The following is a 55,069-nucleotide window of genomic DNA, read 5'->3' as shown; positions in this document are numbered from 1 at the left end:
GACGAGGGCACCGTCGGCCGCATTGACGGGGTGTCGTTATGAGCACCAAGACTCCCTCTGAGGAGGACATCCTCCGCCCGATCAACACGCTCACGAAGAAGTACTTCATCCTGTACGGCGTTGCGGCCCTCGGCCTCGTGGCCTTCCTCGTGGCATGGGCTTACCAGCTCCAGCAAGGGCTGATCGTCACCGGCCTCGGCGACTGGGGCTCCGGCGGCGGCTCGACGTGGGGGCTGTACATCGGCGCGTTCATCTGGTGGGTCGGCGTGGCACACGGCGGCATCATCCTCTCGGCCGCCGTCCGTCTGCTCAATATGGACCGGTACATGCCGGTCGCCCGGCTCGCGGAGATGACGACGATCGGTGGCCTCTCGGCCGCCGGCTTCTACATTCTGGTCCACATGGGTCGACCGGACCGGATGGTCACGAGCGTCATCGGTCACTACCACATCACGGTCAACAACTCGCCGCTGGTGTGGGACGTGACGGTCATTACGGCGTACTTCGTGCTGTCGGCCACTTACCTCGGCCTGACGCTCCGGTACGACGTCAACCGTCTGCGTGACGATCTCCCCGACATGTTCGAGCCGGTCTACAAGATCCTGACGCTCGGCTACACCGAGGCGGAGGACAAAGTCATCGACCGGATGGTCTGGTGGCTCGCAGCGGCGGTCATCATCATGGCCCCGCTCTTGCTCCACGGTGGCGTCATCCCGTGGCTGTTCGCGCTCCTGCCGGCAATGCCCGGCTGGACCGGTGCGATTCAGGGACCGATGTTCCTCAGTATCGCGCTGATGTCGGCGATCAGCGGCATCATGATCATCTCCTACGCGTTCCGTCGCGCCTACGACTGGGATCACATCATCACTGACGACATTTTCCGCGGGCTGCTCCTGTGGCTCGGGTTCTTCACCCTGCTGTTCCTGTGGTTCCAGCTCCAGACGATCATCAACGGCGTCTTCCTCGGCCCGACCAACAAGGCGGTCGCGATCGAGGCGAAGATCGCCCACCCCATCTACCAAATCGCGATGACGATGATCTTCGGCACGCTCGTCTACATCTTCCTGCAGGGAATCCGTCCGGCCCTGTTCAGTAAGAAGCGAGCGCTCATCGCCAGCGGTATCATCCTCACCGGGACCCTGACCGAGAAGATCCTGTTCGTCGTCGAAGGATTCCTGCACCCGACGTTCGACATCTACGCCAATACGCCCGGGACCTACTTCCCGAGCGCAATCGAGTGGCTCTCGCTCGTCGGCACGACTGGGCTGGTTGCACTTTTATTCCTCAACCTCTCGAAGCTCGTTCCAGTGGTCGAACTCCACGCGATCGAACACCTGCGCGGCGACCACGACCACGGTGAGGAAGCGACCGAACCGGAGGTGGAAGCATGAGCCCAGCACTGACAACGATCCCGTCCGAACTGCTGTACCACGGCTACGACGGTACGGCCGGCTTCACCGGCTTTGCCAACGAGGGGACCTGGATCATCTTCGCCGTCATCCTGGTCCCGGTCTACATCATGCTCGCGGCGTGGTTCCTCGGCGAACCCCGCGACACGAAGACCGGACTGACCGGCGTGAGCTATCTCGTCGGCCTCACGACATCGATGTGGGTCGGTATGTTCGTTCTGACCGTCCTGATCGGTATCGTGTTCTACGGCGGCCCACCGGAGCCGTTCAGCAGCGTCGGCCCGCCGTAACCGTCGTCGAATCGCAGCCGAACTGAACACCGGTTTCATTTTTCGCGGCGGATATCGCTGGCTCGGCAGCGCCGCCGCTCGAGTCCCGAACCATCACACGTATCCCGTTCGACCCCCTCCATTCGGCTAGCACAGAGTCACTATGAGTATCACAGAACACGAACTCGAAATCAAACTCGAGGCGGTCGAAGATCCGGACCTCGGCGAGGACATCATCTCGCTGGGACTGGTCAACGACCTCACGATCGACGACGAGACGGCCCGAATCTCGCTCGCGTTTAACGCGCCGTATGCCCCCTCCGAACTGGAGTTGGGCAACCGGATCCGCGACGTCGTCGAAGAAGCCGGTCTCGAGGCCGACCTGCGAGCGCACGTCGGCGAGGACCACGGTTTCGATGAGGAGGTACTCCCGCAGGTTCGGAACGTCATCGCCGTCTCCTCCGGAAAGGGCGGCGTCGGCAAGACGACGGTCGCGGCCAATCTCGCGGCCGGACTCGAGAAACGCGGCGCGATGGTCGGCCTGCTCGACGCCGACATTCACGGGCCGAACGTGCCCCAGATCCTGCCGCCCGAGAGCGATCCGGGCGTGACACCAAACGAGGAGATCGTCCCGCCCCGTTCGGACGGCGTTCGTCTCATCAGCATGGGGATGATGATGGAAGACGACGACGATCCAGCCATCCTCCGGGGCCCGATGGTCAACAAGTTCATGGTGAAGTTCCTCGAGGGCGTCGAGTGGGGTCGACTGGACTACCTCATCGTCGACCTGCCGCCGGGGACCGGCGACGCGACGCTGAACCTGCTCCAGTCGATGCCGGTGACCGGATCGGTCGTCGTCACGACGCCACAGGAGATGGCACTCGACGACACCCGAAAGGGGATCCAGATGTTCAACAAACACGACACGCCGGTGCTCGGCGTCGTCGAGAACATGAGTTCCTTCATCTGCCCGTCCTGTGGCGACCAGCACGGCCTGTTCGGAACCGGCGGCGCGGACACGATCGTCGACAAGTACGATGTCCCGCTGCTGGGCCGCATCCCGATCCACCCCGACTTCGGGGCCGACGGCAGCGAAGGAGCGCTCGTCAAGGACGACGATAGCGAGGTCCAAGGACACCTCGAGGACGTCGTCGGCGAAGTCGCCGACCGGATCGGCGAGCAGAACCGCCGCAAGGTCTCGGAGAACGTCACCTACGAACCGCAGAACAAGCTGCCGACCGAGACCGAAGACTGAGTCGGCCTGTCGCGGCGTGGGGCACAACGCCGCCGATCTCTCTTCTACTGCGATCTCGAGCGTCGTGAGGCGAGCCGTTCACATCTCGTTGCCCTCTCCGCCGCCGTTTTAGTGGTCCCCGCCGAACCGAACGGTATGCTCGACGCATACGCCGATTCGATCGCCGACCTCGAGCCGGGAGACGGCGAGGTCGCGAGCGCGGAACTGGTCGTCACCGACGACGTCCTCGTGAAGGCCTTCGCCCTCGGCCCGGGCGCGGAACTCGAGGCACACGACCACGCCGAGAGCACGAACATCTTCCACGTGCTCGAGGGGACAGTAACGGTGATACAAGGCGAGGAGAGCGAACAGATCGACGCGCCCGGCGTCGTCCACCACGAACGCGGCGTCGATCACGGCGCGAGAAACGGGACCGACGAGACGGTGGTCTTCACCGCGAGTCTCTGTCCGCTGCCGTCTTAGGTCTCGTTGCGGGCGGTCGGCCCGTCCGAACACAGCGCGGCGACGTACTTGTCGACGTGGTCATCGATCCGGCGCTTGTAGCCGGCCTGCCGAGCGAGCCGGTCGAGTTCGCGGGCGACGAGGCTGCCGTACTGGACCGCCTTCTTATCGCGCGTCGCGACCTCGTCGGGGAGATACCGCGACGCGACCCGGCGGAAGCCGCGCTTCCGTTCGTCCGCGTCGGCAAGCAGGTCATCGGGCAATCGAAGCGCGGCCTCGATGACGGTGTCGTGGAGGAACGGCGCGACCGGTTCCAGCCCCGTCGCCTCGATCGTCAGCACGTCCCGCGGAAGCTGATCGGGGAGGCTCCGGATCTGTTCGCGGACCGCCCCGCGGACGGTTTCGGCGTCGACCCGGTGATCGAGCCGGACGACCTTCTCGTAGCCACCGAACAGCTCGTCGGCTCCCTGCCCGACGGCGAGGGCGTCGAAGCCGTCCGCGGCGACGCGCTCGCCGACCAGATACAGCGGGAGCGCGATCTGGACGTCCATCGCGTTCGTCCGGCCGGTCGCCCGCGCCACCTCGGGGACGGCGCGCTCGAGGTCGGCCGGCTCGAGGTCGACGACGGTCAGGTCGCGGCCCATCGCGTCCGCGGCCGTGCGTGCGGCCTCGACGTCGTGGCTGTCGGGGAAGCCGACGACGTACAGCGGCGCGTCGAGCAGTTCGGCGACCAGCGCCGAGTCGACACCGCCGGAGAAGGCGACGGCGATCTCGCGGTCGTCGTCGCGGACGGCGTCGGTCGCCGTTCGAATCGCCCCTCCGAGGCCCTCGAGGGCGGCGTCGCCCTCGAGCGGGTCGGGATCCGGCAGCGACCAGTTCGATTCCGGACCGGACAACGGGCCGTCGACGGGCGCAACTGCGCCGGCCGGGAAGAGCGTCGGGTCCTCGAGTGCGGTCGGCTCGAATGCCCACGCCGAATCGCCGTCGGATCCGGAGCCGCCGTCGACGAACAGCGGGACACGGCCGAGCACGTCGCGAACGAGACGGCCGTCGACAGCGCCCGCGAAGCCGGCCGTTCCGGGGAATGGGTCGCCGTCCTCGAGTGCGTCGCGAACCGTCGCCGGGTCGGTACCGCGGAGCGTCGTCTCGGTCATGGGATGAGTTTCAGCACGTGGCTCAGTCGTCGCGTGACGCCGCCGGCGAACTGTTGGACGCTGATCCGCCACGGCGTTCGCTTTCCTTCGACGGTCGTCCGCCCGTCCGCGATGGCCGCGAGAATCGCCTCGGGCGAGCGCTCGTCGGCGTCGACACGGGTGACCGCCTGCCCGACCATCTCGCTGATGTGGGCGTCGCTGCCGGCGGTCATCGGCAGGTCACGCGACCGAGCGTAGCGTTCCGCCTGTCGGTTCGCCCGCCCGGTGAACAACCGGGAGTTATAGACCTCGATCGCGTCGCCCAGCGCGAGTTGCTCGCGGGAGATGCGGGCCATTACCCCGTGGCGTGACTCCTGAAACGGGTGGGGGACGACGGCCAGTCCGCCCTGCTCGTGGATCGCCTCGAGGGTCGATTCGAAGGAGAGTCCGGGCGGAACGGCTTCCTCGAGTCCCAAACCGAGCACGTGGCCCGCCTTGCTCGAGATTTCCATGCCCGGAATCCCGACCAGCCCGTAGTCGGCGGCGCGCTCGGCGGCCTCGAGGCTCGCGTCGATCTCGTCGTGGTCCGTCACTGCGATCGCGTCGAGACCGACGGCTTCGGCCTGCTCCAAGATGAGATCGACCGGGTCGCGGCCGTCGTAGGACAGCGACGAGTGCGTGTGAAGTTCGACCGACAGCACGAACACACGTTTAGGCGGCCTGATCAAAAGCGCCTCGGTCCGCGACTCGACGGTCGCGCGGCCGCTCTTTCTATCCACGAACGTGCATATGGAAACCCATTTACCGACCGACTTTCACCACTTAGATGAATGAGTCTTGCCGATTCGGACCGCGAACTCGTCGTTTCCGAGCTGGGGCGGGAACCGACTCGAGCGGAGGCGGCGCTGTTCGAGAACCTCTGGAGCGAGCACTGCGCGTACCGCTCCTCGCGACCGCTGCTGTCGGCCTTCGACAGCGAGGGCGAGCAGGTCGTTATCGGGCCGGGTGACGACGCGGCGGTCGTCGCGCTGCCCGGAAACGAGCCGGGAGACGGTGACAGCACCTACATCACGCTGGGCATCGAGAGCCACAACCACCCCTCCTACGTCGACCCGTTCGATGGCGCGGCGACCGGCGTCGGCGGCATCGTCCGAGACACGCTCTCGATGGGGGCCTACCCCATCGCGCTCGCGGACTCGCTGTACTTCGGCGAGTTCGACGACGACCACTCGCAGTACCTCTTCGAGGGCGTCATCGAAGGGATCAGCCACTACGGGAACTGTATCGGCGTGCCGACGGTCGCCGGCAGCGCCGATTTCCACCCCGACTACGAGGGGAATCCGCTGGTCAACGTCGCCTGTGTCGGTCTGACCAACGAGGAGCGACTCGTCACCGCCGAGGCCCAAGAACCCGGCAACAAGCTCGTGCTCGTCGGCAACGGCACGGGTCGGGACGGACTCGGCGGCGCGAGTTTCGCCAGCGAGGACCTCGCGGAAGACGCCGAGACCGAGGACCGACCCGCGGTCCAGGTCGGCGACCCCTACTCGGAGAAACTACTCATCGAGGCCAACGAGGCGCTCGTCGACGAGACCCTGATCGAGTCCGCTCGCGATCTCGGTGCCGCCGGTCTCGGCGGTGCCTCGAGCGAACTCGTCGCCAAGGGCGGCCTCGGCGCACACATCGAACTCGAGCGGGTCCACCAGCGCGAGCCGAACATGAACGCACTGGAGATCCTGCTCGCCGAGTCCCAAGAGCGGATGTGTTACGAGGTCGCTCCCGAGAACGTCGACCGCGTCCGCGAGATTGCCGAGCGGTTCGATCTGGGCTGCTCGGTGATCGGCGAGGTCACCGACGATATGTACACCTGCACGTTCGAGGGCGAGACCGTCGTCGACGTCGACGCCTACTTCCTCGGCGAGGGTGCGCCGATGAACGACCTCGCGTCCGAGGACCCGGAACAGCCGGAGACGGACCTGCCCGACGTCGATCTCGAGGACGCGTTCGACACGATCGTCTCGAGTCCCAACACCGCCTCGAAGCAGTGGGTCTACCGGCAGTACGATCACGAGGTCGGCGTCCGCACGAGCGTCGGGCCGGGCGACGACGCGGCGATCGTCGCGGTCCGGGAAGCTGAACAGGGGCTGGCAATCTCGTCGGGAGCCGCCCCGAACTGGACCGCCGCCGCACCCTACAACGGTGCTCGTGCCGTGGCACTCGAGAACGCGACGAACATCGCGGCCAAGGGTGCGACGCCGCTGGCCGCGGTCGACTGTCTCAACGGCGGCAATCCGGAGAAGCCGGACGTCTACGGCGGCTTCAAAGGAATCGTCGACGGGCTCGCCGAGATGTGCGAGACGCTGTCGACGCCGGTCGTCGGCGGGAACGTCTCGCTGTACAACGACTCCGTCGCGGGGCCGATCCCACCGACGCCGACGCTGGCGATGGTCGGAGCCAAGGACGGCTACGACGCGCCGCCGCTGTCGGTCGAGCCGGCGGGCAATCTGGTCCTCGTCGGCGACCTCGGCCTCGAGGCCGGCAACGCCCGCCTCGGCGGCTCCGAGTACCTCGCGCAGTTCGACGGCAGCGACCGCTTCCCGGAACTGCCCGACGACCCCGCGAGCCTGCTCGAGGCACTCGCCGCGGTCGCAGATGCGGACTCGACGCTCGCGGTCCACGACGTTAGCCACGGCGGACTCGCCGTTTCGCTCGCCGAGATGGTCACTGAAAACGCTGGCCTCGAGGTGTCGATCCCGAGCGAGGATCCCGTAGGCGCGCTGTTCGGCGAACAGCCGGGTCGCGCGCTGATCCAGACCGAGTCGGTCGAGGCGGTCCGCGAGGCGTTCGACGGCGTCGCGCCGGTCGTCGAACTCGGCGCTGGGACCGACGATGGGACTCTCACGATCGAAACCGGTGACCGAACGATCGGGACCGACGCGGCCGCGATCCGCGAGCGACGCGCGACGATCGAACGCGAACTCGAGTGAGCCGGGTCGGACGATCGATTGCGTCGGATTCGAGTACCTTTTTCGAGAATATGCCGCGGGAATGCGGCAATACCCGTCAACGCCGCCAGTTTCGCCGTCTATTGTCCGACATATTGATATACAGCCGGCGTAAGTAGTCCAACGAACCGACAGTTCCGGAGGATTCGATGACTACCGACACCCCATCCGTCCTGATCGTCGAAGACGAGCCCGACCTCGCGAACCTCTATGCCGCGTGGCTCGAGGAAGTCTGTGCAGTCCAAACGGCATCGGACGGCACCGACGCGCTGGCGGCGATCGACGAATCGATCGACGTCGTCCTCCTCGATCGGCGGATGCCCGGGCTCTCGGGGTCGACCGTCCTCGAGACGATCCGGGAGCGAGACCTCGAGTGCCGGGTGACGATGGTGACGGCAGTCGAACCCGACTTCGAGATCATCGAGATGGGGTTCGACGACTATCTGATCAAACCCGTCTCGCAGGACGAACTGGTCGCGGTCATCGACCAACTGCTGCTCCGGTCGTCCTACGACGAGCAGCTACGGGAGTTCTTCGCGCTTGCCTCGAAGAAGGCGTTACTGGACGATCAAAAGAGCAGGGCCGAACGCCGCTCGAGTCAGGAATATGCCGAACTCGAGGATCGGCTGGCCGTCCTCCGTGTCGAGGTCGACGACACGATGCAGGAACTCTTGGCCCAGGACGGTTACCGCCAACTCTGTCGCGATATTACGAGCAATTCGGTCGTTCAAGAGTAACGGCGTCCGCTCCCCGGTGGTACAACAGTCTCGTGCGTTCAGTGGGGTCCTGACGAACAAAGTACACACACACACACATGACACAACCGAACCGGACCGACGCCGTCAAAGACCTCGTCCAGCAGCACTGGAACGACCGCGCCGCGACGTTCGACGACGCGAGCCACCACGGCATCCACACCGACGACCAGCGCGAGCGGTGGCTGTCGGTGCTCCGCGAGCGGACCGGCGACGACCCGCTGCGAGCCCTCGATCTCGGCTGTGGAACGGGCGTCGTCTCCCTGCTGCTGGCGGAGTTGGGCCACGAGGTTACGGGCGTCGACCTCGCCCCGGAAATGCTCGAGCGCGCGCGGGCGAAAGCCGAACGGGCCGACCGATCGATCGCGTTCCATCGCGGGGACGCGGAGGTGCTTGCGCTTCCCGACGACGCGTTCGAACTGCTCACGGCCAGACACCTCATCTGGACGCTGCCGAATCCCGGCGCGGCGATCGATGAGTGGCAGCGAGTCGTTAAACCAGGCGGCCGACTCCTCCTGATCGAGGGATACTGGGACCACGACCAGCCGTGGGGCGAGTACGAGGCGATCCACGACGACTTACCGCTGTACGACGGCCGCCCGCCCGCCGACCTCCGCGAGTTCCTGGCGAGCAACGGTCTCCGGGAACTCGAGTACGAACCGCTGTCGGACCCGGCGCTGTGGGGCCGAGAACCACACCACGAGTATTATATCATGACCGGCACGGTTCCCCGGTAACGCGGGACGGGTCGTCCGAAAAGCGGAGAATGCCGCTACTCGAGCCGGCGCTCGAGCGTCGTCACGTCCCGAATCTCGATCCGCGTTCCACCGTTTGCGCCGTTGGAGACGGTACACTCCCAGTCGTGGGCTTCGGCGATCGCCCGGACGAGTGCGAGGCCGAGCCCGTCGATCGCAGTGTCGTCGTCGCGGGTCGGATCGAGCACGCGTTCGTGTGCGTTCGGCGGGATCTCCGCGGCGTCGTCGAGCAGGAAGAAGCCGCGACTGCCGCCGTCCTCGAACCCGACGAGGCCGATCTGAATCGTCACGTCACCCTCGGCCCGCGCAACGGCACTGTCGAAGGCCGTCTCGAGGAGGTGGACGAAGCGGTCGGGATCGGCCCGGAGCGCGGCCGAGCCGTCGACGATAATGCTGTCCTCGTCGAGGCGTGACTCGCCAGCGGCGTCGGTGATCGCTGACTCGAGGCGGAGTCGGCTACGCGGGCCGATTGCGGAGGCGTTGCGGGCGAACTCCCGAACGTCGTCGACGAGCCCCTCGGCGCGGTCGAGGGTCGTTTCGACGGTGTCCTCGGCGAGCGGGAATTCCCACTCGTCGGCCGTGTCGTCCGCGAGCGCGTCAGCGACGGCCGTGAGTTGGTCTTTCAGATCGGTCGAGAGGACGTCGGCGACGGCCTCGAGGCGCTCGGTCTGGCGCTCGAGTTCGGCGGTTCGGTCCCGAAGGACCCGTTCCCGATCGGCTCGGTCGAGGGCGGCTCGCGTGTTCTCGACGAGCGTCGAGATGAGGTCGACATCGGTCTCGTCGAATCGGTTGGGGTCGAGCGCGCCCGTCATGAGGACGCCGTGGGTGCCGATCGGGGCGATGATCTCCGATCGGAGCGGCGTGTCCGGATTGTAGAGTTCGCCGGCGGTCTCGAGGTCGTCGAACCGTTCGACTTCGCCGGCCTCGAAGACGTCCCAGACGAGGCCTTCGCCGGGGTTGAACCGCGGCAGGCCGCCGAAGGTATCGTGTGCGCCGGCGGTCCCGGCCACGGGCTCGAGGTAGCCCTGTTCTTCCTCGAGGAGCCAGACGCCGCTGATGGGGAGATCGAGCAGGTCGCCGCCGGCGTGGACCGAGATCGCACAGATCTCTTCGGGATCGTCGGACTCGAGGAGCCAGCGGGTGATCTCGTGGAGCGACGTGATGACGCGGTCGTACTCGTGTTGGTCGGTGATATCGCGGACGACGGCGGCGACGGTCGCGGTGTCGTCCTCGATCGGGACGAACCGGAACTCGCCCATTCGGTCGTCGCCATCCGGACCGGTGTAGGGGAGTTCGAGCTGTCGACGATCTGCGTTGCCGACATCGACATCAGTGATCGCGCGGCCGATATCGACCGCGTGCTGGTCGTCGATGCCCGCCAGTTCGGTCAGGGTTTCAACGTGCTCGCCGTCCAAGGCCGACCGATCCGCACCGAGGAGCGTTTCGGTCGCGCCGTTGATCGCGACGATTTCGCGGTTGCGATCGAGCGTGATGACGGCGTCGCGGATCGCCTCGACGACGGCGGCGTGTTGGGCCACCGTCGTCTCCTGTGCCCGCCGCTCGGTGACATCGCGCATGTACACCGAAAGCCCGTTCTGAGACGGGTAGGCCCGCGCTTCGAACCACGTCTCGAGGTGCGTGTGATAGATCTCGAAGGACACCGGTACCTGCTCGTCCATCGCGCGGTGGAATCCGTCGGGAAACTGCGTCTCGACGGTCTGGGGGAACTCGTCCCACATGACCCGTCCGATCAGGTCCTCGCGGGAGCGCTTGAGCAGCGTTTCGGCCCGCGCGTTGAGATAGGTAAAGCGAAAGCCGGTATCGAGCGCGAAGAAGGCGTCCGTCACCCGGTCGACGATCGGCACGGATCGCATGGTCACGACTCGCCACCCCCGCCCGACGACGGATGGGCCTTCCCCTCGCGTTCGAGGCAATCGCCTCTCGCGGCCGTTGATCTCATCGACAGACAGTCAGCACATAGTTTGTGAAACCCCTATTTCAGTGTCGTGGCCGAGCGCTAGTGTGTCACTTGGTGGCATGAAATGTTCCCGATCGCGACACCGTTTGCCGTCACCGCACCGAACGAATACCCACGGTCGGCGAGCCGTTCAAAACCGGTCGGTCAGTGCGACCGCCGTTTCGGGGAAGAGTGTCGACATCGTCTCGAGCGAGGCCGAGTCCGTCACCTCGAGTCGTCCCGTTCGCTCGAGAGCGCTCGCGGATCGGAAGCCAACGACGAGCTGGGAGAGCGCGCCGATATCGAGGCGGACGTCGGCGGACGACTCTGTCTCCGAGCGATCGCGCAGTCGGCGGCAGTCCGCGCGGCCGTCCGAGACCGCGAGGCGGAACGTGCCGTCGTTCCACTCGGCGAGCGAGTCCTCGACGGCGAGCGTTACGGTCGCCTCGCGGTCCGGATAGGCGAGCGCGGAGAGCGTCTCCGCAACGTCGACGATGCGGACCATCGGTCCGTTCTCGACGGTCGTCTCGATCCGATCCGGCTCTCGAGCGATCGCTCGAAGCGGAACGTCGTCGGGCACCCGGAGGCGAACACGCTGAACTTGGGACTCGTGATCGTAACAGAATGACAGCAGGGCCAACACGGCGTCGTGATCGACGGCGGCGAGTTCGGAGATGGCCATCGTCCGATCGCCCTCCGACCCGTCCATCGTGTAGACGAGGTAGCCCTGCACTCGCCCGTCACGCTTGTACGCGTAGACGAAGGGGTCGTGCTCGTGGTCGGCGAAGACGCGGTATCGCCACCACTCCTCGTCGCGCTCGAGGGCGAGCGAGTACCGGTCGGCATACGTTTCGTAGGCCGACTCGAGCGCTTCGTACTCGTCGGCCTCGAGTCGACGGAACGACCCCGCGTCCCGGTCGACGGCGTCGGCCGCGACCGAGAGTACACTTGGGTCGCACTCGTGGGTCACGATCCGGGTGCCGGTGTCCCAGCCGTACTGCCGGTAGAACCGATAGCGGAACGGCCACAGGACCGAGAACCGCACGTCGCGGTCGCGATACTCGGCGAGCGATTGGGCGAGCAACTGTCGGACGTAGCCGCGACGGCGGTACTCGGGCGGGGTCGCGACCGATGCCAGTCCGGCGGTTCGATGGACCTCGTCGCGTACGCGGGCCTCGAGCCAGTAGTGCCGACAGACGCTGCGCGGCTTCGCATCGTCTGCCGCTCCATCTTCGTACACGCCGCGCCGAGAGCCGAGGGTGTCCCGGGGCGTTTCGTGAGCCGCGGGATCGTACGCTGGCACCCCCTCTTCGGGCCGGAACGCATAGCTGCGATACTCGTGGAACACGTCCCGTTCGTCCGGAATGGGACGATAGTCGACCATACTACCGAGAGCGCAGGCGACCGAGAAAACTGTTCGTAATACCGCCGGCTCCCCGCACTCGGATCGCGGACGGCGAGACGCGACGATGCTGTTGCGTTCGGTACGGACGAGCGAAAACCGAGGTCGGCTTCAGACGTGCTCCTCGACGAAGGCTTCGATCCGGTTCAGCGCCTTCCGAAGGTCCTCGAGCCCGGTGGCGTAGGAGATGCGCAGGTGGCCCTCGCCGCCGTCGCCGAAGACGTCGCCGGGGACGACGGCGACGCCCTGCTCGCGCAGGACTTCCTCGGCGAACTCTTCGGCGGTAAAGCCCTCGGGTACCTCTGGGAAGCAGTAGAACGCGCCCTTGGCCTCGAAGACATCCAGTCCGATCTCGCGGAACCGCGAGAGGACGAACTGGCGGCGGCGGTCGTACTGGTCGACCATCTCCCGAACGTCGTTTTCACAGGAGTCCAAAGCCTCGAGTGCGGCGTGTTGGGCCGTCGTCGGCGCGGACAGCATCGTATACTGGTGGATCTTGTTCATCGCACCGATGGCGTCGGCGGGGCCGAGGGCGTAGCCCAGTCGAAGCCCGGTCATCGCGTGGGCTTTCGAGAAGCCGTTGAAGACGATGGTCCGCTCGCGCATCCCCTCGAAGCTCACGATCGAGGTGTGCTCGCCGTCGTAGGTCAACTCGGCGTAGATCTCGTCCGAGAGGACCATCAGGTCGTGCTCGCGGGCGAAGTCGGCGATCGGCTCGAGGTCCTCGGCGGGCATGATCGCGCCCGTTGGGTTGTTGGGATAACAGAGAACCAGCATGTCCGCGTCGGCCGCGCCGGCCGCCTCGAGGCCCTCGACGGTGAGTCGGAAGTCGTCTGCCTCCCTCGTGGGGACCGGCAGCACCTCGCCGCCGGCGAAGATGACGCCGGGCTCGTAGGAGATGTACGACGGCTGGGCGATCGCGACCGTGTCGCCGGGGTCGACGAACGCCCGGAAGGCGAGATCGACCGCCTCGCTCGCGCCGGCGGTGACGAGGATCTCCTCGTCGGGGTCGTACCCTAACTCGAACCGGTCGGCGACGTAGTCCGCGATCGCCTCGCGGAGTTCGCGCTTGCCCCGGTTTGCCGTATAGGAGGTCTTCCCCTGCTTCAAGGACGTGATCGCCGCATCGCGGGCCGCCCACGGCGTCGCGAAGTCGGGTTCGCCGACGCCCAGCGAGATGACCTCGTCGCGTTCCTCGGCGATTTCGAAGAAGCGGCGGATGCCGGATGGCGGCACCGTCTGGACGCGGTCTGACAGTTCGAACGTCATTGTCAGGGTGAGAACGAGAGGCGGTCGTCGCCCTCGCCGTCGCCGAGTTCGATCCCGTTCTCCTTGTAGGAGGTCATCACGTAGTGAGTGACCGTCTGGGTGATCTCGGGGACCGGCGCGACCTTCTCGCTGATGAACTGTGAGACCTCACGGATGGAGTCGCCCTCGACCTCCATATCGAAGTCATAATCGCCGCTGATCAGCCGCAGGGCCTTGACCTGCGGGAACCGTGCGAGGCGCTCTGCGATGTCGTCGTAGCCCGTCTCGCGGTCGAGCGTGACGTTCAACTCGACCTCGGCTCGGACGCGTTCGTCTTCCAGTTTGTCCCAGTCGACGACCGCCTGGTACCCCCGGACGACGCCCGCCGCCTCGAGCTCCTCGATAGTCGCCTCGACCTCGTCTTCCTCGAGGTCGGTCATTCGCGCGATATCCGCCGTGGAGTAGCGCGCGTTCTCACGAAGCAACTCGAGCACCTCGCGTTCGCTCATATGCACCCTCATCGCAGGGTGGGCAAAAAGGCGTTGCTACTCGTCGGCGGTTTCGCTCTCGCTCGAAACGCTCGAGAGTGGGTCCGAGTAGAACAGTCTCGGGGAGCGTTTCCTAATGCAAGGACGACTCACAGCGCGGACAGATTCGGGACTGCATCGGCACGCGTCGGTTGCAGCCGGGGCAGGTGATCTCTTCTTCTAACTGGAACCAATGTGGACGACTCATGTACCGCTCCGAAGGTTCCACGTCCGTCGTATAATATCCACTGTGAGAGATGCGTACTGTAACCACGGTGTGTTATTCAGACGCACTGATACCTGTCGGACAGATCGTCCCTGACTGCGAACGCTGTACTGGCGAGTTACCGATAGTTCTTGAACAGCAGCGCCCGCACGTCGTCTTTCGTCTGGACCTGTTCGCTCGAGCCGTCGGGGAGTTCGACGGTGTATCGGAAGTCCGCCGAGTTCGATTCTTCCCACTTGTCGTCGTGGGTTTCGAGCAGGCTCATCATCTCGTCTAACATCTCGTCGTCGTCGGCCGAGCCGTCACCGTCGCCGTCTCCACCGTCATCGCTGTCGTCGGCTGCGGTCTCGTCGTCCCCGTCGTCAGCGTCCGGTTCGCCGTCGGAGTCGTCCGGCTCGTCCGCCGATTCGTCTTCGCTCGAGTCGTCGCCGTCTGCCCCGTCCGTCTCGGAATCAGGGTCGTCGCTTTCCTCGTCGAGGACCTCGTCTGCCGCCGGAGCCTCGCCTTCGACGTAGGAGACTTCCTCGAGTTCGTGGGGATCGTCGTCGCCCTCGATCGCGGCCCCGACGGACGCCGAAACGTCGTCGGTCGCCGAGGAGTCGAACTCGCCGTCGATATCGATCTCCTCGTCGAGGTTGTCGATCAGGAACTGCACGGCGTCCTGTTCGCGGACGAAGCCGTACTTGCCGACGACCGAATCGGAGATCTCCTCGCGGAGGTACTGGATGAACGCGTACTGTTCGTCGGTGACCTCGAGCGTCTTCATACCCAGTCGATGCGGCCGGGGGTACTAATATGTAAGTCGTCCCGATCGTCGCCGACTCGAGCGAGGTCTCCCCCGAACGTGACGATTAAGGACGAACGATGCGAACTGTTCGATATGGTTCTCCAAGAGTCCGAATCCGAACTCGAGGCCGGCGACGCCGCGCCGGCGTTCGAACTCGAGGGCGTCGACGGCGAGACGTACTCCCTCGACTCCTTTGCCGACGACGAGGCGCTGCTGGTCGTGTTCACCTGTAACCACTGCCCGTACGCGCAGGCGAAGTTCGACCTGCTAAACGAACTCGCCGAGAAGTACGACGACGTGTCGGTCGTCGGGATCAACTCGAACGACGCCGAGGAGTACCCCGAGGACTCCGTCGAGAAGATGCGGGAATTCGTCGACGACGGGAGAGTCCAGTACGACGCCTACCTCCGGGACGAGAGTCAGGCCGTCGCCCGCGAGTACGGCGCGGTCTGTACGCCGGATCCGTTCCTGTTTGCACGCGACGACGGCGAGTTCCGACTGGCCTACCACGGCCGACTCGACGATGCTCCGAACCCCGACGACGAGCCGAGCCGGTTCGAGATCCGCGAAGCGATCGACGCCGTGCTGGCCGGCGAAGACGTCGACCTCGAGTGGCAGCCCTCCCGGGGCTGTTCGATCAAGTGGAAAGACGAGTAATCCGTTTCGCTCGCTGTTTTAGCCCGGGCAACCCGGAAACTGCGTCGTTCGGCCCCAGACTTTAGTCGCCCGTCGATGTGGAAGACAGCGGTATGAGTCAGGAACCGCGCGGTAACGCGCTCCGCGAGACGCTCGAGAACGACGAGGTCGCGCTGGGCGTCCTCGAGAACACGTATAGCCCGGCGGTCGTCGAACTCTACGCGGCTCTCGGCGCGGACTTCGTCTGGATCGACCTCGAGCACGGCGGGCCGAGCCCGCGGGACGCGGAACAACTGGAAGCGCTCCTGCGAGCGGCAGACGGCACCGACACGGAGCTACTGGTACGCGTGCCGGACACCGATCCGTCGCTGGTCCGGAAGGTCCTGGACGCGGGCGTTCGGAACGTGTTCCTCCCGCGAGTCGGCAGCAGCGACGAACTCGAGGCCGCAGTGCGTGCGGGCCGGTTCGAGTACGGCGGCGAGCCCGGTCGACGCGGGATGGCGAATCCGCGCGCGAGTCGCTGGGGACTCACGGACGACTACGTAACGAGCGAAGACGACTCGGTCGTCGTCGGCGTCACGATCGAGACCGCGTCGGCGCTCGAGGACCTCGAGTCGATTCTCGAGGTCCCCGAACTCGGCTTCGTCTTCATCGGTCCGCTGGACCTCTCGGTTTCGCTCGGCCATCCCGGCGAGTTCGATCATCCCGAAGTCGAGGAAGCCGTCGAGACGATCCGATCGGCGGCCGTCGAGGCGGACGTGCCGGTCGGCGGGCTCGGGTTCGGCATGGACGACGTCAACGAGAAAGCCCAGAACGGCTACCAGCTGCTGAACATCGGGACGACGACCGGCGCGTTACAGTTCTCTGTCACCGGCTGGCTGGACGACTACGAGGGCGAGTGACCCACCGGTCGAATCGCGTTACCGCTGGACCGCGCGACGGTACTGGATCGGCCACTCCTCCGCGGCCGCCTCGGGATCGCGCTCGAGGTCGCCGGCGGCGCGCAGCCCGAAGTACGGATCGCGGAGGAACTCCCGACCGACGAGGACGAGGTCGGCCCGGCCGTTCCGGACCAGCGCGTCGGCCTGTTCGGGTTCGGTGACGCCGCCGACCGCGCCGACGGCGACATCGGCTCCCTCGCGGACTCGCTCGGCAAGCGGCACCTGAAAGTTCGGCCCCGCCGGGGGCGCTTGGTCGGGATGGAGCCCGCCCGAGCTCACGTCGACCAGATCGACGCCCAGTTCGGCGAGGTCGTCGGCCAGCCGTACCGATTGCTCGATGTCCCACGCGTCGCGGTCGTCGAGCCAGTCCGTCCCGGAGATGCGGACGAAGACCGGCTTACCGTCGGGCCAGACCTCGCGGACGGCCGTGACGACCTCGCGGACCAGTCGCGTGCGGTCCTCGAAGCTGCCGCCGTAGTCGTCATCGCGATCGTTCGTGACCGGCGAGAGGAACTCGTGGAGCAGGTAGCCGTGGGCCGCGTGAACCTCGGCGATCTCGAACCCGGCCTCGAGCGAGCGCTCGGCCGCGGCGCGGTAGGCGTCGATCACGCCCTGAATGTCCTCGGCGTCGGCTTTCCGCATTGCCGGCCGGTCGCCGTCGAACGGCGGATAGGCCTCCGGCGACGGCGAGAGGACTTCCCAGCCCGACGCGCCGTCAGGGTCGGTCTCGTCCGGCCCAATCGGGACGTTCCCGTCCCACGGGCGCTTCTTGCTCGCCTTGTGGCCCGCGTGGGCGAGTTGGATCCCCGGCACTCCGCCCTGCTCGCGGACGAACTCGGTGATCGGCTCGAGCGCGGCCGCGTGCTCGTCGCTCCAGATGCCGAGGTCGTGGGGCGTGATCCGGCCCGCGGGGGAGACGGCGGTCGCTTCGGTCATGACGATGCCCGCCCCGCCGACGGCTCGGCTCCCGAGGTGGACCCTGTGCCATTCGGTCGGCAGCCCGTCAGGGTCACAGGAGTACTGACACATCGGCGAGACGGCGATTCGATTCGGTGCCTCGAGATCGCCCAGAGACAGCGAAGAGAGTGCGTCTGTCATCGACTAGCCGTAGTCACGGCGTCGGGAAAACGCCCGTGGACGGGGAGGGCATTGCCGCCGACCGTGATACTGGGTCGCAGGTCGCGCCCGCAGCAGTCCCACGACCACTTATTTCGGTCGCGGGCAGAAAGCCGGTATGACCGCCTCGAGTCCGTTCGACGCGAGCCCGTTCGGTTCGGCCCTGTTCGAGACCGACCGCCCAGTCATCGGCATGGTTCACCTCCCGCCGTTGCCCGGCGCACCGGGGTTCGGTGACGGTGACGCAGACGACCGCGAAGCGGTCCGCACCCGCGCGCTCGAGGACGCCGCCCGGCTCGAGTCGAGCGGAATCGACGGGATCATCCTCGAGAACTTCGGCGACGCGCCGTTCTATCCCGAGGACGTACCCAAACACGTCGTCGCGGAGCTGACCGCGATCGCGACGGCGCTGACCGACGCTGTCGACGTGCCGGTCGGGATCAACGTGCTCCGCAACGACGCCGCGGCGGCGCTGTCGGTCGCCGCAGCCGCCGACGCCGATTTCGTCCGCGTCAACGTCCACGTCGGCAGCGCCGCGACCGATCAGGGGATCCTCGAGGGCCGCGCCCACGAAACGCTCCGGCTGCGCGAGCGACTCGAGGCCGAGGTCGCGATCCTCGCGGATGTCCACGTCAAGCACGCGACGCCGATCGGCGAGACCGAGATCGGACACACGGCCCACGAAACGGTCGAGCGCGGCGGAGCCGACGGCGTGATCGTCTCTGGCCCCGGAACCGGCGCGGAAACGCCGCTCGCGGACATCGAGTGCGTCGCCGAGTCGCTCGCCAATCCCGACCGCGATCACGCGCCGGTGTTCGTCGGCAGCGGCGTGACGAGCGACACCGTCGCCGACTGTCTCGAGGCTGGCGCGGACGGCGTCATCGTCGGCACCGCGCTCAAACGCGGCGGCGAGACGACGAATCCCGTCTCGCAGGAGCGCGTCGAGAAACTCGTGGCGGCCGCTCGAGCGGCTGGCTCGAGCGACGACTGAATCCGATTTTCGGCGAGTTAGAGGCCCAACATTAGCGGCCCGATCAGCACGCCCATCAGATGTACCCGTCGGCACCGCAATCGAATCGGGACCAGTCCGATCGCGGTCGCTGCAGCGAAGATACCGATACCGAGCGGGCCGGTAAACAGGTACGAGAGAACGAGCAGTAGGGCGAGAACGGCGACCGAAATCTTCCAGTAGGTGAGTCGGCCGACCACCTCGAGGTAGGCGTCCCCGACGACGATCACCAGTGCGAAGCCGAGCAGGCCCGCGAGGACCACGCCCGCGAGCAAGATCGGCAACTCGAGGGGCGCGGCCGTCTCCTCGAAGGCGACCAATACGCCGGTTCGAGGTTGGCCGAGCGCGACCAGTGCGAACAGCGCGAAAATCGTGTTCGCCGTGTCGACGCCGCTGGTTGCGACGATGTAGCCGCGGTCGCTGGCTCCCTCGGGAACGAACACCAGCACTGCGACGGCGGCGATGGCCGCCGAAATGCCCGGAATGTAGCCGACAACGGCTCCCGCCAGCGCGCCGGCGACCGCCGTCGTCCCGACGAACCGCCGCGAGGTCGTGACTGCCTCACCATCTTGTGGCGGAATGCCGGTCCCACGAATCGCGTCGATTAGCACCGGCGCACCGAAGAGGCCGGCAAAGAGGGGCGCGAGGGTACCGCCCGCCTCGAGCGGGGCGTCCGCCGAGAGGTCGAGCGTGAGCGCGTCGAGGCCGGTCGCGAGCGCGAACGAGGACAGCCCGCCGAGCCGGCCGCGCCACGTGGGCTCCGAGGCGATCAGCGCGACCGCCGCCATCGCGAGGACGAGCGACAGGTGTGCTCTGATCGTCGGATAGGCGGCCGTCACGGCTCGCGTCACGGGGACGGCGAGCGGGACCGCCGCGAGCACGGCGAGGATGCTGCCGAGCGCGGAGAGCCGGATCGCTTCGGATCCCCGGCCCTCGAGCACCAGCCGGTGGCCCGGCAGCGCGGTGATCGCCATTTCGGCGTCGGGTACTCCGAGTGCCATCGCGGGGACCGCGTTCAGGAAGGTGTGGACAACGCCCGCGGCGAGCATCCCACAGCCGACGAACAGCGGCGGGCCGGGGACCGACGGCGCGACCCCCGCGAGCAGGAACGCGAAGTTGTTGGCGTGAATCCCCGGGACGAGCCCGCTACAGCTCCCGAGCAGTGAGCCGGCGAGCACCCACGCGAGGCACTGCAGAGTCAGCGACGGCTCGGTGACGATCTCGACTGGAGCGGGCATCGCCGGCTCTGGCCGCGCCCTCGGTTATAGGTTCTCGGACGGCCGTCAGGTCGCCGGCTCGTGATAGACAATCTCCATCGGGAGGCCGGTCTCGTCGTCCGTCGGAACCGCGTCGTCCGCAACCGGCGGAAGCCGTCGGAGATCGCCCGCACGGGCCGTGACCGCGAGCGCGAACGCATCCAGCAGATCGTCGCGATTGGACGCGTGAATCCGTCGTTCGTATTGCTCGAGGTCGTCGATATGTCTCGCCTCGAGCGCCTCGTACTGGTCCCGGAGGTCATCGCCCCACGATCGCGAACTGCGCTCGCCGAACGCCGACAGGATCTCGAGTCGAGCCGCCCGACCGTCCGCCGTGGTCTTCGACTCAGCGACGCCGTCGCCGTCACCCAGCGCCGCGAAGCAGACTTCAGGGTGTGCCTCGCGGACGACGTCCCGTGTGCCCTCGAACTCCAGTAGCAACGCTTCGACTTCGGCGATCCGCGGGGCGATCGCCCACGCCTGTGTGCTCAGTCCTCGCCCAACCTGCCGCCGGTTCGTGTCGTTTGCGGCCCCGTAATTCGATTCGCTGATCGCCTCGCGACAGGGGACGTTGAACACGCTCGAGCGCCGCTCGGGCCCGAGATACGCTTTTGCAGCTCGATCACACGCACGAATGATCGACTCGTCGGCCGATCCCGTCTCGTCATCGGTCCCCGAGGGGAGCCCGATCGGCATGTCGACGAGGATCCGATCGGCCTCGGCGCGCCAGTCACGCCACACGGTCAGCATCGACGGCGAGAACTCGGCCGCAACGCAGACACCACTCTCGCCGTCGGCGTCGCTATCGGTTCGAATACAGACAGCGATCCACCCGCGGCCACCCCAATCGAGTCCCAGATATGTCGACATATGCCACGTTCGAACCGCTCTCTGATAGTCGTTCTGTCACGATGGCGTCGCCACTCGCCCTCGAGTCGAAAGAAAATCGGTGTTGACAGGTCGTCGAAACCGGATCGACGCGACGTTATCCGAAGAGTTCGCCGAGGCCTTCGCCGTCTGCCTCGTCGTCGTCATCGTCGTCGTCGGTCGTGTCCGGCACGTCGCTGGTCTCTTCGGCTTCCTCGTCGGCCTCGTCGCCGCCTTCGTCGGCAGCGGCCTCGCCACCCGCGGCACCGCCTGCGGCGGCTCCGCCAGCGGGAACGGCTGCGGCCTCGGAGACTGCCTCGTCGATGTCGACGTCCTCGAGCGCGGCGACGAGCGCCTTGACTCGGGATTCCTCGACGTCGACGCCGGCGGCGTCGAGCACGTTCGTCAGGTTGTCTTCGTTGATCTCTTCGCCCGATTCGTTCAGGATGAGTGCAGCGTATACGTATTCCATTGTTGTGTCCTCGTGTCGTCGTTATCCGAACATTTCGCCGAGACCGGCCGCGCCGTCGCCGTCGTCTTCATCGTCGTCATCGTCGGCGTCAGCATCGGCGTCTTCGGTCTCAGCGTCGTCTTCGGTTTGGTCGTCGGCCGATTCGTCTTCGTCGTTGGCTGCCGCCGGCTCGGCGGCTGCCGCGACGTCCTGAAGCTCGTCAGGAAGTGCCTCCTCGTCATCGATCTGGGCAGCGATCGCACGCAGCTGTGCGTCGGCCTTGCTGACGAGGTCGGGCATGAGGGCTTCGTCCTCGATTGCGGCCTGCAGGCCGAGGCTCTTGGCCTCGCCCGTGGCCTTCGCGACGAGCGTCGGCGCGGTCGACTCGGTCGGGTAGCTCGCGTTGACCGAGAGGTTCCGTGCGCGAGCGGCCGCCGTCGACACGTCGCTCCGGTAGGCCTCGACATCGATGTCGAGGTCCTCGGGATCGAAGAGGACGCCGTCTGCGATGACGGCGCGAAGGTCGAGACCGACCTCCTTGGGCTCGATACCGAGTTCGTTGAGGACGTTCGCCAGATCCGCGGAGACTTCTTCGCCGGCCTCGAGGACCGTCGAGTCTTCCATGACCTGGATGGATCCCTCTTCGATGCGTGCGTTCGCACCGATACCTTGGAGTTCACCGACGAACGGCCCCGGGTCGACACCGGTGTCCCCTTCGGGGATGACGATGTCGTTCGGGGCGACCTCGCCCTCGTTGATCGGGGCGGGCGTCTTCGATGCCTCGAGTTCCTTGTAGAGCGAGAACGGGTTCTCGTCGGTCGCGATGATCCCGACCTGTCCCCCGATATGCTCGACGAGGTCGCCGAATCCGGCGTCCTCGAGGGCGCGCGTCTGCAGGGTGTTGCGGCTGACGCGCAACACGGCGGTTCCGTGCAGGTCGCGACGCATGTCCTGAAGCTGTTTCGAGGGGATGCCGGCGATGCCGACGACACCGACGCTCTCGTAGTCGTCGATGATCTGGGCGAGCTCGTCGACTTCCTCTCGCTTCCACTGGGGAAGGTTCTCGGTTTTGCGTTCAGCCTGTGCGCTCATATTAGGCTACCTCCACGGACGGGCCCATCGTCGTCTTGACGTAGACGGCGTCGATGTTCTGGGGCCCCTTCTCGAGGTCGGCATGCAGTCGACGCAGGATGACGTCGATGTTGTCGCCGATGTCCTCGGCGTCCATGTCTTCGGCACCGACGAGCGTGTGGAACGTTCGTCGGTCGCCGGAGCGAAGCTGCACGGTGTTTTTGAGTCGGTTGACGGTTTCGACGACGTCGTCGTCGGGCGCGAGCGGGTCCGGCATCTTCCCTCGGGGACCGAGAATGGTACCCAGGTGCCGGGCGATGTCTTGCATCATCGCCTCTTCGGCGATGAAGAAGTCCGTCTCGTCGGCCATGTCCTTCGCGTCGTCGTCGTCCAGATCGGCCACGTCGTCCACCGAAAGGACCTCGTCCGCCGCCTCTTCGGCGCGGACTCCAGTCTCTCCTTCGGCGATGACGACGATCCGAGTTTCCTGGCCGGTTCCGGCCGGCAGGACGATCGACTCGTCAACGCGGTTCGACGGTTCGTTTAGGTCTAAGTCGCGCAGATTAATCGCGAGGTCTACCGTCTCGGTAAAGTTCCGGTCCGGCGAATCCTCGAGTGCGCGGGCTACTGCTGTTTCAATATCCGAATCTGCCATCGTTCACCTCCGTAGTACGCAGGGTGTGCTCCTACGGGTCAGTGAAACAGGCGATGCCTGTCTCCCTTGAACCAAGTGCCATCCCGAACTTAAACCCGTCGAACTGCCAGTACGATCGTCACACGGCACCGTGTACGGTCTCGCCGTCCAACGCGGTGCTGTGCTGGTCGAGACTGAAACCCGATCCGGCGCTGAACCGTCGCGTTCCGTGATAGTATTCGAATAGTAAATCTCTCAATAACCGAAAGTTCTATAATCCGGACTGCTGTAACGTAGTCCATGGGGCCAGTAGACTTATATACTATGACTGGGGCGGCAGCGGTCGACTCGGTCGCGACGCTGGCAGGCGGCGGCGAACTCGAGGCGTATCGATCGCTCGAGCCGCTCGTTCGCGTGGGGATCCAGTTCGCAGGTACCGTCCTCGTTGCGATGATCGTACTCGGATTGTGTCAGCGCTCCGGGACGCAGGCCGTGGCGAAGTCGCGTCGCAGTCCGATCATCTCGAGCTGTATCGGGCTACCGAGCCTGCTCGTCGTCGTCGGACTCGCGAGTACGGGCTACCTGATTGTCGACTCGAGCATCGGGACGTTCTTCGGGATTCCGCTGGTGATTCTCGGCGTCGCCGTCCTGCCCGTGGCGACGGCACTCGGCTTCGTCGCGATCGGCCGCACCCTCGCGTCGCGACTCGGCGACGACCGGCTCTGCGTCGGGGTTCTCGCGGGTGCGCTCCTCTGTGGGGCCGCCGGAGTGTCGCTGCCGGCGACCGTTGTCCTCGCCGGTCTCGCCGGCGTGCTCGGCATCGGCGCGAGCATTCGCGTCGTGTTCGGCGCGACCGGGGCGGCCCGGCCGGACGATCGAACCGTCCCGCCCGCGAACAAGATCTAGTCACGCGCGACCGCGACGCTCGAGCCGGTCTCCGTTTCGTCGTCTTTCACGACAAGTGCCACTCGTTTTGGTCCGGCGATACTGCCGAACGACCGTACTCGATACCCGAGACTGGTCGGTGACTGATCGAGATCGATCGAGAGACCACTGGCTCGAGCGGGAGGTCAAGAGAGAAATCCGGCGACGCGTTTCCGAACGGCCCCGAACAAGCGGGTGCTCGCTCGCGTCTCGAGCGCGTCGATTACGCTTCCGCTTCAGCCGCAAGCACGTCGTCGTACTCGCCGTCGTCGACTCGCTGCTTGAACTCTCGGGCGTCGTTGCCCTCGATCGTGACGCCCATCGAGGCGCAGGTGCCGACGACTTCCTTCGCGGCGTTGATGGTGTCGTAGGCGAGCAGGTCGGGGTGTTTCTGCTCGGCGATTTTCTTGACCTGCTCGACGGAGATGTCCGCGACGAAGTCCTTCTGGGGTTCGCCGCTGCCGGTCTCGAAACCGGCCTCGTCTTTGACCAGTGCGGCCGTCGGCGGGACACCGACGTCGATCTCGAAGGAGCCGTCGTCCTCGTAGTCGACGGTGACGGGGACTTCGGTTCCGTCGAACGCTTCGGTCTGGTCGTTGATCTCCTGTACGACAGCTTGCACGTCGACGGGGGTCGGTCCGAGCTCGGGACCGAGCGGTGGGCCAGGGTTGGCCTGGCCACCCGGAACGAGCACTTCGATGGTTCCAGCCATACCCGTCACAACCCGTGCGCGAGTTTTAAGGGTTGCTAATTCGGGCAGTCATGGTCTGTGAGCGACTGACGTACGCTCCGGCGGCCGCGGTTACTCGACGCTGTCTGCCCGCCAGTCGGCGAACGACTCGAGGACGTCGTCCTCGTCGAAGCGCTCGATACAGGGGACATCGTAGGGATGCAGTTCCCGGACGCGCGCGACGAGATTGTCGTAGGCGTCGTCGGTCGTTTTCGCGAGCAACACGGCCTCGTCATCGCGGTGAATCTCGCCCTCCCAGCGGTAGGTCGAGGTCGTCGAGAGTTGATTGACGCAGGCGGCGAATCGCTCTTCGACCAGCGTCTCGGCGAGTTCGTCGGCCACATTGGGCGGCGCTGTCACGTAGACGGTCGGCATGATAGCGGCTACGCTCGAGGCGGGGAAAAGGACTGCTCTCGGCGACGATTGGTGTCGATCAGCTATCCGTTGCGTCGACCGGCGTGAAGGTGCCGGTGATGTCCCACTCGTGGATACAATGTGGATTGCCGACCTGTTTCTCGCCGTCGTCGCGGGCGATCTGCCAGGCCTCGAGGTCTTCGTCCCACTGTTCGCCTCGACCGCACGCTTCGCATACTCTCGCCATCGGTTTCCGTACCTGTGCGCTCATTACCCAACCGTGAGAACTCGACACATATAACGGTATTCGTGTGCGGCAAGCGCTGCTCCGCAGTCCGGGGGTCGAATCGGGCCTGAAAGCCGGGGTCGTTCGTGCCTCGATACGGCCGAGGGTCGCTCATACGGTTTACTGTACGTCATTTCCGGTGTAACCGCTGCCGGGTCGCGGTTGCGCCGGTAAATCGGTACAGCAATCCGTATCAGTAGACGGCGTCTTTGATCTCCTCGCGGAGTTCGTCGAACTGCTCGAGGTACTCGCGGCGGTCGGCGCGCAGTTCCGCGACCGCGTCGTCGTAGTCCTCGACGTGGTCGGGGACGTAGTAGTCCTCGATGTCGAGTCCCGGGACGGATTCGGGAATCGTCAGCCCCGTTCGCTCGTCGCGGGTCCACTCGATGGTCCCGCGGGCGGTTTCGGTGAGGATCGTCACGGATTCGGTGACGCCGATATCTTGCGATTGCTCGCCGAGATAGCCCGTATTGATCACGTAACAGTCGACGTCGAGGATGTCGATGAGTTCGTGGAAGATGTTCCCCTCCTCGCCTTCGGGGCCGATGATGAAGGGGTTCGTTCCGACGACGCGGATCGACTCGCCGGCTCGCGACGGGTCGCCCGCGCTGGTCTCGATCGACTCGCCGAGCATGAACGCGACGGCGGCCTGTTCTTCGTCGAGTTTGGCCACCGGCGGCATCAGCGGGTTTCGGGTGATGAAGAAGGCCTGATCCATCCGGTCGAGATCGATCTCGTCGGCCGCACTCTCGAGTTCGTCGCGTCGGATGATCGCACGGGAGTTCGACGTGTAGCGGTCCTCGTCGAAGTGGACGGTGCCGTCGTCATCGACCGCGACGTTCTCGAGGATCGCCGACTCGGTGGTCGCGGCCTCGTAGAGTTCCGGCTGCTCGTCCTCGTCGAGGCCGATCGTCTTGATGAACAGCCCTTCGCCCTCGCTGCCGGCGACCGAGCCGTCCGAGAGAAGCCCGCAGACGTCGTCCTGCAACATCGCGGCGTCTTCGGGCTCCTCGAGCCAGCAGCCATGGGAGGTCAGGGTCGATTTGCCGGTCGCGGAGAGGCCCATGAACACCTGTCCGACGGTCTGGAGGTCGCCGGCGGCGTCGCGGACGCGGACCCGTTTGCTCCCCGCGTGAAGCCCGAGGCCGCCCTGCTGTTTGATCCGGTACATGTACAGCCGGAGGAACGACTTCTTGGCTTCGCCGATGTAGTCGGTCCCGAGGACGGCCGTCACGCCGGTGTCGGGACGGACGCGGATCGCGGTTTCGTCGTAGTCGGGCAGGTGGACGGTGTAGAGATCGGGGTCTCGGCCGTCGGTCGGCTCGAACAGGCTCGCCCACGCGTAGGCGATCCGAGCGTGTTCGACGGGGACGAACAGGCGACAGCAGAACGTCGCATCCGAGTGACGCCCCATCAGTCGATCGACACAGAGCATCTCGCGGTCGTCCGCGAGGCCGATCGCGTCGTCGACGAGTTCGTGGTCGCGGTCGGTAAAGTCGTCGTCGACGGCGTTTTTCGTCAGGTCTGCGCTTCGCGAGCGGACGTCGCTGACGTACGACGCCGACCCGAACTCGGTCGTCGTTTCGGCGGGCGCGGCGAGCTCGCGCAGTTCCTCGAGCGACGGATTGTACCGAACGTTCGACGCTGTGGTCGGATCCGGCAGCTGTCGGACCAGCGGGCGGGTCTCCGTCCCGGTTTCAGACATATAGGTGACCAACCACTGCCCTGATGTATAAACATGGAGGATTTTGACCGTCGTGTGTCACGACCTACCAGCGATGCAGTGAGATATGGCGTTTCATACGCTGTATAGGGTTTGAATAACAGTTTCATTATCTACCAAAAACAGTCCAATATCAGATAGGTTTTGAATAGGTACTCGAGTGAGAAATAATTCTACTCGGAATATCCGGGGACGGACTGACGCCGGATGCGGACCAATTTTCACATCTGGTACTGTGGGGCGAACTTCCAAGAGGTCGGTTCGAGTTGCCGAGGACATGGATTACGGTCTCGATATCGGACCGGCGGCGATCCGGGCCGCCACCGACGCTGGCGACGGCCCGGCGATCGAATCGGTCCCGCCGGTCGCGGTGCCGATCGATGACACGCCTGACCCGACGGCGCTCTCGAAGGAGAGTCACACGCTCGAGGTAGACGGAACGACGTACGCGGTCGGCTCGGCCGCTCGGGAAGCCGCCGAGGAAGCGGACGAAACACCCCGATCGCTGTTCGCGAACGGCGTCCTCGAGACGGCGACGACACCCTCCGCGACGGCGGCCGTGGCTGCGCTCCTCGACGACGTGCTGTCGGGAGCGACAGCGGGCCGGCTCTGTTATACGACGCCGGGACCGTTCGCCGACGCGTCGGCGTCGATCGACGCCCACTGCGAAGCTATCGAGTCGGCCCTCGCCGACCGCAGGGTCGGCGCGACGCCGATCAGCAAGGGATTCGCCGTCGTCTACGACCAGCTCGCGGGCGACAACTACACCGGCCTCGGCATCTGTCTGGCGTCCCAGACGACCAGCGCCACGCTCGCGTACTACGGGGTCCCGGCGATGGCCGTCTCGATCCCGAAGGGACGCGAGTGGATCATCGAGCGCGCGGCGGACGACACGGGTCACGCGCCATCGGCGGTTGCCGGCGTGCTCGCGGACTTCACACTCGACCCCAACGCGCCAGCGGGCGGGATCGAGAGCGCGCTCGCGGCGGCCTACGACGACTTGCTCGCCGCATTGATCGAAGCAATCCGGGACGAAGCCGACGAGAGCGACGTCCAGCAGGGACTGTCCGTCCCGATCGCGATCGGTGGCGAGGGCGCGATCGAGGGCGTCGAGTACCTGATCGGCGGTCGGTTCGACGCAGCCACGCTCCCTTTCTCCGTTCGGGGTGTCCGGCTCGCGGACGACCCCGCGACGAGCGCCGCCAGCGGGGCGCTCGCGGCGGCTCGAGACGACGTCGAAGCCGACACGACGATCAGCCGGTCCGCCGCGGATACCGAACGCAACGACACTGCCGACATCGACGACCCCTCGACCGCGGACGAGCCGGCCCCGACGAGCGACGCGACCGAATTCGCGTTCGACGACGGGTCGGCGGGCGACCGGGCGACCGAACGCACCGACGACGCCATCGACCAGTTGTTCGACCGACTCGCGAACCGCGACGCCGAGATCGAATCCGTCCGCGAGGATCTCGAGACCGTGTTCGAGGACCTCGAGTACATCGAGGAACGAACGGCCGCGGCCGAAACGGTCGACGAACTCGACGAGCGACTCGAGTCCTTTGCCGACGATCTGACCGATCTCGAGGCCGAGAGCGAAACCCACGCGAGCGACGACGCGGTCGACGACCTCGGCGACGATCTCGAGGACCTCGACGACGACCTCGAGGCGCTTTCGGAGTCGCTTACGGTACTGACGGACGAAGTGGACGATATCGACGCCGAACTCGAGGCCGTCGAGACCGCCGCGGCCGACGAGCGAGCGACCCTCGAGGGGCGGCTCGCCGACGCAACGGCCGACCTCGAGCGCGTCGCCGAACGGACGGACGCGGTCGAAGACGGACTCGAGGCTGTCCACACAGACCTCGACGAGATTCGAACGTCACTCACCGACCTCGAGGGGACGGCCGCGACCGAAGCGGCCCTCGAGGAAGTGAACGACCACGTCTCCGAACTGACCGGTGACCTCGAAGCCCTCGAAACGGACGTTGATCGCACCGAAACGCGAATCGACGGGGTCTCCGGGCGACTCGAGGAGCTGAGCACACGGCTCGACGGTGTCTCCGGGCGACTCGAGGAGCTGAGCACACGGCTCGACGGTGTCTCCGGCCGGCTCGAGGAGCACTCCGAGCGAACCGACGCGCGGTTCGACGCGCTCGAATCGACCGTCGACGAGGAAATCGCGGCCGTCGATGACGAGATCGAAGCCGTCGACGACGAACTGGAAACCGTCCGCGAGACGGTCGATACCCGTGCTGCCGCGCTCGAGGCCGATCTCGAGAGCGTTCGGGACGCGATCGACGACCTCGAGGAAACCGCGGCGGCCGACGAGCGCGTCGACGTCGTTAGCGAGGATCTATCAGACCTCGAGGCGGCGGTCTCGAACCTCGACGACGCGACCGACGATGTCTCTGAAACACTGGAGGCGCTCGAGTCGCGGGCGGCCACCGCGGGGACAGTCGACGACCTGGCAGCCGATCTCGAGGACACCGACGCGGACCTCGACTCCCTCGAGTCGGAACTGCAATCGCTCGAGGAGACCATCGAGCAGCAACTCGATGAGACGGCTTCGGACCTCGAGTCTCGAATCGCCGCGACAACGGATGCGATCGACGACGACCTCGCGGGACTCGAGGCAACGATCGAGCGACTCGAGGCCGAAACGGCCGCGGACGACGAACTCGACGAGGTGCGCGACTCGCTGGCCGACACGACCGACGAGATCGATGCAGTGACCGCGTCCATCGACACCATTGCGACGGATCTCGAGGCCGTCACAGACCAGGTAGACGACCTCGACACCGAACTCGAGGCGCAGGTACGCGAGATCCGGGCGACTCTCGACGACCGGCTGAGCGACGTTCGATCGACGACTGCCGAGGATATCGACGAGGTAGCGGAGACGGTCACCGGCCGGGTCGACGAGGTCGAGGAAACGGTCTCTGACCGGATCGATGACGTAGCGGCGACGCTCGAGGAGCGAGTGACGACGGTACGAACGGCACTCGAAGACGAGATCGATACTCTCCGAGCCGATCGCGAGCGCGAAACCGAATCGCTCGCCGAGACGGTTTCGGACGTTGGCGATCGAGCCGCCGACAACGAACGGCGGCTAGACGACCACGACGACCGCTTCGAAGAGATTACGTCGGCGATCGAGGCCGTCGAAACCGATATCGACGGCGTGAGCGACGACCTCACGACGCTCGCGGAACGGGTTGACGACGCCACCGAGGCCGCAACCGCCGCCGCGAGCGACTCGGACCTCACAGCGATCGAAGACGACGTTTCGAGGCTCGCCGACCGCCTCGAGTCGCTTCGAACGGACCACGACGATCTCGCAGCGGCCGTCGACTCGCGCTCCGATGACTCGGCGATCGAGACGCTCGATAGCGACGTTCGGACCCTCGACGGCGAGGTGCAGACGCTCAGCGGCGACGTACAGGCGGTCGACGACGACATCGATTCGGTAGACGAGCGGCTGACAACGGTCACCGACCAGCTCTCGGGCCTCGAGCAGCAGGTCGAAGCGGTCGAGAGCCGGGTCGGCGATATCGAAAACCGCGCGGGCCAAAGTGAGGAACTCGAGACGCTCCGGGCGGACCTCGAGGCCGTTCGATCGGACGCGACCGCCGGATCGTCGCTTCCGCAGGCGGTCGTCGCGGGCGGTGGCGGCGCGGGCGTCGTGGCCGGAAGCGTCGCCGCGCTCACAGGCGATGTGGCAGTCGGCGGCGGCGCGGCCCTCGTCGGTCTCGTACTGATCGGTGTCGCGGTGCTGCTCGCTCGCTGAGGGACTGCGATCAGGTGCGAGCTCGCTCCGAGGCGCTGGCGGATCGGCGCGACCGCTCGAGGGGGCGGCTACTGGTGTGGGCGATTCCGGCCGTCGTTAATCGCGGACCAACTCCACGTTTCGCATCTCGCCCCCGCACTGCTGACAGGTGCTGAGGAGAGCGTCCCCGACGGTCTCCCGCCGCCCGCACTGCACACAGACGTATTCGCGTCGCTCCTCGAGTGACATGTATAACTATACTCAGGGGAGTGTGTTAACTCTTTGCACAGTAGTGGCGTCCCGGGTCTGTCCGTCGCAGTAGTAGAACATCGTGACAACGGATCGAGTGCGGATGAGCCAGTCTCCAGCGAAATTACTCCCGGTCGGATAGCAAGAGCAGGCCGGCGAGGAGCGTGGCACCGACGATTGCCGCCGCGAGCAGCCAGAATGCAGCCCTGAAGCCGGCGGTTTCCGAGAGCGCGCCGACGATCGCGGGCGCGATCGCGCCGGCACCCATCAGTAGCGTTCGGACGACGCCCAGTCCGCCACCGGCGACATCGTCCGGGATGGCGGACATCAGGTACGCGCCCCTGACGGGCCGGAAGCCGTGCGAGCCGATCCCGACGGCAACGAGCAGTCCGCCCAGCAGGACTGGGTCGCTCGTTCCGGTCAGCGAAACAAACGCAACCAGCGCGACCGAGGCGAACCCCAACGTCGCGACGATGATGGGCAGTCGCCCCACCCGATCGCTGAGATTGCCGGTCACCAACTGGATCAGACTCGCGAGGAAGAGGCTGCTGTAGAGCAGGCTCGCGGTCGCCGTCGTAAGCCCCGCTTCCGCGGTGAGATATCGCGGCGCGAACGCGACCAGCCCGTTGTAGGTAAACGAGAACAGAATCGTCACCACGGCAAACGTCGAGAACCGCCAGTCTCGGAACAGCGACGCGTACTGTGCGATTCCGCCGCCGCGCCCGCTCGAGACCGGTTCCACCCCGCTCGACTCGTCCGGGAGCCGTCTGGGAACCCGAAGCCGGAACGCCGCCGCGAGCGCCACTCCGACCAGCCCACCGCCCAGAAAGAGCAGCCGCCAGCCCGCAACGGGGCCGAGCACCAGCGACGCGACGCCGACGACGACGGCGGGGGCGACGACGCCGCTGAGCGCGCCGAACGTGTCCAAGACGCCGAGCGCTCGCCCCGTCCGGGCGGGGTAGGCTCGAGAGAGGAGGCGGACGGCAACGGTCTTGTGCGCGCCGGTGCCGGCTCCGATCACGAGCATCGCGCCCACGAGGACGACAAACGGCGAGTCGACGACCAGTGCGAGCGCGGCGGCGGCCGCGACGGCCGCGCCCGCCGTGATGACGGTCACCGAGCCGAGCCGGTCCGCGAGCACGCCGGAGGGAAACTGCATGGCCGCGTAGACGAGCAACAATCCGGAGAACGCGGTTCCGAGGACCGCGTCGGAGACGCCGTAGTTCGCCTGAAAGGAATCGAACAGCGGCGGAAAGGCGTAGCGCAGGAATTTCGCGAGAAACCAGATCGCAGCGGTCAGGACGAGGGCGTCGTAGTGCGCGAGCCGCTTTGCCGTTCGTCGAACCGACATTCGTTCGGTCCGTGAGTCGCCACCGGACGACCGAGTATCCACCGATCCCGGCCCCACCCGTCGGTGGCGGACAGAAGGAAGCAATCGGGTCCGTGGGTCAACGGTCGCGGTGGTACGGTGGCGCAGCGATGTGGAGACGCGACCACCAGCAATAACACAACGCCGAAGGCCGAGCGGTTCGACCTCGCGACGGCGACGACTCGACTCGAGGCGGTCGGCTTCGATATCGCGGTCGCCCGCGATCGCCCGGAGACGTTCGCGGTCGTCGCGACTCGCTGAGTTCCGTCAGCGGAGTCTTTTTGGACATACATCCAGTATTTAATCGAATATAGACACTTGTTGTTGTATTCAGAGTCGTACTTGTCTCCCCGTAACGCTTTTTCGCGATGCTGTCTCAGGATGTGGTATTGTGTACCAAGACCCATACACGCCCGAACAGTCGCACTACGAGTGTCTAGACTGTGGCCACAGAGAGCGAGCGGACTCCCTCGAGTCCTGTCCCGACTGCGGCGGCCGAACCCAGAACATCGCGGTCCCTCGAGAATAGCGGCTTCGTCGAGCGGTCGAGCGCACGAACACGTCCGGCAGCTGCCGATTAGTCGAAATCGGGCAGGTCCTCAGGTGGCTCGTACTGGGCTTCCCAGTCGACGTACTCCTCTTTGAGCGTGACCGAGACGATCTGTCCGAACTCGGTGAGTTCGGCGTTGATCGAGGAGACCGTCCCCCACGTATCGAGGTCGGGGTGGTACTCGCGAGCCTGCCAGTCCTCCGGAATGCCGGGCGCGTGGTAGCCGACGCGGTCGGCGAAGTCATCCCAGAAAAAGTCGAAGCCGGCGAAGAGATCGAGGTCGCGCGCGATCCCGTACTCGTTTTCCTCGAGATCCGTGTCTGCTCGCCACTCGTCGAACGCCTCCGCCCACGCGCCCTCCTCGAGGAACGCCTGTAGCTCTTCGCGGCGATAGTCGATCTCCTCGGCACCATCGGCGCTGATGGTCGCGTCCTCGTACTCGTTCGGGTCGACGAACTCCAACTCCGGCGGCTCGGGGGGTTCGACCTCGAGTGTCATGGTCGGTCGTAGGTCGGGTTCCCGGATAAGAATTCCCACCTCCCGGCGGGTAGTACTAGTCAGTCGCCACGTCCTCGATCGATTGCGAAGGGCAGTCAGGGTCGAGACGGCATCGGCCGACGGTCGTGTACCGACAGCCTGGGTTCGGCGCTCACTCCCACGAATAGCCGAACTCGTTTCCGTCGCTATCGATGTAGTCGCTCTCTAACACCTCGCTTACGATCCGGCCGAGCGAATCCAGTTCCTCCTCGATGTCTTCGATATCGCCGTCGTCGAGGTCGGAGGCCGCTGCCTGCGAACCCGCCGGGACCGTCGGCGACCGGTAGCCAACGTCCGACGCGGACTGGTTCCAGTAGAAGTCAAACGCCTCGAGCAAGCCGAGTTCGCGGACGGCCCGAAACTCGTCGTCGGTCAGGTAGGTGTCCGCGGCCCACTCCTCGAAGCCGTCTTCCCACGCGCCCGCCACGAGCAGGCCGGCCAGTTGCTCGCGGCGGGCCTCGTCGCCCGTCCACTCCTCGGGCTCGTCGACGGCGTCGTAGTCGCTCGGATTCTGCGGGCCGTGGAGCGTCGGCGGGTCTGGCGTCTCGACGTCGAGTGTCATACCGTCTCGTTCGGTCGGCAGCGGTATGGGGCTTTCCCGGCGAGCGACCGGTTTGGACCGTCTCGAGCCGTCCGGCGTCAGCCTCGACGGGTAACCAAACACTCAATCGCCGGCCGGTCGTACCGGGAGACGATGACTGAGTACGAGGCGGTGATCCTCGACGTCGACGGAACGATCGTCCGGGGCGAGGCGTTACTCCCCGGCGCGACCGACGGAGTACGCGCGCTCGAGGCGGCGGGCTGTTCGCGACTGCTGTTCTCGAACAACCCGACGCGGGGAGCCGACCACTACAGCGAACTGCTCGCACCCCACGGGATCGATGTCGATTCGGGCAGTGTCCTCACGTCCGCGACCGTCTCGGCGGAGTACCTCGCGGCGACCCACCCCGACGCGGCGGTGTACCTCGTCGGCGGAGAGCGACTCGAGGCGATCCTCGCCGACGCCGCGGTCGACGTGACGACGGACCCCGAGGCGGCCGAGGTCGTCCTCGGCTCGTTCGACAAGCGGTTCTCCTTCGGCACGCTCTGGGAATCTCTGCGTGCCCTCGAGGGCGACGTACCGTTCTACGGCACCGACCCCGATACGACGATCCCGGTCGACGAAGGCGAGATGCCGGGCTCGGGCGCTATCCTCGCCGCGATGGAGGCCGTCGCCGACCGCGAGCCCGACGCGATCCTCGGCAAGCCGTCCTCGATCGCGGCCGCGGCGGCGATGAACCGGCTGGACGTCGATCCGCGGAACACGCTGGTCGTCGGCGACCGACTCGATACCGACATCGAACTCGGGAACCGCGCCGGCATGGAGACCGCCCTCGTGCTCACCGGCGTCACCGATCGCGCGGATCTCGCGGCGGCCGACGCCGACGCCAGGCCCGATCACGTCCTCGAGTCGTTGTCGGTGGTCGACGAACTCCTCTGAGGTCCCGTTCAACCTCCGGGCTCGGTCCCACCGCGTGCGCTCGAGAGGTATATTTATCCGTAATAGTCACCATTGTCGACACGTGAGAGAACGTATTACCGCAGTGTTGCTCCGTGCCCGATATGCAGCGATCGGCGCTGCCGTCGGCGCGGCGATCGGCGGACTGTTCAGCCGAAACGCAGCGAGTACCGGCGGTGCGGTCGGCGGGCTCGTGGGTGCGACCATCGCTGATACCCGCGGAACCCTCGACACGCTGCTCGAGGACGTCAAAGAGCGCGATCCCCGATCCCAGGAACTCGACACGGAATAAGTCTACGGGCGGGGAAGATCGAACCCGGACCCGCTCAGTCGGCCCGTCCCGCCTCGTCCTCGAGCGCTTCGTCTCGAAGCTGCTCGCCCTCCGCAGTGCTGACGGTCAACTCCGGGACCGTCGTCGGCACGTTGTCCTCGTCGATCGCGACGTAGACGAAGTACGATTCGGTGGTCCGCTCGCGCTCTCGGGTCCGGAGATTCTCGCGCTCGGTGACCAGCCGAACCCGCACGCTCGAGGTGCCTGCATCGTAGACGTACGCGGTGATGTAGGCCGTGTCGCCGACGGGAATCGGCCGCTCGAAGTTCATCTGATTGACTCGCGCGGTGACACACATCTCGCCGGAAAACCGCATCGCACTCATCGCGCCCACCTCGTCCATCCACTTCATCACGTTGCCGCCGTGGGCCACATCGAGCATATTCGCGTGGTTCGGCTGGACCATCTCCCGGTTCTCGATGACGGTCTCCATGAGGTCGGTCATCGGCGGACGTTTCCCGACGCCGACAATCAGTCTTGCTTTCAGCTCCGGGAGTGGGGTTCGGGGCCTCGAGGCGGCCGGGCCGCCGTCAACCGCCACCGCGATGTTCAGTCGTTTTCGGTTTGGTGTCCGATACTGGTAAAAGTCGCCGCCGAGTTGGAGCCAGTAATGAGCGATGCAGGCGAGGCCGACGTGCCGGAGCCGCCAGCCCCACCCGACCGCGAGCGCGGTTCCGTCGAGGTCCTCGGGACGGCACACGTCTCGCAAGCGAGTGTCGACGAGGTTCGCGAAACGATCGACCGCGAGGACCCCGACGTCGTCGCCGTCGAGTTAGACGAGGGCCGGTACCGCCAGATGCAGGGCGGAACGCCCGACGACATCGAAGCGGGCGATCTCCTATCGGGGAACACGGTCTTCCAGTTTCTGGCCTACTGGATGCTGTCGTACGTCCAGTCACGGCTGGGCGATCAGTTCGACATCGAGCCCGGTGCCGATATGCGTGCGGCCATCGAGGCCGCCGAAGCCAACGGCAGCGGGGTCGCCCTGGTCGACCGCGACATTCAGGTGACGATCCAGCGGTTCTGGAGCAGACTTTCGTTTACGGAGAAACTGAAGATGGTCGGCGGGCTGGCGCTGGGCGTCACCGACCCCCGAACGCTCGGGCTCACCTTCGGTGCCGTCGCCGGGGCGCTCGTCGGATTTCTCATTGCAGCGTTCCTCGCCCCGCTGCTTGGCTTTGGTGACCTCCTGCTCGTCGGGCTGTCCGACCCCACGATACTGCAGTACGCCGGCGGCGGCGTGATCGGCGCAGTCGTCGGGGCGTTCGTCGGCCTCGTCTTCCTGCCCTCCCTCGAGTCGGCCGGACGGTATACCGGCGGCTATCTCTCCGGATTCTCGGCACGAATCCTCGCCGGGCTCGCCATCGGTATCGGCGGCTGTCTGGCGCTGGTCGCGACCGAAACCTTCGTCGGGCCGTTCTCGGCGTCGACCCTCGAGAGCGCCGGGATCTACGCGGTCCGCGGAACGACCGGGACCCTGGCCGGTCTCGGGGTCGGCGTCGCAATCGGTGCCGTTCTCGGACTCTCCCTCGACACCGTCGGCGGCGACATCGACGATGTCGATGAACTCGACATGGCGGAGCTGACCGACGGCGACGTCGTCAACGCCATGATGGAGGAGTTCCGCCGGTTCAGCCCCCGTGGCGCGAACGCCCTGATCGACGAACGGGACGCCTACATCGCACACAACCTCCACGAACTCCGTGAACAGGGCTACGACGTCCTCGCAGTCGTCGGTGCCGGTCACAAAGCGGGGATCGAACACCACCTCCTGAACCCCGAGGAAATCCCCTCGCTCGAGTCGATTTCGGGGACCGCCTCGAGCCGCCGGTTCTCACCGCTGAAGATCGCCGGCTATCTGGTCACGGTCGGCTTTCTGGCCTTCTTCTTCCTGCTGATCATGGCGGGCGTTCGGAACACGTTCCTGCTGAAGCTGTTCGCGGCGTGGTTCCTGTTCAACGGCGTCTTCGCGTTCACGCTGGCGCGGCTCGCCGGCGCGCGCTGGTCCAGCGCCGGCGTCGGCGGCGCGGTCGCGTGGTTGACGAGTATCAACCCGCTGCTCGCGCCCGGCTGGTTCGCCGGCTACGTCGAACTCAGACACCGGCCGGTCAACGTCCGGGACATCCAGACGCTCAACGAAATCGTCGGCGACACCGAGCGACCCGTCGGCGAAGCCCTCGACGCGATGTTCGACGTGCCGCTGTTTCGGCTCATCATGATCGTCGCGCTCACCAACATCGGGAGCATGATCGCAACGGGGCTGTTCCCGTTCGTCGTGCTCCCGTGGCTCGCCCCCGAGATCGGGGGCGTCAACGCCCTAATGGGTGAACTGATCGCCGGGGCAGAAAACAGTCTCGAGCTACTCCGGGGGCTTCTCTGATGGGCTACCGCGCTACGCAGCAACACGAACCCGAACCGGAACTACAATTCAGCGACACGGAGGTGCGCGACCTCGCGATGGCGTGGACCGCGCTGAGCGTCGCCTTCGCGTTGTTGCTCGCGCCCGTTCACCGCGGCGGGGCAAGCGTCGGCTTCTTCGCCACGATGGTCGGCCTGAGTTTCGTGACCGTCGGCGTCGGCTTCCTCCTCCACGAGATCGCACACAAAGTGGTCGCGATCGAACACGGCCAACTCGCCGAGTTCAGAGCCGACTACCAGATGCTCTTTCTGGCGATCATGGGGGCGCTGGTCGGCTTCCTCTTTGCCGCACCCGGTGCCGTCTACCACCGCGGACGGGTCACTCAGCGGGAGAACGCGCTGATCGCGCTCGCGGGTCCCGTGACGAACCTCCTGCTCGCGTTGCTCTTCCTCCCGATGGTGCTCTTTCCGGGAATCATCGGAACGGTCGGCCAGATGGGGATCTGGATCAACCTGTTCTTGGCCGCGTTCAACATGATCCCCTTTGGCCCGCTCGACGGAAAATCCGTCCTCAAGTGGCACAAGGGCGTCTTCGCGCTGGTCTTCGTCCCGAGCGCAGCGCTTGCCCTCTTCGTGATCTTCAGGGTCGGAATGTTCTGAGACCCGCCTCGAGACCAGCCTCCGCCGGACCGGTGACCTTTTGCTCGCGCCGGGAGGTCGTTCGAGTATGACCGAGACGGACGACGAGCGAGGCGACGAGGAGGGGCTCACTTACGCCGAAACCGGCGTCGACATCGAGGCGAGCGAGGACGCGACCGCGGCGCTGCTCGAGGCCTTCGGCAGCGACCTGCGAACCGAGTACGCCGGCCTGATCGACATCGGCGACCGCTATCTCGCACTGGCGACCGACGGCGTCGGCACCAAGCTGCTAGTCGCCGAAGCCATCGAGGACTTCTCGACCATCGGCATCGACTGCATCGCGATGAACGTCAACGACCTCGTCGCGGCCGGCGTCGAGCCGGTCGCGTTCGTCGACTACCTCGCGATCGACGAGCCCGACGAGGCGCTAACCAACCAGATCGGTGAGGGCCTCGCGGTGGGCTTAGAGCAGGCCGATCTCACGATGCTCGGCGGGGAGACGGCGGTCATGCCCGAGGTTGTGAAAGGGTTCGATCTGGCGGGCACCTGTGCCGGACTCGCCGGAAAAGACGAGATCTTCGAGGGCGAGGCGCAGGTCGGCGACGCGCTCGTCGGGTTCCCCTCGAACGGCATCCACTCGAACGGGCTGACGCTGGCTCGCGAAGCCGTCACGCGTGACCACGAGTATACCGACGAATTCCCGCTCGATCCGGAGCGGTCGATCGGCGAGGAACTCCTGCGACCGACCCGGATCTATACAGATCTGCTCGAGCCGATGCGCGACCACGAGGTCCGCGCGGCGGCCCACGTCACCGGCGGGGGCTGGACGAACCTGCTACGGATGGGCGACCGCGAGTACGTGATCGAGGACCCGCTCCCGGCCCACCCGATCTTCGAGTTCGTCCAACAGGAGGGGAACGTGACCGACGAGGAGATGCACCGAACCTTCAACATGGGGACCGGATTCGTCGTCGCGCTGCCCGAGGATCGGGCGGCGGATCTGGTGGCCGAAACCGACGGGCAGGTCATCGGCCGCGTCGGAGACGGCGATACCGTCGAGATCCGCGGGCTCTCGCTGGCCTGACCTCGGCAAACGTCTCGGGCTCGGTCTCGAGTGGGAAAGCCGAACTGCTCGATTCACAGCCGATGATCTCTTTTTCAGCCAGCTAGCAGTAGATATAAGTCACAATAGGTCAACGAGTATACTGGAAGCCGCGCTCCGGAAACAGGGGGCTGTCTCGAAATGCCCCGGGTGCTAGAGCCACCCGAGACGTGGCTTCCATCCGAGCGGATTGAAGCCATGTTTGCGTTGATTCTAGCGGGATATAAACGTCCCGCACGACGGCAGAATCGCCCAACACGACCAGCGACAGCGTTGCAGCGCCGATTACGCTTGCGGGGGAGACGGTATGCGTAGCGGTCCCGACGAGAGCGACGACGGCGACGGGATGTCATCGCTTCCCGACTGTCCGCGCTGTGGCAAGCCGGTCGGGTTCGTCACCGCGACCGGCCCCATGACGGCCTCGGCCAGTCCCTGCGGCTGTTCGGTGCCGCCTGGACTGGGCCACCGAGACGACTGAGTTGGGGCCCGGGCTCGAGCCCCGACGATCGGCCGGTCGCTCGGCGATAGGGACCGAACCCACCACACCACCCCGCCGACATCGGTCGTCGAACGGCCGGCTCGGAACCGGGGTCTCGAGTCACCGGTCGGACCCGCCTGCTACGGTTATTTCGAGCGCTCTCTCTTCCCGGTCGACGCTCGAATCGTGTCGTATTCCTCGTCGCTGTAGGCGATGAGCCGCACGTCCGCGAGCGTGTCCGACTCGTAACCTGCGATCTCCTCGCCGATACTCTCCGCACCCGTCGCGAGGTCGAACCCGGCGACGCCACAGCCCAGCGCCGGGAGCACCAGCGACCGACAGCCCAGTTCGTCGGCCCGCTCGAGGCTGTTGTGAGTCGCGTCCCGAATGCTCTCGGTGGTCGCTTCGCCGTCAGCACCAGAACCTCCGGTTCTGGTTAGCTCACGAGACTCCGTCGGAGTCTCGTGAACCCCGTAGTGGGGCATCGCCGCGGCGTGGATGACGTACTCGGCCTCGAGGTCGTAGGCGTCGGTAACCGCGACCGCGCCGAGATCGATCGGGCCTGTTTCCATAGCTTCCTCGTTGATCGACTCGCCCGCACCGCGGCGGAGTGCACCGGCGACGCCGGATCCCATTCGCAGGCTCGTACCGGCCGCGTTGACGAGCGCATCGGCGGACTGTGCGGCGATATCTCCCTGAACGAGATCGTACTCATACTCGAGACTGCCGGATCGAGAACAATGAAACTGATCGTGGATGGTGCCCTCGAGCCTACCGAAGTCGGTTACTCAGTCCGTCCGAATCCAGTCGTCCCGGATCGACCGGTCTGAAATGTCGGCGTTTGCGATCCCGTAGAATTTCTCGCGGCCGACCGGCGTCCGAAGCCGGAGGACGCAGGTGTAGTCGGTTACCTCGAACGCGGTTACCGTTCGAGTCGACCGCTGATGAGCGAACCGAAAGAGCTGCGTTGCCTCCGCGCCGGTGGTAACACGATCGCCGAGCGGCCAACTCAGCGACTCGACGTGTTCCAGCTCGATGTCGAACAGGGAAGCGATCAGGTCCCGACCGTGTCGCCCCATTGTCCCCTGTGACCGGTTCTCGTGTGAGCTCATACACCGATCCTTTCGCTCCGTCCCGAAAAAAGATGCCATTTCGCGTGGCCATCTCTGGCACGGACAGGCCGCGACCGCTCGCTCGAGGACGGGCGAAATACTGCGTCTCGTCGCTTCTCCGTGTCGACTATTCCCGCCGCCAGTGATCACACCGGTGACAGCAGTCCGCTGCTCCCTTCGGCCCGCGGTCTTAGGCCAACCAAAACCTTTTTAGATTTAGGCTCACCTAACTCAACCTGATGGACGTACCCGCCCGCAGGCAGGACCCGGAACCCACCGAGGAACTCGAGGAGTCGGCGGCGGTCGTGACCAGTCACGAGACCCGCCCCGGAAAGATCGTCTTTACCGAACGAGACAACAACGACGGCTGGATCGCGACGGACCTGACCGTCGACCTCGAGCCCTGAACACGTCGCTTCTCGGTCGTTCGGCCCCGATCCAGTCTCGACTCCGAACGGCTCGCCATTTTCCTCTTCCGCGAAAAAACTGATTCGACGGTCCGACGCTCGCCGACGCGATTCTGTGCGTCTCGATCTCAGTGCGTCGCTTCTTCGAGGACCAGCGTGTCGTCCTCGAGGTAGTGTTCGAAGTGGTGGCCGTCTTCCTCGAGTTCGACGAGGATCTCGCGCAGGATTTCGGCGGTCGCGGGGTCGCCGAGGTTCTCGGCGAGTTCGATGCTGCCACGCATCGACTCGATGATGTCGCCGTACATCTCGAGGTCGTGTTCGAACATCGTGCGGACGTCGTAGACGTCTTCGCCCTCGAACTCGACGGTGGCGCGCTCCTCTTGGTTCGACGGGCCGGAGACGGGGACGCCGCCGATCGCCTGTGCGCGCTCGGCGATGACGTCTGCGCCTTCCTCGACGTGTTCGTACGCCTCCTCGAGGAACTCGTGGAGCGGTAGGAACTCGGCTCCCTCGACCACCCAGTGGTGTTTCTTCAGTTGGTGGTAGAGGACATAGGAGTTGGCGAGCTCCGTGTTCAGTGCGTCGACGATCTGCTCGGCCTTGTCTTGCTCGAGGCGAAGCGCGTTCTCCTCGACACTGTCAGCCGACTGGCGGACTGTCTTTTGGGTGCTCATCCTGTTCCATCATACACGCGCACATCACTTAAAGATTTCCCTTGGGAGAACATTTCTTTGGTATACCTAAAGAATCGTTTCTAGTAGAGGTACTACATTTGGGTGTCAGGGGCCATGAACGTGTTGCCGAACGACACCGTCACTATACCCGTTGTTTTTTCGAGCCTGAGTAAACATTTTCAGTGAGGGGGCCCAAGGGACGAGTATGGCAACGAGAATCGCACAGCGGCGAGAGCGGATCTACGTCGACGGCGAGTGGCTCGAGACCGACGACGAACTGTCAGTCTCGGATCTCGCCGAGGGAGAGACCTTCGCGCGGGTGGCCGCCGCGGGCCCGACGGAGGCTCGAGCTGCACTGGCCGCTGCCCACGAGATCAAACCGGAACTGCGCGAGACGACGGTCGTCGAACGCGCGGAGTGGTGTGAGACGATCGCCGACGGACTGCGCGAGCGCGAAGAGGAACTCGCCGAGGTCATCGTCCGGGAGGCGGGCAAACCGATCTCGTCGGCCCGCGGCGAGGTCGGACAGGCGGCCGAACGCTTCGACCGCGCGGCCGAGGAAGCGCGCAACATCGTCAGCAAGGGCGAGTACCGCGAAGGTTCGACGGCGGGCCACGAGGGCTGGCAGGCCATCGTCAAACACGAGCCGATCGGCGCGGTGCTGTGTATCACGCCGTACAACTACCCGCTCGCGACGACGGCCCTACAGGTCGCACCCGCGCTCGCGGCCGGCAACAGCGTCCTGCTCAAGCCCGCGAGCAAGACGCCCATTTCGGCGGCGATCCTCGCCGACGTCATCGCCGACGTCGACGGGATTCCCGACGGCGCGTTCAACTTCGTCCCCGGCGAGGCAAGCGAGATCGGCGATCTGATGGCCGGCGACGACCGCATCAACGCAATCGCGATGACCGGCTCCTCGGGCGCGGGCAAGCACGTCGCCCGCGAGAGCGGCATGGTCAACCTACACATGGAACTGGGCGGCAACGCCCCGGCGATCGTCTTCGACGACGCCGACCTCACCGATGTCGCGGGCAACTGCGCGAAGGGCTCGTTCAAGTACGCCGGCCAGCGCTGTTCGGCCATCTCGCGCGTGCTCGCCCACGAGTCCGTCCACGACGACCTCGTCGAGCTAATCGACGGCCAGATGGACGCCTGGCAGGCCGGCGACCTCTTCGACGAGGACACCGCCTTCGGCCCGCTCATCAGCGCGGAGCAGGCCGATTGGGTCGCTGAACTGGTCGAGGACGCCGTCGACAAGGGCGCAGAGATCGTCCGCGGTGGCGAGCGACGCGCGCCCGACGGCGTGCCGGACGACCTCGCCGACCAGTTCTTCGAGCCGACGCTGCTCGCGAACGTCCCCCACGACGCCCGCATCGTCGACGAAGAGCAGTTCGGCCCCATCGCCGCTATCACCACCTTCGAGGACGAGGCGGAAGCCCTCGAGATCGCCAACAGCTCGGATCTTGCGCTCGACGCTGCGGTCTTCACGAACGACTACAAGCGCGCGATGCGGATGGCAGAACGCATCGACGCCGGTGCGGTCCGGATCAACGGCGCACCGAGCCACGGGCTGGGCGATGTCCCGTTCGGCGGCAACAAGGACTCGGGCATCGGCCGCGAGGGCCTCGACGCCTCGATCCACGCGATGATGCGCGAGAAGAGCATCATTCTGTAAGCTGGCCGATCGCTCTCTATCGTCTCCTCGCCGCTTTTCTCGTCTCGAGACTGCCGGATCCGATCGGCAGCCGAGACAGCCAGCGATGAGCTCCGTCCCCGCCGAGAGTAATCCGCGGCGCGACATGCCTTTCGTACTGTTACGAGCCGGGTGTAATCGACCTCGTATATAGCTTGGCAGTCGACAGACCTACCCCCGTCGGCGGTTCACGACCGAGCATGGCCCGCGAGGTGCTCGTTGCCGGCGAAACACTCATCGACTGCATTCCCGAACGGCCGGGACCGCTCGAGGACGTCGCCGGATTCGAGCGCCGCCCCGGCGGTGCGCCGGCGAACGTCGCCGTCGCGCTCGCTCAACTCGAGCGGCCGCCGCTGTTCTGGACCCGCGTTGGTGACGATCCGTTCGGTCGATACCTCGAGCGGACCCTCGCCGACCGCGATCTGCCGACCCGGTTCGTCGAACGCGACGCGGATGCGAAGACCACGCTCGCGTTCGTCACGCACGATGAGACCGGCGACCGCGAGTTCACCTTCTATCGAGACGGAACTGCCGACACGCGCCTCGAGCCCGGCCGGATCGACGACGCGACGCTCTCGGGCTGCGAGTGGGTCCACGCTGGCGGCGTTGCACTGGCCAGCGGGTCGTCCCGGGCCGCGACGGTAGACCTGCTCGAGCGCGCCGCGGGTGCGGGGTGTACGGTCTCGTTCGATCCGAACCTACGCTCGGAGCTGTGGCCGGATACCGACACGTTCGCGGACGTAGTGACTGAAGCGCTCACACGCGCCGGCGTCTGTTTCGCGACGGTCGAGGAACTCGCGGCGCTTGGCTTTGCGGGCGAGTCGCCGATGGCGGTCGCACGCGCGGCCGTCGATCGCGGGCCGGTTCACACCGCCTTCGTGACGCGGGGCGGCGACGGTGCGGTCGCGGTCGCGGATGGGGACGCGTCGTGGCCCGCCGCCGCGGTCGACCACGCCGGCTTCGCGGTCGACGCGGTCGATACGACGGGGGCCGGCGACGCGTTCGTGGCCGGCGCGATCGCCGCCCTGCGGGAGGGGAGGAATCTCCGGGAAACGGTGACTTTCGCGAACGCGGTCGCGGCGACGACGACCACCGCCCCGGGTGCGATGACGGCCCTGCCGACTCGAGACGAGGTTTCCTCGCTGCTCGAGCGGGAGTAGATCGCCGACGCGGGCTACGACATCCGAAGACCGTGTGGTTGCAAGCCGGGCCGCTATCCGGGGTTCTGACGTATCTAGAGTATGGGTATCAACGTCCGCGGCGCGGTCCCCTTCGCGAAGTCGGTCGTCGCGGGGATCCAAGAGAAGAACGCGACGTTCATGGCTGCGAGTATCGCGTATCAGGCGTTTATCTCGCTGATACCGCTGCTCGTCCTCGTCTTCTTTCTCGTCTCGTTCGTCGGCGATGAGGCGCTTGCCGAACAGGTCTCCTCGACGACCGAAGGGTTTCTCCCGGAGAGCGGACAGATCATCCTCGAGGACGGGATCGAGGGCGACACCGGGAGCGTCGGAACCTCGATCATCGGGCTCGTCGCGCTCGTCTGGGGATCGCTGAAGATCTTCCGCGGGCTGGATACGGCCTTTTCGGAGATCTACTCGTCGACCGAGGACAACTCGCTGGTCGACCAGCTTCGCGACGGGGCCATCGTCTTCGGGACGATCGGCGTCGCGCTGGTCGCCGCGGCGGCGGCCACCATCGCGTTCGCGTTCTTCCCGAGCATTCCCTTCATCGGGTTCCTGAACCCGCTGTTGCTCGTGGTCGGGCTGACGATCGCCTTCCTGCCGATGTACTACTTCTTCCCCGACGTCGACGTCTCGGTCAGGGAGGTGCTACCGGGCGTCCTCGTCGCCGCCGTCGGCTGGGCGGCGCTCCAGTCGCTGTTTCAGGTCTACGTCGCGTTCTCGAGCAGTTCCGACTCCGCGGGGCCGATCGGCGCGATCCTCCTCCTGCTGACGTGGCTCTACTTCGGCGGCCTGATACTGCTCGTCGGCGCGATCGTCAACGCGACCCATTCGGGACACCTCGAGACCGAACCCGACGAGACGGACGACGATCGGCTCGGGGGTGTCCCCGGTGACCCGACTCGCGGCTCGTTCGTCGACTTGGCCCGGCGCGACCGCGAGCGATTCGAGGCCCGACTCGAGCGACTCCGGCGCGAGCGCGATCAGCTACAGAACGACCGCGAAGCCCAGCGCACGCGCCGTTACCGGCTCGAAGATCGTGTCGACGATCTCGAGGCGCGACTCGAGACGCTCGAAGCGGAAAACCGGGCGCTCGAGGACGAAAACGAACAGCTTCGACGCGACCTCGCGAGCCGTCGGGGATCGTCGTGGCGGCGGCGGTTGCGCGGCGCGCTGGCGCGGGTTCGGACCCTAAACGTCGGCGTCGTCGAGAACCGCGAGGAGTAACGCCGCCCCGCCGCGATGACGGCCTCCGATTCGGGACACCTTAGTGAGTTCCCGTCCCACCGAGTACCGTGTCCCATCCAGTCCGGGCCGCCCGGCGTCGAATCCAGTCGGAACACGTGTCGGTCGTCGACGCGATCGACGCCTGTGCCGACGCGATCGCCGAGCCGTGGGATACCTCGCGAACCACCGACGGCGATGCGGTCGCCGACGGACTCCATCGCGCCCTCGAGGAGGCGGGGATACTCCGAATGCTTCCCGGCGTGCTCGCCGATGTCGTCGATGCGGCGGGTTACGAACTGCGGGCCGATCCCGTCCCGGGGCCGCCGTACGTCGTCGTGACCAGCCGCGGCCCCGTCCTCCGGGCGACGATCGATCCCGGCCGGCTCGTGATCCGGTTCGACGCGTTCGAAATCGTTCGTGACGACGACCCCGGTCGAAAGCCCGCCTACCGACGGCTCGACGGGATTGGGATTTCGGTCTCGCTCGAGTGAACTGCCTCGAGGTCAGCCCCGGGGCACTCGGCTTGCTCCGCCTGTAGAACATGGGTTACCGTGTGTGACACGCGCAATCGGATTCCGGCGGCGACGCTCCTGTTGACACCGATAATAACCCAGGTCGATATACGGCCAGATTTTGCTAACAAATCTGGCTTACGACCTTGGTTATTAATAAAATTCTTGGATAAGATACTAACTCTTATACCCCGGTAGGCCAACCCTCGAGTATGAACCTGACACGACGGTCGCTGCTGAAGACGGGTGCCGGCGCGGTCGCAGCCGGCACCGTCGCCGGCTGTCTCGACGATATCGATCCGGCAAATCAAGAACTCGACGCCGGCTACGGGGCTTTCTTCACTCTGTGGGATTGGGCCGAAACGGTAAGCGGCGACGCGATCGCGTTCGAGGACCCGATCGGGGCCGGACAGGCCGGTCACGGCTGGTCGCCGAGTGGCGACCTCACCCGGGAGATCGCCGATGCCGGTGCCTTCGTCTATCTCGATACCCCCGAGTTCTCGTGGGCACAGGATATCGCGGCGACGCTCGAGAACGACTACGATACCGTGACCGTCATCGACGGGCTCGAGGGACTAGACGACCAGTTGCTCGGCTGGGATCACGAGGTCGAAACGGGGAGTCACGACGGCCATGATGGGGAGGATGGTCATGGCGAGCACGAAGAAGAGAGCCATGACGGGCACGATCGTGAGGAAGAGAGTCACGATGGGCACGAGCACGAGGAAGAGGGCCACGACCACGAACACGAGACTGAAAACGAGAGCGGCCACGACGGGCACAACCACGACGGTTCGTCGGTCGACCCCCACGTCTGGCTCGATCCCGTCCTCGCACAGGATATCGTCGAGACTATCGCCTCGGGGCTCGCCGACGCCGACCCGGACAACGCGGAGACCTACGAGGAAAACGCCGATGCGTACATCTCTGACCTCGAGTCCCTCGACCAGCAGTTTCAGGACCTGATCGATGCGGCGGACCGGCAAGTCGCCGTCTTCGCCGGCCACGACTCGTTTAGCTACCTGCAGGAGCGATACGGGTTCGAACTACACACGCCGGCCGGCGTCTCCCCGCAGGAACAGATCACCAGCGAGCAGATCGCCGAGACGATCGACCTCGTTGACGCGGAAGGGATCGAAACGATCCTCTACAATCCCTTCATCGCGCCCGACGGCTCCTACCAGCTGGTCGAAAACATCCTCGAGGGGAGCAACGCCACCGACACCATGCCGATCACCCACCTCTCGGGGACCCTCGCAACGTGGCAAGACGAGGGGTGGGGCTACCGGGAGCAAATGGAAGAAATAAACCTCCCGGCGCTCAGAGAAGTATTAGACGCACAGTGACCGTTGTCGATCTCGAGAACGTAACGTTCGCCTACGGCGAGCAGCCAGCAGTACAGGACGTCTCCCTGACGGTCGAACAAGGGGATTTTCTGGGGCTAGTCGGGCCGAACGGCTCGGGGAAGACGACCCTCTTGCACCTCATGCTCGGGCTCCACCGCCCCGACAGCGGTTCGGTCGACCTCTTCGGCGAACCCGTCGATCAGTTCGACGACGGCGAACGGATTGGCTACGTCTCCCAGCAGGCGACCAGTGGCGGCGGGTCGATGCCGGTTACCGTCCGCGAGGCCGTCACCATGGGTCGATTCGCCCACGCGGGCCACGGACGATTGACCAACGACGATCACGCGACCGTCGACGAGGCCCTCGAGACGGTCGGTATCACCGAACTTGCCGACAGGCAGGTCAACCAGCTCTCGGGCGGCCAGCGCCAGCGGGCCTACATCGCACGCGCGCTGGCCTCCGAGGCCGATCTGCTGGCGCTCGATGAACCTACCGTCGGGGTCGACGCCGAGTCCCGCGACGCGTTCTACCAGTTGCTCGAGTCGCTCAACGAGCGGGAGATCACGATCATCCTGATCGAGCACGACATCGGCGTCGTCACGGACCGTGCAAACCGGATCGCCTGTATCAACACGGAACTCTACCACCACGGGGACACCGAATCGTTCGTCGAAAGCGACGCGTTGACCGAGGCCTACGGCGCGACGGGCCAGGTCGTCCACCACCACCACTGATGAGCCGGACCGGATCTCTCCCCCTTCGTCGACGGCTCGAGCAGGTCGGGATCGGGCTGACCGCCGTCCTCTCGGTCGCGATGATCGCCCTACTCACGATCGATGCCCTGCGGGCGTATCCCGTCGTCGGCGGCGTCTACGATCAGGCTCGGATCGCGGGTCGGATCGCGGACTACTACCTCGGGACGAGCGTCTTCTCCCATCCGTTCATGTGGCGGTCGATCGCGACGGGAATCCTGATCGGCGTCGTCGCGCCGCTGGTCGGCACCTACCTCGTCCACCGGGAGATGGCCCTGATCGGCGAGACGCTCGCCCACACGGCCTTCGCGGGGGTCGCGGTCGGGCTCCTCGTGAGTTCGGTGACCGGCTGGAACGGCTCGCTGATGCTCGTCGCCCTGATCGTCGGCATCCTCGGCGCGCTCGGCGTCCAGTGGCTCGCCGAGCGAACCGACACCTACGGCGACGTGCCGATCGCAATCATGCTGACCGGTAGTTTCGCCGTCGGGACGCTCATCATCAGCTACGGCGACGGGATGACCGGTATCAATATCGAGGACTACATCTTCGGCAGCATCTCCGTGGTCACCCCGTCCGGGGCGCGGCTGATGGCCGTCATCAGCGTTCTCGTCGTCCTCGTCACCGTCGCGACTTACAAACAGCTCCTGTTCATCACCTTCGACGAGCAGGCCGCCCGCGTCGCGCGGCTCAACGTCACGTGGTACAACACCCTGCTGATCGTGATGACGGCGGTCGTCGTCGTCGGCGCGATGCAAATCCTCGGCGTGATCCTCGTCGCTGCGATGCTCGTCGTGCCCGTCGCGGCCGCCACGCAGGTCGCCCACAGCTTTCGCGAGACGCTGTACCTCTCGATTCTCTTCGGACAGGTCTCGGTCATCGGCGGCTTCGTCTTCTCGATTTCCCAAGGGCTGCCGACCGGCGGCTCGATCGTCGTCGTCGCGATCGCCTGTTACCTGCTCGCGGTACTTGCCTCGAGCCGGTCGACGGCCGCGATTTCGACTCACTGACGGCAGTCACACACGAGGTTCCGAACGAAACTCCCCGACGAGGTGGAGGACCGCACCGATTCCGGAACAACCGATACCGACCGGAACGAGCAGGAGGCCGATACCGGTCCCCGACGTGAGAATTGTGGGCGGCAGCCCGCCGACGATCTGTGCGAGCAGCATCGGCACGACGAGCAAGACGACGGAGAAACTGCCGGCAGCGGCTCCGATAGAAAGCAACTGCCGTGACCGTTCGGTCGGATCCCGAAATTGCGTGAGGAGAAATAGAAATCCCGCTTCCGCGAGCGTGAGCACGCCGATAATGAGACACAGGATCACGAAGAGTCCGGTAAGACCGGCCGCAAACCCGTCGCCGGGCGGGTTTTCGGGAATCGTCGTGAAATACAGCACCGCGGTCAGTAGACTGACCACGCCCAGCACTGCAGTAACGGCGGCGATCGAACGGGGAAGCGGGCGGTTCATGGGGACACCGCTCGATTGACATGACATCGTGATAACGGTATCGACGGCGGCGGCCGATCGGATCTCGAGCACGGTGCCCTCGGACGGCTGCGCTTCGCCCGCGGTCTGACCCCGCCGCCGTGGCGCGAATCGGACCGGTACATGAACGGTCCCGCGACTCCCCGCGGGCTGGAACACGCCACACGCTTAACACGCTACTCGGCCAACCTCCGGGCGATGGGACGGTTATCCGCACTCTTCGATCCCGAGACCGTCGCCGTGGTCGGCGCGACCGACCGCGAGGGCGCGGTCGGCCGCGCGATCCTCGAGAACCTGCGCGACGGGTTCGCCGGCGAGGTCGTACCGATCAACCCCTCGCGGGAGGCGGTCCTCGGGCTCGAGTGTTACGAGGACGCGACGAGCGCGCCGCCGATCGATCTGGCGGTGGTCGTCGTCCCGCCAGATATCGTGATCGAATCGATGCGTAACCTTGCCGAGGCCGGCACCGAAAACGTCGTCGTCATCACGGCCGGCTTCGCCGAAACCGGCGGCGAGGGCGCACAGCGCGAACGACAGCTTCGCGAGATTGCCGCCGAATACGACCTCAACGTCGTCGGCCCCAACAGTTTGGGGATCATGGCCACGTCCAGGGGTATGAACGCCACGTTCGGCCCCGAAGACGCCCTCGAGGGCTCGATCTCCTTTATGAGCCAGTCGGGTGCGTTCATCACCGCCGTGCTCGACTGGGCCAACGAGCAGGGGATTGGCTTTCGGGACGTGGTCTCGCTGGGGAACAAGACGGTCCTCGACGAGACGGACTTCGTCCGCGAGTGGGGCGACGACCCAGAGACCGACGTCATCATCGGCTACTTGGAGGACATCGACGACGGACGGGGCTTCATCGACGCCGCCCGCGAGGTGACCGACGACACCCCGATCGTGCTCGTCAAGTCCGGCCGCACCGATGCCGGCGCGCAGGCGGCTTCCTCGCACACCGGCGCGATCGCCGGCAGCGAGCGCGCCTACGAAGCGGGCCTCGAGCAGGCGGGGGTCCTCCGGGCTCGCTCGGTGCAGGAACTGTTCGACTACGCGCGGGCGCTCTCCGGGTTGCCCGAGCCCGAATCCGACGGCGTCGCGGTCGTGACCAACGCGGGCGGCCCCGGCGTGCTCACCACCGATGCCGTCGGCGATTCGACCCTCGAGATGGCCGATTTCACGGACGAGACGATCGACGAACTGGCCGGGGCGATGCCCGACGAGGCAAACGTCTACAACCCGATCGACGCGATCGGCGACGCCGACGTAGAGCGCTTCGGCGAGGCCCTCGAGATCGCGCTCGAGGACCCGAACGTCGGCAGCGCGGTCGTCGTCGCGGCCCCGACCGCGGTGCTGTCCTACGACGATCTCGCCGAGACGGTCATCGAGAAACTCGAGGCCCACGATACGCCGGTCGTCACCTGCCTGATGGGCGGCGAGCGGGCCCGCGAGGCCGAGGCGACGCTGCGCGAGTCGGGAGTGCCGAACTACTTCGATCCCTCGCGGGCGGTAGCGGGACTCGACGCGCTCGCTCGCTACCGAGACATCCGCGAGCGGACCGTCGAGCGCCCCGAGACGTTCGACGTCGACCGCGAGCGGGCACGCGAGATCTTGGCGCGGACCAAGCACCGGACGGACAACCGGCTCGGCGTCGAGTCGATGGAGCTGCTCGAGGCCTACGGGATTCCGACGCCGGAGGGCGAGATCGTCGACGATCCCGACCGCGCCCGCGAGGTCGCCGAATCGATCGCGGGCGACGTGGTGATGAAGATCGTCAGCCCCGATATTTCCCACAAGTCCGACATCGGCGGCGTCAAAGTCGGCGTGGCAGACGAGGACGTGTACGACGCCTACGAGGATGTCGTCGCCCGGGCGCGTAATTACCAGCCCGACGCGACGATCACGGGCGTCCAGATCCAGGAACTGCTCGACCTCGAGTCCGCGACGGAGACTATCGTCGGGATGAACCGCGACCCGCAGTTCGGCCCGCTGCTGTTGTACGGACTCGGCGGCATCTTCGTCGAAATACTCGAGGACACGTCCGTTCGCGTCGCGCCGATCGACGAGGGCGAGGCCCGCGAGATGGTCGACGAGATCAAGGCCGCGCCGCTGTTGCGCGGCGCTCGCGGCCGCGAACCCGCGGACGTCGAGGGCGTCGTCGAGACGGTCCAGCGGCTCTCCCAACTGGTGACCGACTTCCCGTCGATCCTCGAACTCGATATCAACCCGCTCGTGGCGGGCCCCGATGGCGTACAGGCGATCGACCTGCGACTCACCGTCGACGCGGACGAACTCGACACGGAGGAACCATGACCAACACCGACCCAGACTCAGAACCCGCGGCCACCGAACCCGAAACTGCCAGCGAGACCAGCACCGAGACCACCGACGGCGAACGCGGCGCGGACGCGACCGTCACTGACGGCGGCGATACCGACACCCTGCTCGTCAGTTCGCTCGAGGAGAGCACCGGCAAGACGGCCATCACGCTCGCCCTCGCCCGCCTCGCGGCTGCCGAGGGCGAAAGCGTGGGTTACATGAAACCGAAGGGAACCCGGCTGCAGAGCAACGTCGGGAAGACCTTGGACGAGGACCCGCTGCTCGCCCGCGACCTGCTGGATCTCGAGGCCGAGATGCACGACCTAGAGCCTGTCGTCTACTCGCCGACGTTCGTCGAGCAGGCGATCCGCGGCCGCGAGGACTCCGACGAACTCCGCGAGCGCGTCGCCGAGGCGTTCGACACGCTCGCGGCCGACTGCGACCGGCTGTTCGTCGAGGGCGGCGGCCGGTACGACCTCGGCGGGATCGTCGATCTCACCGACGCCGATATCGCCGACCTGCTCGACGCTCGCGTGCTGTTAGTCGCGCCTTACGAGATTCCCGCGGACATCGACGACGTGCTCGCCGCCGCCCAGACGTTCGGCGACCGACTCGCCGGCGTCGTCTTCAACGACGTTCCCGACGCGGCCTACGACCAACTCGAGACCGATGTCGTCCCCTTCCTCGAGGGGCGGGGGATCCCGGTCTACGGCGTGCTCCCGAGCGAACGAGAGCTATCGGGCGTGACGGTCGCCGAACTCGCGGACGAACTCGGCGCGTCGATGCTCGCCGAGGAGGGTCGAGACGCCTACGTCGAGCGCTTTACCGTCGGCGCGATGGGGCCCGACAGCGCCCTGCGACACTTCCGACGGACGAAAGACGCTGCGGTCATCACCGGCGGCGACCGGGCCGAGATCCACACCGCCGCGCTCGAGGCCCCCGGCGTCCGCTGTCTCATCCTCACCGGCGGCCACCGGCCCTCGGGCGCGATCGTGGGACAGGCAAGCGAGAAGGGCGTCCCGATCCTCTCGGTCCAGACGGACACCCTCACGACGGTCGAGCGCGCGGAGGACGTCGTTCGCAGCGGCCGGACGCGAGACGCCGAGACCGTCGACCGGATGGAGCGACTGCTGGCGGATCACGCGGCCGTCGATTCGATTCTGGGGAGGGACTGATCGAGCGTCCGTGTCGGCTTCGTTCTCTCCAATTCCTCGTCTCCGCCGCACGTTCGCTCCGGTGACTGTCGTGTCTGACCAAAAGTTAAGAGTCCGCCACGCATGAGCCCAGACATGGACGACATTCCCCAAGAAATCACGTCTCTCGTCGGTCGCGAGGTCTACTCGAACAACGGCGTCTTCGTCGGCGAAGTCGAGGATCTCCGGCTCAACGTCGACGGCGAAGCCGTCACCGGACTGGCGCTTGCGAACCTGAACGGCGAACTGTTCGCCGACGAGGCCCGCAGCGGACAGGGCATCATCGTCCCCTACCGCTGGGTTCGGGCCGTCGGCGACGTAATCCTGATCAACGACGTGGTCGAGCGTGTTCGCGACCCCGACGAGGAAGAGGACGAACTGCTGGCCTAAGTCGGCTCTCGATTCGCGTTTTCGGTCGGTTCTCAGCTTCCGTTCGAGCCTTCGCTGCTGCCGCCTTCGACGCCCATCGCGTCGAACAGGGTTCGCTTGACCGCTTCTTCGGTCAAGTCGAGGAGGGTGTCCCGCGTGTCCTCGGAGATTTCGATCCCGGTAAAGATGCCAAGCGGGATCTCCGCGCTGGCTTGGGTCGAGTGGCCGGCCGTCTCGCCGATCTCGCCGTAGGCGTCGGCGAGGACCTTGCCGATGTTGATGCGGATGTCCTTCGAGCGACCTGCGAGGAAAATCGTCTCGTCGGCGATGCCGAAGACCGCGGTCGTCGTGACCCCCTCGAGGTTCAGCAGGTGGCTGGCGGCTTGGGTCAGCGCCTCGCGGTCGCGGACGAAGCCGGCGTTGGAGACGAGGTGGCTGCCCTGTACGTCGCGGTTCGTAATCGCCTCCGCGAGCACGTCCAGCGTCTCGGGGGACATCGACGGCGACTCCACCTGCTCTAAGGTGTCGTGGTTCGCGAAGGGATAGAGGTAGGCCGCCGCGGTCAGATCGGCGGGGGTGGTGTCGCGTTTGAAATCCAGGGTCTCCGCGCGGATGCCGTAGAGCAGGGCCGTCGCGACCTCCTCGGAGACGTTCATATCGAACTCCTGGATGTACTTCGTCATGATCGTCGACGTCGAGGACATGTTCGGCCGAATGTCGACGAACTCGGGCTCGAACTCCGACTCCGTCTCGTTA

Annotated in this window: 59 protein-coding genes (2 of these 59 only partly in view); 32 read left to right on the top strand and 27 right to left on the bottom strand. The window is 65.9% G+C overall.

Annotation, left to right across the window (positions count from 1 at the left end; genetic code table 11):
* From ACJYUO_RS05165 to ACJYUO_RS05145, 5 genes are all read left to right on the top strand, one after another.
* Positions 1-42: the end of a 4Fe-4S ferredoxin N-terminal domain-containing protein gene (locus ACJYUO_RS05165; protein ID WP_494344317.1), read on the top strand. It extends 1,617 nt beyond the left edge of the window; only the last 42 of its 1,659 coding nucleotides appear in the window; the start codon falls outside the window, past its left edge; it ends in the stop codon at positions 40-42.
* Complete coding sequence (gene nrfD / locus ACJYUO_RS05160) at positions 39-1,391, top strand: NrfD/PsrC family molybdoenzyme membrane anchor subunit (RefSeq protein ID WP_494344316.1); 1,353 nt, start codon at positions 39-41, stop codon at positions 1,389-1,391. Before ACJYUO_RS05165 ends, nrfD begins: the two co-directional genes overlap by 4 nt.
* Complete coding sequence (locus tag ACJYUO_RS05155; RefSeq protein WP_494344315.1) at positions 1,388-1,699, top strand: hypothetical protein; 312 nt, start codon at positions 1,388-1,390, stop codon at positions 1,697-1,699. The genes nrfD and ACJYUO_RS05155 overlap by 4 nt, the downstream gene beginning before the upstream one ends.
* A 142-nt stretch (positions 1,700-1,841) precedes the next feature.
* Positions 1,842-2,933: an Mrp/NBP35 family ATP-binding protein gene (locus ACJYUO_RS05150; protein WP_494344314.1), complete on the top strand. Its 1,092-nt coding sequence runs from the start codon at positions 1,842-1,844 to the stop codon at positions 2,931-2,933.
* Between the two features lie 135 nt (positions 2,934-3,068).
* Entirely contained in the window at positions 3,069-3,395 is a 327-nt protein-coding gene (locus tag ACJYUO_RS05145) for a cupin domain-containing protein (protein ID WP_494344313.1), read from the top strand.
* On the opposite strand, the gene ACJYUO_RS05140 is transcribed toward ACJYUO_RS05145, so the two are convergent.
* On the bottom strand, positions 3,392-4,528 hold the full coding sequence (locus ACJYUO_RS05140; protein ID WP_494344312.1) for an asparagine synthase C-terminal domain-containing protein: 1,137 nt from the start codon (positions 4,526-4,528) through the stop codon (positions 3,392-3,394). The two genes, ACJYUO_RS05145 and ACJYUO_RS05140, sit on opposite strands and share 4 nt — an antisense overlap.
* Entirely contained in the window at positions 4,525-5,208 is a 684-nt protein-coding gene (locus ACJYUO_RS05135) for a PHP domain-containing protein (RefSeq protein WP_494344311.1), read from the bottom strand. Before ACJYUO_RS05135 ends, ACJYUO_RS05140 begins: the two co-directional genes overlap by 4 nt.
* 129 nt (positions 5,209-5,337) lie before the next feature.
* Between ACJYUO_RS05135 and purL the strand changes: the two genes are divergently transcribed.
* From purL to ACJYUO_RS05120, 3 genes are all read left to right on the top strand, one after another.
* The gene (purL, locus tag ACJYUO_RS05130) at positions 5,338-7,491 is read left to right on the top strand and encodes a phosphoribosylformylglycinamidine synthase subunit PurL (RefSeq protein WP_494344310.1); all 2,154 of its coding nucleotides are present in this window, start codon (positions 5,338-5,340) and stop codon (positions 7,489-7,491) included.
* Between the two features lie 167 nt (positions 7,492-7,658).
* Positions 7,659-8,246: a response regulator gene (locus ACJYUO_RS05125; protein WP_494344309.1), complete on the top strand. Its 588-nt coding sequence runs from the start codon at positions 7,659-7,661 to the stop codon at positions 8,244-8,246.
* Positions 8,247-8,323: 77 nt separating this feature from the next.
* The gene (locus ACJYUO_RS05120) at positions 8,324-9,001 is read left to right on the top strand and encodes a class I SAM-dependent methyltransferase (protein WP_494344308.1); all 678 of its coding nucleotides are present in this window, start codon (positions 8,324-8,326) and stop codon (positions 8,999-9,001) included.
* 35 nt (positions 9,002-9,036) lie between these two features.
* Here the strand turns inward: ACJYUO_RS05120 and ACJYUO_RS05115 are convergent, their stop codons facing one another.
* The 5 genes from ACJYUO_RS05115 to ACJYUO_RS05095 form a co-directional block, all read right to left on the bottom strand.
* Positions 9,037-10,893 carry a PAS domain-containing protein gene (locus ACJYUO_RS05115; RefSeq protein WP_494344434.1) on the bottom strand — a complete coding sequence of 619 codons (1,857 nt, stop codon included), beginning with the start codon at positions 10,891-10,893 and terminating at the stop codon, positions 9,037-9,039.
* 234 nt (positions 10,894-11,127) lie between these two features.
* Positions 11,128-12,360, bottom strand: a complete 1,233-nt coding sequence (locus tag ACJYUO_RS05110; protein WP_494344307.1) for a GNAT family N-acetyltransferase — start codon at positions 12,358-12,360, stop codon at positions 11,128-11,130.
* Positions 12,361-12,489: 129 nt separating this feature from the next.
* Positions 12,490-13,647, bottom strand: a complete 1,158-nt coding sequence (locus ACJYUO_RS05105) for a pyridoxal phosphate-dependent aminotransferase (RefSeq protein WP_494344306.1) — start codon at positions 13,645-13,647, stop codon at positions 12,490-12,492.
* 2 nt (positions 13,648-13,649) lie between these two features.
* Complete coding sequence (locus ACJYUO_RS05100; RefSeq protein WP_006430033.1) at positions 13,650-14,135, bottom strand: Lrp/AsnC family transcriptional regulator; 486 nt, start codon at positions 14,133-14,135, stop codon at positions 13,650-13,652.
* Positions 14,136-14,497: 362 nt separating this feature from the next.
* A complete protein-coding gene (locus tag ACJYUO_RS05095; RefSeq protein ID WP_494344305.1) occupies positions 14,498-15,145 on the bottom strand; it encodes a hypothetical protein in 648 nt (215 codons plus the stop codon).
* Between the two features lie 114 nt (positions 15,146-15,259).
* Between ACJYUO_RS05095 and ACJYUO_RS05090 the strand changes: the two genes are divergently transcribed.
* Together ACJYUO_RS05090 and ACJYUO_RS05085 are read left to right on the top strand one after the other, a co-directional pair.
* On the top strand, positions 15,260-15,823 hold the full coding sequence (locus tag ACJYUO_RS05090; RefSeq protein ID WP_494344304.1) for a thioredoxin family protein: 564 nt from the start codon (positions 15,260-15,262) through the stop codon (positions 15,821-15,823).
* A gap of 92 nt (positions 15,824-15,915) precedes the next feature.
* Positions 15,916-16,704: an HpcH/HpaI aldolase family protein gene (locus tag ACJYUO_RS05085; protein WP_494344303.1), complete on the top strand. Its 789-nt coding sequence runs from the start codon at positions 15,916-15,918 to the stop codon at positions 16,702-16,704.
* Between the two features lie 18 nt (positions 16,705-16,722).
* Here ACJYUO_RS05085 and ACJYUO_RS05080 read toward each other — a convergent pair whose 3' ends face one another.
* Positions 16,723-17,841, bottom strand: coding sequence for an NADH:flavin oxidoreductase/NADH oxidase (locus ACJYUO_RS05080; protein ID WP_494344302.1), 1,119 nt, complete (start codon positions 17,839-17,841; stop codon positions 16,723-16,725).
* 136 nt (positions 17,842-17,977) lie between these two features.
* Between ACJYUO_RS05080 and ACJYUO_RS05075 the strand changes: the two genes are divergently transcribed.
* Complete coding sequence (locus ACJYUO_RS05075; protein WP_494344301.1) at positions 17,978-18,850, top strand: BtpA/SgcQ family protein; 873 nt, start codon at positions 17,978-17,980, stop codon at positions 18,848-18,850.
* Between the two features lie 17 nt (positions 18,851-18,867).
* Here the strand turns inward: ACJYUO_RS05075 and ACJYUO_RS05070 are convergent, their stop codons facing one another.
* The 5 genes from ACJYUO_RS05070 to ACJYUO_RS05050 all read right to left on the bottom strand — a co-directional run bounded on the left by ACJYUO_RS05070 (position 18,868) and on the right by ACJYUO_RS05050 (position 23,168).
* Positions 18,868-20,106: a tripartite tricarboxylate transporter permease gene (locus ACJYUO_RS05070; protein ID WP_494344300.1), complete on the bottom strand. Its 1,239-nt coding sequence runs from the start codon at positions 20,104-20,106 to the stop codon at positions 18,868-18,870.
* A 45-nt stretch (positions 20,107-20,151) separates the two neighbouring features.
* Positions 20,152-20,994, bottom strand: coding sequence for a DUF429 domain-containing protein (locus ACJYUO_RS05065; protein ID WP_494344299.1), 843 nt, complete (start codon positions 20,992-20,994; stop codon positions 20,152-20,154).
* A gap of 115 nt (positions 20,995-21,109) precedes the next feature.
* Positions 21,110-21,463, bottom strand: a complete 354-nt coding sequence (gene rpl12p / locus ACJYUO_RS05060; RefSeq protein WP_444722050.1) for a 50S ribosomal protein P1 — start codon at positions 21,461-21,463, stop codon at positions 21,110-21,112.
* Positions 21,464-21,484: 21 nt separating this feature from the next.
* Positions 21,485-22,534: a 50S ribosomal protein L10 gene (locus ACJYUO_RS05055; RefSeq protein WP_494344298.1), complete on the bottom strand. Its 1,050-nt coding sequence runs from the start codon at positions 22,532-22,534 to the stop codon at positions 21,485-21,487.
* 1 nt (position 22,535) lies between these two features.
* Complete coding sequence (locus tag ACJYUO_RS05050; RefSeq protein WP_006430022.1) at positions 22,536-23,168, bottom strand: 50S ribosomal protein L1; 633 nt, start codon at positions 23,166-23,168, stop codon at positions 22,536-22,538.
* Positions 23,169-23,471: 303 nt separating this feature from the next.
* Here ACJYUO_RS05050 and ACJYUO_RS05045 point away from each other — a divergent pair, with 303 nt between their 5' ends.
* A complete protein-coding gene (locus ACJYUO_RS05045) occupies positions 23,472-24,053 on the top strand; it encodes a hypothetical protein (protein WP_494344297.1) in 582 nt (193 codons plus the stop codon).
* Positions 24,054-24,294: 241 nt separating this feature from the next.
* Here ACJYUO_RS05045 and ACJYUO_RS05040 read toward each other — a convergent pair whose 3' ends face one another.
* From ACJYUO_RS05040 to ACJYUO_RS05025, 4 genes are all read right to left on the bottom strand, one after another.
* Positions 24,295-24,783, bottom strand: a complete 489-nt coding sequence (locus ACJYUO_RS05040) for a 50S ribosomal protein L11 (protein WP_138245325.1) — start codon at positions 24,781-24,783, stop codon at positions 24,295-24,297.
* A gap of 90 nt (positions 24,784-24,873) precedes the next feature.
* Positions 24,874-25,176 (bottom strand): divalent-cation tolerance protein CutA, encoded by a 303-nt coding sequence (gene cutA, locus ACJYUO_RS05035; protein WP_494344296.1) that lies wholly within the window; start codon positions 25,174-25,176, stop codon positions 24,874-24,876.
* Positions 25,177-25,234: 58 nt separating this feature from the next.
* Complete coding sequence (locus ACJYUO_RS05030; protein ID WP_006430019.1) at positions 25,235-25,426, bottom strand: HEWD family protein; 192 nt, start codon at positions 25,424-25,426, stop codon at positions 25,235-25,237.
* 208 nt (positions 25,427-25,634) lie between these two features.
* The gene (locus ACJYUO_RS05025; protein ID WP_494344295.1) at positions 25,635-27,146 is read right to left on the bottom strand and encodes a phosphoenolpyruvate carboxykinase (ATP); all 1,512 of its coding nucleotides are present in this window, start codon (positions 27,144-27,146) and stop codon (positions 25,635-25,637) included.
* A gap of 295 nt (positions 27,147-27,441) precedes the next feature.
* On the opposite strand from ACJYUO_RS05025, the gene ACJYUO_RS05020 reads away from it, so the two are divergent.
* A complete protein-coding gene (locus tag ACJYUO_RS05020; RefSeq protein WP_494344294.1) occupies positions 27,442-30,954 on the top strand; it encodes a disk-shape morphogenesis protein volactin in 3,513 nt (1,170 codons plus the stop codon).
* Between the two features lie 96 nt (positions 30,955-31,050).
* Here ACJYUO_RS05020 and ACJYUO_RS05015 read toward each other — a convergent pair whose 3' ends face one another.
* Positions 31,051-31,182 carry a rubrerythrin-like domain-containing protein gene (locus ACJYUO_RS05015; RefSeq protein WP_006430016.1) on the bottom strand — a complete coding sequence of 44 codons (132 nt, stop codon included), beginning with the start codon at positions 31,180-31,182 and terminating at the stop codon, positions 31,051-31,053.
* A 124-nt stretch (positions 31,183-31,306) separates the two neighbouring features.
* Positions 31,307-32,533 carry an MFS transporter gene (locus ACJYUO_RS05010; RefSeq protein WP_494344293.1) on the bottom strand — a complete coding sequence of 409 codons (1,227 nt, stop codon included), beginning with the start codon at positions 32,531-32,533 and terminating at the stop codon, positions 31,307-31,309.
* 117 nt (positions 32,534-32,650) lie between these two features.
* On the opposite strand from ACJYUO_RS05010, the gene ACJYUO_RS05005 reads away from it, so the two are divergent.
* Together ACJYUO_RS05005 and ACJYUO_RS05000 are read left to right on the top strand one after the other, a co-directional pair.
* Positions 32,651-32,812 carry a hypothetical protein gene (locus tag ACJYUO_RS05005; RefSeq protein ID WP_494344292.1) on the top strand — a complete coding sequence of 54 codons (162 nt, stop codon included), beginning with the start codon at positions 32,651-32,653 and terminating at the stop codon, positions 32,810-32,812.
* 130 nt (positions 32,813-32,942) lie between these two features.
* Positions 32,943-33,080: a rubrerythrin-like domain-containing protein gene (locus ACJYUO_RS05000; protein WP_494344291.1), complete on the top strand. Its 138-nt coding sequence runs from the start codon at positions 32,943-32,945 to the stop codon at positions 33,078-33,080.
* 48 nt (positions 33,081-33,128) lie between these two features.
* On the opposite strand, the gene ACJYUO_RS04995 is transcribed toward ACJYUO_RS05000, so the two are convergent.
* Positions 33,129-33,599: a DUF7992 family protein gene (locus ACJYUO_RS04995; RefSeq protein WP_494344290.1), complete on the bottom strand. Its 471-nt coding sequence runs from the start codon at positions 33,597-33,599 to the stop codon at positions 33,129-33,131.
* Between the two features lie 151 nt (positions 33,600-33,750).
* Entirely contained in the window at positions 33,751-34,200 is a 450-nt protein-coding gene (locus ACJYUO_RS04990) for a DUF7992 family protein (RefSeq protein WP_494344289.1), read from the bottom strand.
* Positions 34,201-34,332: 132 nt separating this feature from the next.
* Here ACJYUO_RS04990 and ACJYUO_RS04985 point away from each other — a divergent pair, with 132 nt between their 5' ends.
* Positions 34,333-35,118, top strand: a complete 786-nt coding sequence (locus tag ACJYUO_RS04985) for an HAD-IIA family hydrolase (protein ID WP_494344288.1) — start codon at positions 34,333-34,335, stop codon at positions 35,116-35,118.
* Between the two features lie 82 nt (positions 35,119-35,200).
* Positions 35,201-35,428, top strand: coding sequence for a hypothetical protein (locus tag ACJYUO_RS04980; RefSeq protein ID WP_494344287.1), 228 nt, complete (start codon positions 35,201-35,203; stop codon positions 35,426-35,428).
* Positions 35,429-35,462: 34 nt separating this feature from the next.
* On the opposite strand, the gene ACJYUO_RS04975 is transcribed toward ACJYUO_RS04980, so the two are convergent.
* Entirely contained in the window at positions 35,463-35,912 is a 450-nt protein-coding gene (locus ACJYUO_RS04975) for an acyl-CoA thioesterase (protein ID WP_494344286.1), read from the bottom strand.
* A gap of 165 nt (positions 35,913-36,077) precedes the next feature.
* Between ACJYUO_RS04975 and ACJYUO_RS04970 the strand changes: the two genes are divergently transcribed.
* The 4 genes from ACJYUO_RS04970 (at position 36,078) to ACJYUO_RS04955 (ending at position 40,044) form a co-directional block, all read left to right on the top strand.
* On the top strand, positions 36,078-37,847 hold the full coding sequence (locus tag ACJYUO_RS04970; RefSeq protein WP_494344285.1) for a TraB/GumN family protein: 1,770 nt from the start codon (positions 36,078-36,080) through the stop codon (positions 37,845-37,847).
* A complete protein-coding gene (locus ACJYUO_RS04965; RefSeq protein ID WP_494344284.1) occupies positions 37,847-38,485 on the top strand; it encodes a zinc metalloprotease in 639 nt (212 codons plus the stop codon). The genes ACJYUO_RS04970 and ACJYUO_RS04965 overlap by 1 nt, the downstream gene beginning before the upstream one ends.
* Before the next feature lie 67 nt (positions 38,486-38,552).
* Positions 38,553-39,548 carry a phosphoribosylformylglycinamidine cyclo-ligase gene (gene purM / locus ACJYUO_RS04960; protein ID WP_494344283.1) on the top strand — a complete coding sequence of 332 codons (996 nt, stop codon included), beginning with the start codon at positions 38,553-38,555 and terminating at the stop codon, positions 39,546-39,548.
* A 325-nt stretch (positions 39,549-39,873) separates the two neighbouring features.
* The gene (locus ACJYUO_RS04955) at positions 39,874-40,044 is read left to right on the top strand and encodes a hypothetical protein (protein WP_494344282.1); all 171 of its coding nucleotides are present in this window, start codon (positions 39,874-39,876) and stop codon (positions 40,042-40,044) included.
* Between the two features lie 146 nt (positions 40,045-40,190).
* On the opposite strand, the gene ACJYUO_RS04950 is transcribed toward ACJYUO_RS04955, so the two are convergent.
* Both ACJYUO_RS04950 and ACJYUO_RS04945 read right to left on the bottom strand, forming a co-directional pair.
* On the bottom strand, positions 40,191-40,802 hold the full coding sequence (locus ACJYUO_RS04950; protein WP_494344433.1) for a macro domain-containing protein: 612 nt from the start codon (positions 40,800-40,802) through the stop codon (positions 40,191-40,193).
* A gap of 30 nt (positions 40,803-40,832) precedes the next feature.
* The gene (locus ACJYUO_RS04945) at positions 40,833-41,156 is read right to left on the bottom strand and encodes a hypothetical protein (RefSeq protein WP_494344281.1); all 324 of its coding nucleotides are present in this window, start codon (positions 41,154-41,156) and stop codon (positions 40,833-40,835) included.
* Positions 41,157-41,395: 239 nt separating this feature from the next.
* Here ACJYUO_RS04945 and ACJYUO_RS04940 point away from each other — a divergent pair, with 239 nt between their 5' ends.
* Positions 41,396-41,563, top strand: coding sequence for a hypothetical protein (locus tag ACJYUO_RS04940; RefSeq protein ID WP_006430002.1), 168 nt, complete (start codon positions 41,396-41,398; stop codon positions 41,561-41,563).
* Positions 41,564-41,691: 128 nt separating this feature from the next.
* On the opposite strand, the gene dpsA is transcribed toward ACJYUO_RS04940, so the two are convergent.
* Positions 41,692-42,237 carry a DNA starvation/stationary phase protection protein DpsA gene (gene dpsA, locus ACJYUO_RS04935; RefSeq protein WP_494344280.1) on the bottom strand — a complete coding sequence of 182 codons (546 nt, stop codon included), beginning with the start codon at positions 42,235-42,237 and terminating at the stop codon, positions 41,692-41,694.
* Positions 42,238-42,442: 205 nt separating this feature from the next.
* On the opposite strand from dpsA, the gene ACJYUO_RS04930 reads away from it, so the two are divergent.
* The 7 genes from ACJYUO_RS04930 (at position 42,443) to ACJYUO_RS04900 (ending at position 49,955) form a co-directional block, all read left to right on the top strand.
* The gene (locus tag ACJYUO_RS04930) at positions 42,443-43,912 is read left to right on the top strand and encodes an aldehyde dehydrogenase family protein (protein WP_494344279.1); all 1,470 of its coding nucleotides are present in this window, start codon (positions 42,443-42,445) and stop codon (positions 43,910-43,912) included.
* A 218-nt stretch (positions 43,913-44,130) separates the two neighbouring features.
* Complete coding sequence (locus ACJYUO_RS04925; RefSeq protein ID WP_494344278.1) at positions 44,131-45,090, top strand: carbohydrate kinase family protein; 960 nt, start codon at positions 44,131-44,133, stop codon at positions 45,088-45,090.
* A gap of 81 nt (positions 45,091-45,171) precedes the next feature.
* The gene (locus ACJYUO_RS04920; protein WP_494344277.1) at positions 45,172-46,338 is read left to right on the top strand and encodes a YhjD/YihY/BrkB family envelope integrity protein; all 1,167 of its coding nucleotides are present in this window, start codon (positions 45,172-45,174) and stop codon (positions 46,336-46,338) included.
* A 68-nt stretch (positions 46,339-46,406) separates the two neighbouring features.
* Positions 46,407-46,829, top strand: coding sequence for a DUF7988 family protein (locus ACJYUO_RS04915; RefSeq protein WP_494344276.1), 423 nt, complete (start codon positions 46,407-46,409; stop codon positions 46,827-46,829).
* A 233-nt stretch (positions 46,830-47,062) separates the two neighbouring features.
* Positions 47,063-48,196, top strand: a complete 1,134-nt coding sequence (locus ACJYUO_RS04910; RefSeq protein WP_494344275.1) for a metal ABC transporter substrate-binding protein — start codon at positions 47,063-47,065, stop codon at positions 48,194-48,196.
* Positions 48,193-48,930, top strand: a complete 738-nt coding sequence (locus ACJYUO_RS04905; protein WP_494344274.1) for a metal ABC transporter ATP-binding protein — start codon at positions 48,193-48,195, stop codon at positions 48,928-48,930. Before ACJYUO_RS04910 ends, ACJYUO_RS04905 begins: the two co-directional genes overlap by 4 nt.
* Positions 48,930-49,955, top strand: coding sequence for a metal ABC transporter permease (locus ACJYUO_RS04900; RefSeq protein WP_494344273.1), 1,026 nt, complete (start codon positions 48,930-48,932; stop codon positions 49,953-49,955). The genes ACJYUO_RS04905 and ACJYUO_RS04900 overlap by 1 nt, the downstream gene beginning before the upstream one ends.
* Before the next feature lie 6 nt (positions 49,956-49,961).
* Here ACJYUO_RS04900 and ACJYUO_RS04895 read toward each other — a convergent pair whose 3' ends face one another.
* Positions 49,962-50,417: a hypothetical protein gene (locus ACJYUO_RS04895; RefSeq protein ID WP_494344272.1), complete on the bottom strand. Its 456-nt coding sequence runs from the start codon at positions 50,415-50,417 to the stop codon at positions 49,962-49,964.
* Positions 50,418-50,633: 216 nt separating this feature from the next.
* Here ACJYUO_RS04895 and ACJYUO_RS04890 point away from each other — a divergent pair, with 216 nt between their 5' ends.
* From ACJYUO_RS04890 to ACJYUO_RS04880, 3 genes are all read left to right on the top strand, one after another.
* On the top strand, positions 50,634-52,745 hold the full coding sequence (locus tag ACJYUO_RS04890; RefSeq protein ID WP_494344271.1) for an acetate--CoA ligase family protein: 2,112 nt from the start codon (positions 50,634-50,636) through the stop codon (positions 52,743-52,745).
* Positions 52,742-53,926, top strand: a complete 1,185-nt coding sequence (locus tag ACJYUO_RS04885; protein WP_494344270.1) for a phosphotransacetylase family protein — start codon at positions 52,742-52,744, stop codon at positions 53,924-53,926. Before ACJYUO_RS04890 ends, ACJYUO_RS04885 begins: the two co-directional genes overlap by 4 nt.
* 114 nt (positions 53,927-54,040) lie before the next feature.
* Positions 54,041-54,334: a PRC-barrel domain-containing protein gene (locus ACJYUO_RS04880; RefSeq protein WP_006429990.1), complete on the top strand. Its 294-nt coding sequence runs from the start codon at positions 54,041-54,043 to the stop codon at positions 54,332-54,334.
* A 32-nt stretch (positions 54,335-54,366) separates the two neighbouring features.
* On the opposite strand, the gene ACJYUO_RS04875 is transcribed toward ACJYUO_RS04880, so the two are convergent.
* Positions 54,367-55,069, bottom strand: partial view of a DHH family phosphoesterase gene (locus ACJYUO_RS04875; RefSeq protein ID WP_494344269.1) — the final stretch only. Its footprint extends 752 nt past the window's final position; only the last 703 of its 1,455 coding nucleotides appear in the window; its start codon lies off the right edge, out of view — the gene reads right to left on this strand; the stop codon is at positions 54,367-54,369.

It is taken from the genome of Natrinema sp. CRL1 (genome assembly GCF_059162405.1).
This window is presented reverse-complemented; position numbering and strand designations above follow the sequence as displayed.

Coding starts and splice junctions, on each gene's coding strand:
- nrfD (WP_494344316.1), top strand. CDS start 39: ATGAGCACCAAGACTCCCTCTGAGGAGGACATCCTCCGCCCGATCAAC.
- ACJYUO_RS05155 (WP_494344315.1), top strand. CDS start 1,388: ATGAGCCCAGCACTGACAACGATCCCGTCCGAACTGCTGTACCACGGC.
- ACJYUO_RS05150 (WP_494344314.1), top strand. CDS start 1,842: ATGAGTATCACAGAACACGAACTCGAAATCAAACTCGAGGCGGTCGAA.
- ACJYUO_RS05145 (WP_494344313.1), top strand. CDS start 3,069: ATGCTCGACGCATACGCCGATTCGATCGCCGACCTCGAGCCGGGAGAC.
- ACJYUO_RS05140 (WP_494344312.1), bottom strand. CDS start 4,528: ATGACCGAGACGACGCTCCGCGGTACCGACCCGGCGACGGTTCGCGAC.
- purL (WP_494344310.1), top strand. CDS start 5,338: ATGAGTCTTGCCGATTCGGACCGCGAACTCGTCGTTTCCGAGCTGGGG.
- ACJYUO_RS05125 (WP_494344309.1), top strand. CDS start 7,659: ATGACTACCGACACCCCATCCGTCCTGATCGTCGAAGACGAGCCCGAC.
- ACJYUO_RS05120 (WP_494344308.1), top strand. CDS start 8,324: ATGACACAACCGAACCGGACCGACGCCGTCAAAGACCTCGTCCAGCAG.
- ACJYUO_RS05115 (WP_494344434.1), bottom strand. CDS start 10,893: ATGCGATCCGTGCCGATCGTCGACCGGGTGACGGACGCCTTCTTCGCG.
- ACJYUO_RS05110 (WP_494344307.1), bottom strand. CDS start 12,360: ATGGTCGACTATCGTCCCATTCCGGACGAACGGGACGTGTTCCACGAG.
- ACJYUO_RS05105 (WP_494344306.1), bottom strand. CDS start 13,647: ATGACGTTCGAACTGTCAGACCGCGTCCAGACGGTGCCGCCATCCGGC.
- ACJYUO_RS05100 (WP_006430033.1), bottom strand. CDS start 14,135: ATGAGCGAACGCGAGGTGCTCGAGTTGCTTCGTGAGAACGCGCGCTAC.
- ACJYUO_RS05095 (WP_494344305.1), bottom strand. CDS start 15,145: ATGAAGACGCTCGAGGTCACCGACGAACAGTACGCGTTCATCCAGTAC.
- ACJYUO_RS05090 (WP_494344304.1), top strand. CDS start 15,260: ATGGTTCTCCAAGAGTCCGAATCCGAACTCGAGGCCGGCGACGCCGCG.
- ACJYUO_RS05085 (WP_494344303.1), top strand. CDS start 15,916: ATGAGTCAGGAACCGCGCGGTAACGCGCTCCGCGAGACGCTCGAGAAC.
- ACJYUO_RS05080 (WP_494344302.1), bottom strand. CDS start 17,841: ATGACAGACGCACTCTCTTCGCTGTCTCTGGGCGATCTCGAGGCACCG.
- ACJYUO_RS05075 (WP_494344301.1), top strand. CDS start 17,978: ATGACCGCCTCGAGTCCGTTCGACGCGAGCCCGTTCGGTTCGGCCCTG.
- ACJYUO_RS05070 (WP_494344300.1), bottom strand. CDS start 20,106: ATGCCCGCTCCAGTCGAGATCGTCACCGAGCCGTCGCTGACTCTGCAG.
- ACJYUO_RS05065 (WP_494344299.1), bottom strand. CDS start 20,994: ATGTCGACATATCTGGGACTCGATTGGGGTGGCCGCGGGTGGATCGCT.
- rpl12p (WP_444722050.1), bottom strand. CDS start 21,463: ATGGAATACGTATACGCTGCACTCATCCTGAACGAATCGGGCGAAGAG.
- ACJYUO_RS05055 (WP_494344298.1), bottom strand. CDS start 22,534: ATGAGCGCACAGGCTGAACGCAAAACCGAGAACCTTCCCCAGTGGAAG.
- ACJYUO_RS05050 (WP_006430022.1), bottom strand. CDS start 23,168: ATGGCAGATTCGGATATTGAAACAGCAGTAGCCCGCGCACTCGAGGAT.
- ACJYUO_RS05045 (WP_494344297.1), top strand. CDS start 23,472: ATGACTGGGGCGGCAGCGGTCGACTCGGTCGCGACGCTGGCAGGCGGC.
- ACJYUO_RS05040 (WP_138245325.1), bottom strand. CDS start 24,783: ATGGCTGGAACCATCGAAGTGCTCGTTCCGGGTGGCCAGGCCAACCCT.
- cutA (WP_494344296.1), bottom strand. CDS start 25,176: ATGCCGACCGTCTACGTGACAGCGCCGCCCAATGTGGCCGACGAACTC.
- ACJYUO_RS05030 (WP_006430019.1), bottom strand. CDS start 25,426: ATGAGCGCACAGGTACGGAAACCGATGGCGAGAGTATGCGAAGCGTGC.
- ACJYUO_RS05025 (WP_494344295.1), bottom strand. CDS start 27,146: ATGTCTGAAACCGGGACGGAGACCCGCCCGCTGGTCCGACAGCTGCCG.
- ACJYUO_RS05020 (WP_494344294.1), top strand. CDS start 27,442: ATGGATTACGGTCTCGATATCGGACCGGCGGCGATCCGGGCCGCCACC.
- ACJYUO_RS05015 (WP_006430016.1), bottom strand. CDS start 31,182: ATGTCACTCGAGGAGCGACGCGAATACGTCTGTGTGCAGTGCGGGCGG.
- ACJYUO_RS05010 (WP_494344293.1), bottom strand. CDS start 32,533: ATGTCGGTTCGACGAACGGCAAAGCGGCTCGCGCACTACGACGCCCTC.
- ACJYUO_RS04995 (WP_494344290.1), bottom strand. CDS start 33,599: ATGACACTCGAGGTCGAACCCCCCGAGCCGCCGGAGTTGGAGTTCGTC.
- ACJYUO_RS04990 (WP_494344289.1), bottom strand. CDS start 34,200: ATGACACTCGACGTCGAGACGCCAGACCCGCCGACGCTCCACGGCCCG.
- ACJYUO_RS04985 (WP_494344288.1), top strand. CDS start 34,333: ATGACTGAGTACGAGGCGGTGATCCTCGACGTCGACGGAACGATCGTC.
- ACJYUO_RS04975 (WP_494344286.1), bottom strand. CDS start 35,912: ATGACCGACCTCATGGAGACCGTCATCGAGAACCGGGAGATGGTCCAG.
- ACJYUO_RS04970 (WP_494344285.1), top strand. CDS start 36,078: ATGAGCGATGCAGGCGAGGCCGACGTGCCGGAGCCGCCAGCCCCACCC.
- ACJYUO_RS04965 (WP_494344284.1), top strand. CDS start 37,847: ATGGGCTACCGCGCTACGCAGCAACACGAACCCGAACCGGAACTACAA.
- purM (WP_494344283.1), top strand. CDS start 38,553: ATGACCGAGACGGACGACGAGCGAGGCGACGAGGAGGGGCTCACTTAC.
- ACJYUO_RS04955 (WP_494344282.1), top strand. CDS start 39,874: ATGCGTAGCGGTCCCGACGAGAGCGACGACGGCGACGGGATGTCATCG.
- ACJYUO_RS04945 (WP_494344281.1), bottom strand. CDS start 41,156: ATGAGCTCACACGAGAACCGGTCACAGGGGACAATGGGGCGACACGGT.
- ACJYUO_RS04940 (WP_006430002.1), top strand. CDS start 41,396: ATGGACGTACCCGCCCGCAGGCAGGACCCGGAACCCACCGAGGAACTC.
- dpsA (WP_494344280.1), bottom strand. CDS start 42,237: ATGAGCACCCAAAAGACAGTCCGCCAGTCGGCTGACAGTGTCGAGGAG.
- ACJYUO_RS04930 (WP_494344279.1), top strand. CDS start 42,443: ATGGCAACGAGAATCGCACAGCGGCGAGAGCGGATCTACGTCGACGGC.
- ACJYUO_RS04925 (WP_494344278.1), top strand. CDS start 44,131: ATGGCCCGCGAGGTGCTCGTTGCCGGCGAAACACTCATCGACTGCATT.
- ACJYUO_RS04920 (WP_494344277.1), top strand. CDS start 45,172: ATGGGTATCAACGTCCGCGGCGCGGTCCCCTTCGCGAAGTCGGTCGTC.
- ACJYUO_RS04910 (WP_494344275.1), top strand. CDS start 47,063: ATGAACCTGACACGACGGTCGCTGCTGAAGACGGGTGCCGGCGCGGTC.
- ACJYUO_RS04900 (WP_494344273.1), top strand. CDS start 48,930: ATGAGCCGGACCGGATCTCTCCCCCTTCGTCGACGGCTCGAGCAGGTC.
- ACJYUO_RS04895 (WP_494344272.1), bottom strand. CDS start 50,417: ATGAACCGCCCGCTTCCCCGTTCGATCGCCGCCGTTACTGCAGTGCTG.
- ACJYUO_RS04890 (WP_494344271.1), top strand. CDS start 50,634: ATGGGACGGTTATCCGCACTCTTCGATCCCGAGACCGTCGCCGTGGTC.
- ACJYUO_RS04885 (WP_494344270.1), top strand. CDS start 52,742: ATGACCAACACCGACCCAGACTCAGAACCCGCGGCCACCGAACCCGAA.
- ACJYUO_RS04880 (WP_006429990.1), top strand. CDS start 54,041: ATGGACGACATTCCCCAAGAAATCACGTCTCTCGTCGGTCGCGAGGTC.